This is a genomic window from Streptomyces sp. NPDC021093 (assembly GCF_044333135.1).
Taxonomy (GTDB): Bacteria; Actinomycetota; Actinomycetes; order Streptomycetales; family Streptomycetaceae; genus Streptomyces.
This window is the reverse complement of record NZ_JBIRQJ010000006.1, coordinates 388,905-444,105: the sequence shown is the minus strand read 5'-3', so window position 1 is coordinate 444,105 and position 55,201 is coordinate 388,905. Positions and strand designations below refer to the sequence as shown.

The window sequence follows — 55,201 nt, the reverse complement described above, 5'->3', positions numbered from 1 at the left end:
CCGGGGGGTGGCCGGGTCGGCCCCCCGGGGGGGGGGGGGGGGGGGGGTGGGGGTTTTTGGGGGGGCCGGGGGGGGGGGGGGGCCCGGGGGGGGGGGGGGGGGGCCCCCGGGGCCCCCCCCCCCCGGCCCGACGCGCGTCATCAGGAGTTGTGCAGGTGGCGCAGGTAGTCGTAGGCGCTCGGCAGGGACTCCACGAGCTCCTTCTGCCGGTCCTTGACCTGCTTGAAGAGGGGCAGCGCCCCGGCGACCGACTCCGGCTTGTGGGCCAGGGCCGGCAGCGGCGCGTCCGGCTCCAGGCCGAGGCCGGCGAAGATGCAGTAGTAGCTGCCGTTGGTCCAGAAGTTGCGGAACTCCGCCTCGAAGTTGCCGTAGTACGTCGACTCGTCGGAGATCGGCGCGTTGATCGGCAGCCCCGCCTTGTACGCGGTGATCTTGTCCTTGATGTTCTGGGGGAGTTCGAGTTCCTTGTTGGCCCGCCAGAACGGGGTGTCGGTGCGCGGCGCGTAGTAGAAGTGCGCCTGGAGGAAGTCCCGGGTGTCGTCGAACATCAACTCGATCTCGCGGTTGAAGCTGTCGACGAGCCCCTGGTTGAAGGTGCGGTCCGGGAAGTGCTTGGCCAGCTGGTAGATGGCGGCGCTGGTGAAGTAGATGCCGGTGGACTCCAGCGGCTCCAGGAAGCAGGACGAGAGGCCGATGCTCACCACGTTGTTCACCCAGGCGCGGCGGTTGCGGCCGACGCGGAAGCGGACGTGGTTGAACTCGGTCTTCTCCGGGTCGAGCCCCCACAGGTTGCAGAACTCCTCGGTCGCCTCCTCCTGGGAGGTGAACCTGCTGGAGTACACGTAGCCGGAGCCGAACCGGCCCAGCATCGGGATCTTCCAGGACCAGCCGGAGGACATGGCGATCGCCGAGGTGTACGGCTCGATGCCGTACTTCTCGTCGTCGTGCGGGACCTGCGTGGCCACCGCGCTGTCGCACAGCAGGTGGTCGCTCATGTCGATGAACGGCTCTTCGAGCGCCTTGTTGATCAGCAGCCCGCGGAAGCCGGAGCAGTCCACGAACAGGTCCGCGTCGAGGACCAGACCGCCCTTGGTGTGCAGCGCGGTGATGTAGCCCCGCTCGTCCTGCTCCGCCCGGACCATCTCGTCCTGGACGTGGTTGACGCCCTGCTTCTTGGTGGCGAAGCGCGACAGGAAGTCGGCGACGAGCTGCGCGTCGAAGTGCCACGCGTAACGGGTGGCGGCCTCGCCCTCCATCGAGCGCGGCGCCTTCATCGCGTCCATCACCGGCGGTTCCGGGAAGCACGCGTAGTCGAACGGCTCGGTCGTCTCGCCCTCGTGCTTGCGCTTGTACCAGTAGTGCGACAGGGGCGTCTGGTCGTGATCGGGCAGCAGTCCGAACGGGTGGTAGAAGTGGTCGGGTCCGTCGTCGGCGAGGGCGCGGGGGGTGGGCTCACCGGCGCCCGGGGTACGCCAGTTGACGAAGCGCACGGCCATCTTGAAGCTCGCGTTGCACTCCCGCATCCACTCCTCCTCGGGGATGCCGAGGTAGTCGAAGAAGGAACGCTGGAGGTTGGGGACGGTCGCCTCGCCGACACCGATGCGCGGAATCGACGGGGCTTCGAGAACCGTGATGTCCACGGTGCCCTGAAGGGCCTTCCCGAGGTAGGAGGCGGTCATCCAGCCCGCCGTGCCGCCACCGAGAATGACGATCTTCCGAATTTGCGTGCTGTCGCTCTTCACGGGCAGGCCCTTTCAAGGTTGGCGCCATGGAAGAACCCATCGTGCGAGGGGCGTCGATACGGCTGCTATACGAGTCGGCCGCACCGCCGATAGGAAATCGGTAGAGCCCCTTCGCAAGCTGACGGCTGCGCACCGCGCACGCGGCCGGGCTGTCCGGACGGCGCCCGTCGGTCACGTATCGCCCTCGGCGGTCACGTACCGCCGTCGTCGGTCACGTACCGCCGTCGGTCACGTACCGCCTCTCGGCAGTCGCGTACCGCCCTCGACACGCCATCGACGCAGGAGCCCGACATGCACATTGATCTCCTCGACCCAGAGCCCTTCGCGCGGGGCGACTTCTGGGAGACCTTCACCTGGCTGCGGGCCAACGACCCGGTGCACCGCCACCCGGAACCCGGCGGCGAAGGCTTCTGGGCGCTCACCAAGCACCGGGACATCACCCGCGTCTACGCCGACACCGAGACCTTCAGCTCGGCCTCCGGCATGAACCTGGGCAGCCACCCCTCGGCCGTCGCCGCCGTCGCGCAGCGCATGCTCATCGTCTCCGACGCCCCCCAGCACACCCGCCTCAAGCGGGCCCTGCACCAGGCGGTCGGCCCGCAGCGCATGCCGTACATCGAGGAACTGGTCGAGAAGGTCGTCGCGGAACTGGCCGAAGAGGCCCTGGAGCGCGGTGAGTTCGACTTCATCGACATCGCCAAGCAGCTCCCCAACCGGGTGGTCTGCGCCCTCCTCGGTATCCCCACCAGGGACTGGTCCTGGATCGGTGAACTCACCACGGACGCCTTCGAGTCCGAGGACGAGCAGGAGCGCTCCAACGCCAACTCGGAGATCTTCCTGTACTTCATGGAGCTGCTGAGCGAGCGCAGGGCCCGCCCCGGCGACGACCTCATCAGCCACATCGCCCACGACACCCAGGTGGACGAGGGCGGCGGCGAGCACCGTCCGCTCACCGACGAGGAGATCGTCTTCAATCTGAGCGGGATCCTCTCCGGCGCCAACGAGACCACCCGCTACTCGGCGGCCGGCGCCGTCCACCAGTTCGCCCGGAACCCCGACCAGTGGCGGCTCCTGCAGGACCGCGGCCCCGAGGGCATCGCCCCGGCGGTGGAGGAGATCCTGCGCTGGACCACCCCCGGGATCCACGCCATGCGCACCGCCACCCGCGACACCGAGATCAACGGGGTGCCGATCGCCGAGGGCGAGCGGGTCACGCTGTGGAACATCTCGGCCAATCGCGACGAGGACCTCTTCACCGATCCGCACACCTTCCGGGTGGACCGCAGGCCCAACCGGCACATCGCCTTCGGCCACGGTCGGCACCTCTGCCTCGGCGCCCACATGGCCAGGTTCGAACTGGCGGCGCTGCTGAGGGCGTTGACCGGGGTCCTGGACGGCTTCGAGACGACGGGCCCCGCGCTCCACAACTCCTCCAACTTCACCTGGGGCATCAAGAGCCTCCCGGTGCGACTGCTGCGCAGCCGTATCGCGTAGGCCCCGTCTCCTCCGTCCCCTCCTCCACCCCCTCCTCCGTCTCCTCCTCCGTCTCCTCCTCCGTCTCCTCCTCCGTCTCCTCCTCCGTCCCCGACCAGTCCAGACCAGCCCCGACCAGGCCAAGGATCGAACCATGCGCATTCTGTTCACCTGCTATCCGGAACGCACGCACTTCCTGCTGATGGCCCCCCTGGCCTGGGCGCTGCGCTCCGCGGGCCACGACGTGCGGGTGGCCTGCCAGCCGAAGATGACCGCCGCCATCCACCAGGCGGGCCTCACCGCCGTCCCCGTGGGCAGCGACCGGGACCTCTGGCAGGTCCACGGCCGGCTCGACAACGAGGGCGCGCGCAAGGCCCCCGGCCTGCTCTCCCCGTACGACGCGCTGGAGAAGGACCCCGAGGACATCGACCTCCGGTCGCTGCGCGACGGCTACCGGGTGCGGGTCGCCAGCACCCACAAGATGACCAACGCGCCGCTGACCGCGGCACTCGTCGAGTACGCCCGCCAGTTCCGCCCCGACCTGGTCGTGTGGGAGCCCATGACCTACGCGGGCGCGATAGCGGCCCAGGCGGTCGGGGCCGCGCACTGCCGTCTGCTGGTCGGCGCCGACGTGTACGGCGTGACGCGCGCGCACTTCAACCGGCTGGCGGCCGCCGCAGACGACGGCGGCAGCGACCCGCTGGGGGAGTGGCTCGGCGGCTACGCCCGCCAGTACGGCGGCGAGTTCACCGAGGAGCTGGTGACCGGCCAGTTCAGCGTCGACCTGCTGCCGCCCTCGCTGCAGGTGCACGCCCCCGGCCTCGACTACCGGCCGATGCGCTTCACCCCGTACGGCGGCCCCGCCGTCGTACCGCGCTGGCTGTGGGAGCCCCCGACCCGTCCCCGGGTGGCCCTCACCCTGGGGCTCACGGTCACCGACCACGCCATCGGATTCCCCATCGACGTCGAGGAGATCCTCGAAGCGGTGGCGGACCTGGACATCGAGCTGGTGGCGACCGTCGGCGAGGCGGCACAGCGGAAGCTGAAGCGGGTGCCCGACAACGCCCGGCTGGTGAGTTACGTCCCCATGCAGGCGCTGCTGCCGACCTGCTCGGCGGTCATCCACCACGCGGGCGTCGGCACCCTGTCGACGGCGGCGTTCTACGGAGTGCCGCAGCTCGCGCTGCCCTGGGACGTCGACCAGCCGATGCTGTCCGGGCGGCTCGCCGCGCAGGGCGCCGGGCTCACCACGCACTCCGCGAAGGCCACCGGCCAGATCGTCCGGGAGAGCCTCCAGCGGATCCTCGGCGAGCGGACGTTCCGGGACCGGGCGAAGGACCTGCGTACGGAGATCCTCGCCATGCCGCACGCCAACGACCTCGTGCCCGAGCTGGAGAACATGGCGGCCGCCGCGCTGCGGTGAGACGGCGCGGCGGCCCGGCCGAGCGGGGGAGCCGTAGCCGTCAGCGGCCGGGCAGCTCCGCCTCGACGAGGTCGGCGGCCCGCCGGGTGCCCCCCTCGGCCTCCATCTCCCGCCGGGCCAGGGCGCATCGCTGCGCGGTGCGCGGGTCGTCGAGCAGGGCGAACACCGCCTCGCGCAGGGTCCGCGCGGTGGCCTCCTCCTTCGTCAGCCGGCGGGCGACCCCCAGCCGCTCCAGCATCCTGGCGTTGGTGAACTGGTCGGCGGCCTGCGGCACGGCGACCATCGGCACCCCGCAGGCCAGCCCGTCGTGCGCACTGGACGCACCCGCGTGGGTGATGAAGACATCGGTCTGCTCCAGCACCCTCAACTGGGGGAACCACTCGCAGAGTTCGACGTTCTCCGGCACGGGCCCGAGCGCGTCGGTGTCGAGGCTCTTGCCGACCTGGAGCACCACGTGCCAGCCCGGCAGGTCACCGAAGGCGGCCAGGCACTCCCGGTAGAACTCGGGGGCGTGGGTGTAGATCGTGCCCAGCGAGATCAGCGCGACCCGCTCCGCGTCCGCAGGCCGCTGCCAGTCGCCGTGCTGAGTGCTCCTGCCGCGGCACGGCCCGGTGAAGTCGTAGACGGAGCCGTCCACGAGGTCGGCGTGCGGCTGGAGCGACTTCGAGATCAGCGCGATGCAGCGCCGCGGGCGGCGCGTGTCGCGCTGCCGGCCGAGCCCCAGCTGGTTGACGGACAGCCAGCGGTCGGCCGCTGCCTCGTCCATGTCCACGTCGCCGTCCCAGCCCACGGCGGTCGGGCTGAGCTGCACCTCGGGCAGCTGCCAGCGATCGGCCAGGACCCGCGCCGCGTAGGCCACCGGGTCGTACAGGACCAGATCGGGCCGGTCGTGCTCGTACGTGCGCAGGAGCTGCGGGAGCACCCGGCCGGAGTCCGCGAGGAACTGCCGCAGATGGTCGAGCATGTCGGTGCCCCAGGCGCCCGGCTCGTCGCGCGGCGGGAGCGAGGAGGTGTAGATCCTGGGCTCCGCACCGGTCGACGCGACGAGTTCGGCGAATGCCTCGGGAATGGAATACGTGACGCGGTGACCCCGGTCGACCAGCTCCCGAATTACTTCGATGTTCGGCTGGACATGGCCGTGCGTCCCCACGCTGAACATGGCTATGTGCGATGAATTCATATGCCGAGAATAGAGTCTCGAACGCAAAAAGTGATGCGTGCTCCACCCGATCCGGAGCACGCATCACTTCTCTTCTTCAGCTGCTTCGTCAGCCTCTTTTTCAGACCCCTGCGGATTCCATCCGCCGACGCAGGCTGAGCGGGCGCATATCGGTCCACAGCTCGTCGATGCGGGCCAGGCACTCCTCGCGGCTGCCCCGGCCCCCCTCGGCGTACCAACCGTCCGGAAGCGTTCGCTCCGCCCACCAGATCGAGTACTGCTGCTCGTCGTTGACGACCACCAGGTACGTGCCGTCCGCAGCGCCGACCTCGCTCATGAGCCGTCCCCTGCGAGGCGCTCCCGCACGGCGGTGGTGAGTGCGGCGGACGCGTCCTTGCGCTCCGCGAGCTCCTCGACGAGCTCGGCGAGCTCACGGAACGTCCGCCCGTCGAAGCCCTCCAGCTCCTCAAGGACCTTGACGTCGAGCGAGTTCTCCAGGTCGAGCACCACCTGGACCATGGAGAAGGAATCCAGGTCGCGCAGTTCCTCGGGCTCCGGAATGTCGGGCTGCTCGGCGCAAATGGTGGCTGCCGTCCTGCGGATCAGCTCCGTGAACTCCTCGATGAAAAGCGGGTCAGTGACTGTCTTCGTCTCAATTTCCGACATGAGTTTCCAGGGCTCCTTCGTCGCCGATTCATCTCCGACCGTAACGTCGGATTCGGCGCCGGGGCAATGAAGGGAAAGGTGAATTGCCGGGGCGCTTTACGCGGCCTCGCCCCGCCGCAGGATGTGTGCCGCGGCGCTGTCGAGCATGGACATCGCCCAGGACTGGAGGTCCTGTTCGGCGGCCGAGGCGGCCTGGCCCCAGCGCGTCCGCCGCTCCTGCGGCAGGTTCAGATGGATGTCCACCCGGGCCTCGACGGCAGCGGGCTCCTCGCCCTGCCGGGCGGCCCTCACCCTGTTGCGCAGGAAGCTCTTGGACCAGTTGAGCCGCTCGGCCCGGTCCATCCAGTACTCCTGCTCGGCCTCGGGGAGGCTGGCCAGCTCCGCGTGGTGCTGGAAGCTCAGCGTGGCCCTGCGCCGGCGCGGTGCGTAACGCCGGGAGACCCAGGCGTAGTTGCGGAGCGTCTGGTAGTCGAGCAGCGTCTCCTCCACCGCGCGCCGGTAGCGGTCCGGGTAGGTGGAACGCCCGTACGCCAGCCAGTCGCCCAGCCACCAGGAGGTGGAGTCGGCGGCGCCGAAGATCTTCCTGCCGATGTCCTGCCACTCCTCCAGGGGAATGGAGGGCGGCAGCTGAAGGGCGGTGCCTTCGGCGACGGGCTCCTGCGGGGCGGCGGTCCGCCGGGCGGGAGTCTGCGAGTCGTGCATCTGCGAGTCGTGCATCTGCGAGTCGGGCGTCTGCTGGTCAGGCGTCTGCGGGTCGGGTGAAGCGGATCCTGGTGAAGCGGTTTTCGGTGAAGTGGTGTGCATGCGCTGTCGTGAATCCGACATGCCAATCCCCCGTGGATGGTTGCGGTGGTGCGGGACGTGCGTCAGTGGACCCGGACCGTGGCGGTAGGACACCTGCGTCAACGGTCCACTCGAACAGATGATTCCCTCTGTTCGAGCACCCGGTCCATGCCCGTACGGCGTCCGTACGGCGTTCGTACGGTGTCCGTGCGCCGTCCCGTTGTCCCGCCAGCGGGACAACCCGAGCTCCCCCGGCGCAGACCCTCCATCGCAGCCAACTCCCCGGAGGCGCCCAGAAGTTGGCCCTTCGGTCAGGAACGCCGGAATCGGCAGCCCCGGCCCGGCAGTTGCCCGTGTTAGCTTCCACCGTGATTCGAAAAGCAGGGAGGCATGAATAGGGGGAGGGGACTTCATGGAATTCCGAATTCTCGGCCGGGTCGAGGCGCGCCACGAAGGGCGACGCATTCTTCTGTCCGGTGTAAAACAACGGACGGTGCTCGCCGCATTGTTGCTCGCACGCGGCGAAGTGGTGTCGGACCGGAAACTCAGCCTTCTGCTGTGGGGATGGGATCCGCCCGCGACGGTGAGCGCCCAGCTCTACACCCATGTCTCCCGGATCCGCCGGTTACTCGGCGACCCGGTCTCCCTCACCCGGGTGTCTCCGGGCTACGCCCTTGACATCGGCGGGAGTTCCTTCGACGTCGACGCGTACGAGCGGGTGAACACCGCAGGCTGCGAGGCACTCGCCGAGGGCGACGCGGGCACGGCGAGCCTGCTGCTGCGCGAGGCCCTCTCCCAGTGGCACGGGCCGCCGCTCGCCAACGTCACGGAGCAGCTCGCGGACGCGGAGGCGCCCCGCCTCGTGGAGAGCCGCCTGACCACCCTCGAAAACCGGATCGCCGCGGACCTCGAACGCGGCACGCACCAGCAGCTCGTCGCGGAACTGACCGGCCTGGTCCGCGAGTTCCCGCTGCGCGAACGCCTGCGCGGACAGCTGATGACCGCACTGGCGGGCACCGGCCGCAAGGGCGAGTCGCTGCGCCTGTACGAACAGGGGCGCCGGCTCCTCGTCGAGGAGCTGGGCGTCGACCCCGGCGAGACCCTCAACGCGGTGTACCAGTCCGTGCTCGACGACCGGGTCCGCGGCGCGGACACCCGGACGGCGGCCGTGCCGCTGATGCTGCCCCCCGACATCGCCGACTTCACCGGGCGCGAGGTCCAGCACTCGCTGATCCACGAGGAGCTGACCTGCGACCGCACCCCGGTCGACGGCGCCTGGCGGCCGAGGCGCACCGTGATCCTGGGCATGCCGGGCGTGGGCAAGACCGCCCTCGCGGTGCGCGCGGCCCACGCCGCCCGGGGGCACTTCCCGGACGGCCAGCTGTTCGCCCGGCTGCGTGCCGACGACGGCAGCGCCAGGTCGCCCGAAGAGGTGCTCACGGTGCTGCTCCGCGCCCTCGGCCACCCCGACCGGGAGCTCCAGGGGCTCGGTCCGACCGCCCTGACCAGCCGCTACCGCCAGGCCCTCGCAGGCCGCAGGCTGCTCGTGGTCCTGGACGACGTGGCCTCGGACACGCAGCTCGCGCCGCTCCTGCCCAACACCCCCCAGGCCGCGGTGATGGTGACCTCGCGGACGCCGCTGCCCTCCGTCGCCGGAGCCCGCATCACGGTGCTGGAGCCGCTGGGCGAGAGCGCCGCGCTGGAACTCCTCGCGGCGACCGCGGGCGAGGCCCGGATCGCGGGAGTGGAGGAGGAGGCCCGCGCCGTACTCGCCCACTGCGCCGGCCTCCCGCTGGCCATCCGCGTGGTGGGCACCCGCATCGCCTGCCGTCCGTACTGGCAGCCGGAGTTGCTCGCCCACCGCCTCGCGGACCCCGGCCGCCGCCTCGACGTACTGCGCTTCGGGGATCTCGACGTCGGGGCCCGCCTGCGCTCGGCCAGGGACGGCCTGGCCCCCGACACGGCCGCGGCCCTGGACCGCCTCGCCCTGCTCGACGCCCCGGAGGTCGACACGGAGGGCGCCGCCAGGGCACTCGTCGTACCCCGTGCGGAGGCCGAACGGCTGCTGGAGGCGCTGGTCGACGCCGGAATGCTGCACACCCGCAGACCGGACCGCCGCACCGGCGCCACGTACGGCCTGCACCCCCTCGTACGCCTCTCGGTGAACTCCACCACCGGCACCCCCACCTCCCTCACCCCCACCTCCCTCACCTCTATCTCCCTCACCTGAACACCCCATGAAGGGCGGCCACATGAAGGTCCTGATCTCGGGCGGCGCCGGCTATATCGGCAGCAGCGTCGCGTCGTACTGCCTCGATTCCGGAATCACGCCGGTCGTCCTCGACAACCTGGTGACCGGACGGCGCGAATTCACCACCGGCCGCATCTTCTACGAAGGCGACATCGCCGACGGCGAACTCGTCGACCGCATCTACGCCGACCACCCGGACATCCACGCGGTAATTCACTGCGCGGCACTCATCGTGGTCCCCGACTCGGTCGACGACCCCGTCGGCTACTACCGTTCCAACGTCACCAAAACCCTCGAATTCCTCTCGCACCTCCTGCGCAACGGCTGCGAGCGGCTGATCTTCAGCTCCTCCGCCTCGGTCTACCGCGCGGGCGCCGACTTCACCGTCGACGAGGAGTCGGACGTCGACCCGAAGAGCCCGTACGCACGCTCCAAGGCGATCTGCGAGGACATCATGGGGGACATCTCCAGGGTGACCCCGCTGCGGACCCTCTCGCTGCGCTACTTCAACCCCCTGGGCGCCGACCCGCAGTTGCGCACCGGGACCCAGCTCCCGAGGACCCGCCAGGTGGTGGGCAAACTGATCGAGGCGTACGAGACCGGGTCGGCCTTCCGGGTCGCGGGCGACGGCTTCCCGACCCGCGACGGCTCCGGCATCCGCGACTACCTCCACGTCTGGGACCTGGCCGCGGCCCACGTCGCGGCCCTCCGGCAGTTCGACCGGGCGCTGCCCTCCGGCACCCGCTCCACCGTGATCAACCTCGGCACCGGCACCGGCACCACGGTCTTCGAACTGCTGGCCGCCTTCAACCAGGTCGCCGACACGCCCCTCAGGTCCGTCGTGGTCCCGCCCCGCCCCGGCGACGCACCGGGCGCGTTCACCCGCACGGACAGGGCGGAACGCCTGCTCGGCTGGCGCGCCGAACGCACCCTCACCGACGGCCTCCGCTCCGCGCTCGCGTGGGCCGCGGTCTGGGACGAACACCTGCCGGAGCCCACCCCGGAAGACCTCGCCACCGGCTGACCACGGCCCCACGCCGCCGGGCCGCGGGCTTACGCCGCCGCTATGGCCCCCTCGCTAGCCTGCCCTGAGCAGCACAAAGGCCCTCCCCGAAGGGAGGGCCTGATGGTGCGTGCGCTGTGCGCCCCCGGCAGGAGCCACACGCAGGGGCTGGTCGTGCCCCGTCATCGCCCGTTTCCCCCGGCGATTCCCTGGTCGTGAAGATGTCGGCCCATCTGGCGAAGACCGGTGTCGGCTGACGCGCCCGACAGTGTTCTGTCGACCGTTGCGTGAAGTGGGGCCATCGGCGGGGGACTCGGAGCTTGGGAATCGGTGAAACCGGTGGTCGGGGGTGAGGGTGGCTGGTGGTGGAGGTGGTCGTCCGGCTGACGCGGTAAGCCGCCCGACACGGCCACCAGCCATAACCATCCGTCGACGACGACCGATGCACCCCGAGCGCCCCCGGGGCGTGGGCGAGCTCAACGGGCCGAGCAAGACGGCGTGGGCGCATATCGGCCCGATGGGTGACATCGGCCGGTGGTGACGGGCGTGGAGCATCGTCCGGACCGCTCCTGTGTCACTTGCGTACCCTCAACGGTCCGGTGGGGGAAGTTAGTTCAGGCTGTGTGTCGATGGGTTCGTGCGTAGGAGACAAGTGCTCGCAGTTCTTCCCTGCCCCTCTCCACAACCTCTAGCATTTCCGCGGGCTTTGCGTCGGGCGGCAGGGGGGTGTCCGCGATCAGGTCGAGCACTGTGAACGGTTTCTCCAGCCAGCGTTGCAGCGCGCGCCAGTGCTTGGTGAGGTCCGGGGGGAGAGAGGTGTTCCACGGGTGTGCGGCGTACTGGGTGCCGTCCTCGCCGTACACGTGTAGGAGGCCGGAGCGGCGGACCAGGCAGGGGAAGCAGAGGCCGCAGTGGGGGATGTTGACGGGGCCTGGTCGGTGGACGGGGGATGCGCCGCAGCTGACGGTGGATTCCAGGACACTCTGTGGCAGGTCGGTGTCCTGGGCCGCCTTGCACACCTCGCCTTTGGTGAGGGAAGCGAAGGGGTTGACGATCCGTACCGCCGACTCCGGTGGGTTCGCGATCTCGGCGATGACACGGTTGAGGTGGTGCAGTGTCCACGGGTGTACGGAGCGGGTGGAGCATGCGCCGGAACGGGCGGCGGACAGGGGCGGGTTAAGGGCGAGCTGGCCGTTCTCGGGGAGGTGGACGACGGGGACCTGCTCGGCGGCTGCTGCGGAGACTGCGGTGGCCGTGTAGAGCAGGCCGCGTGAACGCGTGGTCCGGTCCATCCTTTTCGTGAACCCCTTCGGCCTGCGCACGTTCTGGCTCAGTTCGATGAGGCGCAGAGGGCGCTTGCTCCGGCGCTCCACCGCTTCGTACACCGCCTTCTGCATTCGCCCCAGATTCCCCTCGGGGAACGAAACCAGGAGCAGCGTGCGTGGGTCGGAAGCGGCGGAGCGTTGGGCCAGCCAGCCCAGGGAGTCGAGGCCGCCGGAAAAGAGGGCGACTTCGCCGGCGTATCCCTCAGGGGCCAGAGGCAGCGGCTGGTTCTTGTCCGGGCAGTCGGTGCCGATCGGGCGGAACTCCAGTTCCCAGCGGTCGCCCGTCAGCGTCGTGAGCAGCGCGGAGAGGTGGGGGAGGGCCCGGCGCCAGGCGTCCGGCTCGGTGACCGGTACCGAGAGGCGGAGGCGGCGGGTCCAGCGGTCGAACTCCGCGTCCCTGGAGGTGCAGCGGTCCGCGGCGAAGACGGCACGTGCGACGCGTTCAAGATCGTCGGCCCAGTCAGGGATGGGGGCGAAGAGGGGGCGCTGGTCAGGGGCGCGTTTGGCGGACTCCCAGTAAAGGTTGTCGCTCAGGGGTTGCCACTGGGGGCCGGGCGAGGGGGCCTTCGGCCGCGGGAGCCAGAAGTAGGAAGTGAGGGCGGTGGTGGGAGTGGGGGTGGTGGAAGCGAAGGCGGCGGAAGTGGGAGTGGTGGTCATGCGGCCGGTGCCTCCTCGTCAGCAGGGGGGTGCGGGCCTGTGCTGGAGCCGGGTTCTGTGAGCAGTCCCAGTGCGGTGCCGACCGCGCGGGGGACCAAGCCGCGCGCGACCTGACCGAGGGTGGCGAGTAGCGGCTCTTCCAGGGCCGAAGCCTCCCCTTCCTCCTGCTCCGCCGCTTCCGCGAGCCGTTCGGCCTCCTCACACGGACTCGGAAGCAGACGCAGGACCTGCTTCGCGACCCAGCCAGCTATCCGGTCCTCCGAGTCGACCAGGGGCAGGACCGGAACCATCAGCTTGACCTTCTCCGCGATGACCATCCGCAGGAACTCGGCCACGACTCCCGCGAAGAACCACTGGTAGAGGAGGCAGAGCAGATCGCCGGACCAGCCGCTTCCGCCGGGCGCGAGCGCCTCGGGGTGCTTGCGCCTGATGCGGTCCGCGACTGCTGCTGCGGCCCGCCGTACTGCTGCGTCGGTGAGCGTGCCGCCTTCGCTGCCGACGGCTGCGGTGAAACGGGAGACGAAGTCGTCGCCTCCGGCCTCGGAGGAGTCCGAGAAGCCCGGGGAGGCCAAGAAATCCGGCGGCCCCGGAGAGCCCGGGCCTTCCGGATCACCTTCCACGCCGCCCGGCGTCGGCAACGCGTCCATCACCACCGCCAAGCGCTCACCCGCCGCGCACGCCGCATCGTGAAGACCGAAGGCGGACGGATCTTCGCGCAAGGTCCGGTGCAGTGCCTCCAGGTAGTCCTCGGCGATCCGGTCCAGCTTCGCCGGGGCGTCCGGTTGTTCCGCCCGCCAGCGTGACAGGCGCCCGCTGATCCGGCCCCAGTCGGCGGCTGCCTCGGGGCCGCCCCGTGGGCCCTCCCACCGTGATGACGTACCCACCCGTACCCCACCCCCGATGGGCGACCGGCCGCAGCCGCCCCCTCAGCGGACCGCCTGCGGTCTCCCTCTCCTCCAGAGGACCAGGAAGGGAACTGCACGGGTAGGGCGAGACTCGGCCAGAGGTGTTCCGTGTCAGGTTCGTGTGGGGGTCAAGGGCCCGTTGCTGCGCCGCGGAGGTGCGTGCGGAGGGCGGCCCGGAGGTCGGGTAGGGCGAGCGGGGAGCCGAGCAGTTTGAGGAAGTCGTCGGTACGCCAGGTGATGAGGCCGCCTTGTCGTGAGAGGTAGAGGCCGACCTGGTTGATGCCGAGGACGTCGTCGTAGTCGAGCAGGAGGTATCCGGCGAGCTGGTGGATCTCGTCGCGGCCCAGTGTTCGGGGGTTCTTGGCGGCCTTGCAGTCGAGGAGCAGGCCGTCGAGTACGAAGTCGGCGTCGGCGCCGCCGATGTCGGCGCTTCCGGCGAAGACCGGTCCGCAGGTCTTGGTCGGGGCGGGAAGCGCGCGGAAAGGGGCCAGGGGTTCCGCGGAGAGGTGCAGTTGGCGCTTGATGTCGTCGAGTACGTACGCGGGGACGGCGGCGGTGAGGTCGGTGAGCCGGGTGTCGGCTGTGGCGTCGGCGAGCATGCTGTAGCGGCGGATTTCGCCGGTGCGCATGATGTCCTCGAAGAATCCGGCGACGAAACACAGCCGGACGATGTCGTCCTCGGGCAGGAAGCCCGGGGTGGCGAGATTGGCGGCGATGGTCTTGAGGAGTTCGCGGCCCGCTTCGTGGAGGGCAGAGCGGGCTCCGTCCGGTTCGCCGCGCAGGGGAATGTCGGTGCCGAGGGCGAAGACCCCATGGGTGACGGCGGAGCCGAGGCTGCTGCCGAAGGAGAGCCGGAGGCGGTAGTCGATGGCGTGCCCGAGCGCGGACCAGTTGGGGTAGCGGACGTCGACGGGCTGGACGGGGTGGGGAAGCGAGGTGATCCGGCTGAGGTAGTCGCGTACGACGTTCTGGCTGAGGGGGAGGTGCTCGGCCATGAACCGGGAGACGGGCGAGGAGTCGTACCGGAGCTGGCCGGTCAGGCTGAGGTTGATCATTTCGCGCGGGGTGGGGACACGCTGCGACTGCGCGAGGGCCCGTTCGTACTCGTCGATCCACGCGACGCCCTCAGGGTCGAGGGCCTGGCGGGCCCGGCTGACCGCGACGTAGATGAGGCGGGCTTCGGCGGTGCTGAGCGAATTCTGTACGCCGTTGTCGTTCACGGAGGGCGCGCTGAACCCGCCGGAGATGCGTACGCTCGCCCATTCTCGGCCCTTGGCCTTGTGCGCGGTGGAGACCACGACCCGGGCCTGGTCCTCGTGCGAGAGCCGGTTGACCGCCTGCTCGATCTTGTCCGGACCGTGGGCGTCGATGAGCTGCACGGTCGCCCGCAGATCCTGGCCGGCGGTGTCGTGCTCGACGTAGTCCTGCACCTCGCCCCAGTCGGAGAACAGGAATAGCTCGCGATGGCTGGTCCGGCGGCCCGACTGGAGATCGCGTGCGGCCTTCGCGATCCCGAGGAGCGCGTTGCCGCCACCTGCGAGCGCAACCGGAACTCCGGCTTCGAGGAAGGCGAAGACCTCCTGCATCGCGTCGCCGTTGCCCCGGCACAGCACCGCGTCGGAGTGGTACAGCTTCTCCACCCGGCCTCTGTCGGGGCTGCAACCGGTCAACTGCATCTCGGATTCGGCGTGATGGAGCCACCGGTTGGCCACGTGCGCGATCTTCGGACCGAAGCGGAAGGACCGGGTCAGGTGAAGCTGCTCGGCGGGGAACCCGGTCATCACGTCCCGGGCGCTGCGCCACCCATAAATCTGCTGGGCCGGGTCACCGACACAGACGCGCTGGGCGTCCTGCGCGAGGAACACCTCCTCCAGGACCGGGTTGGTGTCCTGGGCCTCGTCCAGCAGGACGAAGTCGGCGGCGAGGACGGGACGGCCCAGCGCCCACACCTTCATGTAGTGGTCGTGCTCGAAGCGGAGCTTGCCGGTGGGAGAGCAGATGTCGTCCCAGGCCTGATGGGCGTACGGCAGGAGGTGACGTGCGAGGTAGTCCTGACCGGAGGAGTCGAGCCCGTTGACCCACTCGGCGTGGCGGGCCACGACCTGCCGGTCGGTGGAGTAGCAGAACTTCCGGATCATCCCCATCACCAGGCGGGCCTGGTGGTTGACGGTGATGCGCTGGGCACCGATGGGCAGGATCCGGGTGATGCCGAGGAGCCGGGCGGTCTCCCGGGCGGGGATGCGCGCCGAGACGTTCAGACGTTCCCGGTACGCGCCTCCGACCGCCCGGAACGCCAGCGAATGGGCGGTTCGGCACTCCACGTTCCGCCCGAACTTCCGGGCGGCTTCGTCGGCGATGGACCGGTTGAAGGCCACGTACAGGCCCCGCTTCCGGGTGGAGGCGCCCATCAAGGTCAGAGTGGAGGTCTTGCCGGTTCCCGCTCCGGCCACCAGGGCGAGGTCGTTGCCGTTGACGAAGACGTCACGGGCGGCTTGCTGCTCTTCTGTCGGCTCCAAGGCCTTGGTCCCTCCTCGGGAATCGCGGCTTCCCCTGCCGCGGCAGGAAGCGTTCCGTATGTGATGACTGATCGTCAATGGCGATGAGACACGCGGGGCGGTTGTGATGGCGGTCGACGCCGGAGGCAGGCGGAGCGGGGGAGGAGTTGGAGTTTCGCCCGCCGTGCCGACGTGGCGGACGGGCGATGGTCCACTGAACGGTCAGTGAAGGCGGCACAGCTGTGGAGGGGCGTCGGGGGCCGGGTGGACCGGCCCCCGACGTAGGCTTACCAGCCGCGGATCTTGCGCCCGTACTCGGTGTCCGGGCCGAGGAAGGCGTCGGCGACGCGACCACCGGAGTCCTTGGCACCGCCGCCGAAGTTGAGGGTCCCGGTGGCATTCGCGCTGGCGGCGACGCCGTCCCAGTAGCGGGCCTCGCGCTCGAAGCGGACCGGTTCCAGGAGCCCGTGCAGCTCCTCGGCGCTCAGGCGCTGGCCGGCGGTGACCCAGCTGGTGGCCTGGTGGGCGGCGATGCCGAGGCCGGCCAGGACGGCCGGGGCAGAGACGGCGTCGCGGGCGGCGAAGTTCGGGTAGAGGCGGGAGACCAGCGCGGACAGCAGCGGGACCAGCTCGCGCTCGGCCTGCTCAATGCTTACGCCCTTGGGCAGGTCGTCGGCGTGCACGGTGGAGGAGGACAGGCCGAGCCCGCCACGACCGTGCAGGGCGGTGATCACCAGGACGCGCAGGGCGGAGAGCGTGACCAGTTCCGGGTCGGTCCGGGTCAGCTGGCGCTTGCGGGTCTGGACGAGCTTGGTGAAGGGGACGATCTTCCCGTCGTGCTCGACCTTCACGGCCGCGGCCATGCGGTGGGCGAGCTGCGTGCCGATATCGCGCTGGTCCATGGACATGGCGAGGTTCTTCGCGACGGGGACGCCCTCGACGTTGCGGTCGTAGAAGATCTGCCGGGCGTCCTCGACGCTGAGGCCGAAGTACAGCTCGAAGGGGATACGGACCTGCGCCAGACGCTCGTAGGTGACGCCGAAGCGCTCGGGCTCGTCGTAGAGGGTGTGCCAGGCGGTGACCTGGGTCTCGCCGTCGATGGCGACGACCGGGGAGCCAGGGATCACAGTGAGCGTACGGATGCCGCTACCCGGGATCAGTTCCTCGCCGATCGCGCCGGGGCGACCGTCCAGCCACAGGGTGACGGGCGGCAGGGACCAGGCAGCACCGTGTTCGCCATTGACACCGGCCGCGATGTAGGCGGCGTAGTCGATGACGTTGCGGTCTTTCTGCGTGGTCAGGGTGCGCTGGACCAGGGCGCGAAGCTCAGCGTGCCGACGGACGGCTCCGGTGGCGTACTTCAGTGCGCGCTTGTCCTCTTCCTTCTTCGGGTTGGGGACGAGCTGGAGCATCGTCGTCAGGCCCATCGTCCCGATCGCCGCGTCGGGGCGGAACGGGGTGGCGGTGAGCTGGATGCCTTCGATGGTGCCGGTCGGCATGGTGAGGGTCATCGTGTGGTTCCTCTCGGCGTGGTGCACGGGGACGGTGGGGCACCGTCGCGATCCGCGATGCCCGTCGTGCTGCTGGGCGGGTGCGATTCGAGAGTGACAGCCATGCCAGAGAAGAAGCCAACGAATGTTTGATAACCCTCGTTATCAAACATTCGTTGGTATAAGAGCGCTGCTCAGGTCTAGAGTGAGGCGAATCCCGAAGCGGCAGAGGTCTACGTGACAAATACGGACAACCACCACCTTATGTTCCTGCAGAGAGGAGATGAGCCTCATGGCTGACAGCACGGCGACCCCGCTCACCCCCTCCCCGCAGCCGCCTGCTGCCGCACTGCTCTCGATGCCTGAGATCGCCGCACTGGCGAAGGTCCAGCGCCCGGTCGTCAGTAACTGGAAGCGCCGGTACGCGGACTTTCCCCCGCCGGTGACCCAGGTCGCAGGGCAGCCCTTGTTCGACGGGGAGCAGGTCGCCGACTGGCTGATCGCCGCGGGTCTGGGCAAATCGGCCCCGGAAGACCTGCGCGCGGACCTCGTCCTGCATGGCATCACCGCGCATGCCGACCGCACCGACCCGCTGCGCACCGTCGAGACCCTCGGTGCACTGCTGTGCCTGCGCCACCTCGACGAGAAGCCCCTTGCCGCTGACGGTCCGGAGCGGCAGACGACTTCCGAGGACGTACGAGCATCCCTGTTGCACCGAGCCGAACGGATGGACTCCGAGGACGAATTCGTCCTGCGCGAGGTACGGGGCGCCGGTGCCGAGATCGCGGAGCTGGCCCGGCTGGCCGAAGACATGACCGAGGCAGTCTACGGAGAGCGCGGCGCGTACGAATGGCTGCTCGCCGCACGCTCCCGCCTGCGCCTGCCCGACCTGACCGCCGACGCCCTGGCGCCCGAACTGCACAAACTGCTCGCGCAGCTTGCCGATCTCCCAGACCGTATCGAGCGCGATGGACCAGTCACGCTCGCCGACCCGCATGCCCGAACCGGCGACTTGCTCGCTTCCCTGATCCGTGAATCCGAGACTCCTGAGTGCCTCACCGCCTTGGCCGCGGAGAGGGACGAGCGGCTGGCTCGCATCGCCCGCCGCCGTCTTCTGCTGGCCGGCATCGAAGAGATGGAACTCGATGTCCAGACCGGAACCCGGATAGAAGAGGGCCTCTCCGACCCGGACCTGGTCATCACTCAACTCCCTTACCAGCCGGGCGAAGAGAGGTCCGCCCTCGCCACTCTGGAGGGCGTCGGGTACATCGCGGATCTCCTCGGCCCGGGTTGCACCGCTCTTGTCCTTGGCCCTGCCGCCGCGCTGGTGGACACTCTCTCTGACGCGGAGGCGGCGCAGTTCCGCACGGGCCTCCTGCGCGAGGGCATCGTGGAGGCCGTCATCGCCCTGCCGGGCGGCCTGCTGCCCTACCGGCCCGGGTACCGCCCCGCTCTGTGGGTGCTCACCCGTACCCCGGTCCGTGAGGCCGAGGGTTACGTCCTGCTCGTCGACGTCGCGGCAGAGGAACTGACCGCGACGGTACGTGCCCACCTGGTCGAGGACGTTCTGCTCTGGCGCGCCGAGGGACTGCGCCGCCTGGACGGCCATGACCCGCGCTACGGGCGCGCGGTCACCCTGGACAGCTTGGGCCAGGCATTCCGCGGTCCGCTCATGCCACCGGCCCCACCCGCCTCTCAGATCCTGGCGCGCAGGGTGACCGAACGCCCCGCACTGATCGCCGAAGCAGAAGCCCAGTTGGAGCGGGCCGGTACCCAGGCTCGGTCGTACGAGGACGCCACCGGCCCCTATCGCGGCAACGTCCAGCACCGAACCGGCCCACGGCCCGCCCGTACGACCCTGGGCAAACTCATCAGTCAGGGACGGGTGACCCGGGTCAGGGGACACCGCCTCGACGCGAAGCACGTGAGTGCCGAAGGCGGCCACGTGGTCCTCGGCCCCGAGGAAGTCACCGGGCGCGCCACGGTGGGGGAGCGGCGCATCGACCGCCTTGTACTGGCCGATAAGTACGAGCAGACGGCTCTCACCCGCCCCGGCGACCTGATCTACACCCTGGCGCCTGAACTCGGCCTGTACGTCGACCCGGACGGCTACGGCATCGCCGCGTTCCCCGCCCGCATACTGCGCGTCAACCCCGACGCCGAACACCCCCTGACCCCGCGCGTCCTGGCCGCCCTGCTGGGAGCCGCACGCGGCACGGGCCGCAGCCCCGGAGCAGTACGCCCCTCCCGCCGCATCGAGGACTACCAACTGCCAGACCTCAGCCCGTCGGACGTCATACGCTTCGATGCCCTGATGGCCGAGGCCGAACGCCGCGAACAACTGCTGCGCGCCCAGGCCGATGCTCTGGCCGAAGCGAAGCTGCTGACCGTCGCCGGCCTGGCCGACGGCACTCTCACCATCGGCCCCGCCATTGGTGAAACCCCCGACCGATGACCATCGACATGGAAGAAGGAACGATGCCTCCGCGCAAGCGAGCCGCAGCTGGACAGGGCGAACTGCCCGGCGTCTCCAGCACCAAGGAGATCCAGGACATCCTGTGGAAGGCCGCGGACAAGCTCCGCGGGTCCATGGATGCCGCCCAGTACAAGGAGTTCGTCCTGGGCCTGGTCTTCCTCAAGTACGTCTCCGACGCCTTCATCGAACGCCGCGCCCAGCTGGCGGCCGACCCCGAGCTCGCGGAGATTCCCGAGCACCGGCGTGCAGCGTTCCTCGAAGAGAAGGACGAGTACACCAACGGGAACGTCTTCTGGGTTCCGGAGAAGGCCCGTTGGGACTACATCTCCGAGAACGCCGCCAGCGCCAAGGGCGGTGTCGGCAGCCTCCTGGATGCCGCGATGGACGAGTTGATGAAGGAAAACAAGGCCCTCAACACCGTCCTCCCTAAGATCTTCAACAAGGAAAACGTCGACCAGAAGCGTCTGAAGGAACTCGTCGACCTCATTTCCGACGCCCGTTTCACCGGCCACGGCGACCGCCCCGCACAGGACGTGCTCGGCGAGGTCTACGAGTATTTTTTGGAGCGGTTCGCGAGGGCTGAGGGCAAGCGGGCCGGTGAGTTCTATACCCCGGCGAGCGTGGTGAAGCTGCTGGTGGAGGTCCTGGAACCGTACAAGGGGCGGGTGTACGACCCGGCCTGCGGTTCGGGCGGCATGTTCGTGCAGTCGGCGAAGTTCGTCGCCCGGCGGCGCGGCGTGGACCACAGCCACGACATCGCCGTCTACGGCCAGGAAGCCAACGAGCGCACCTGGCGCCTGGCCAAGATGAACCTCGCCGTCCACGGCATGGACCCCAAGGGCGTCGGCGAACGCTGGGCCGACACCTTCGCCGACGATAAGCTGCCCGACCTCAAGGCCGACTTCGTCATGGCCAACCCGCCCTTCAACATGTCCGATTGGGCACGGAAGACAGAGGACCCGCGCTGGCGCTACGGCACCCCGCCGCAGTCCAATGCCAACTACGCCTGGCTCCAGCACATCGTCTCCAAGCTCGGAGACCGTGGCTCGGCGGGTGTGGTCCTGTCCAACGGCTCGATGAGCAGCAAGCAGTCCGGCGAGGGGGAGATCCGCGCCGCAATGGTCGACGCCGACCTGATCGCCTGCATGGTTGCCCTGCCGGGCAACCTCTTCCGCACCACGGCAATCCCGGCCTGCCTGTGGTTCCTGACCAAGGACAAGACGCCCCAGGGCGCGAAGGCCCTGGACGACCGCCGCAGCGAAGTCCTCTTCATCGATGCCCGCAACATGGGCACGATGATCGACCGCACCGAGCGTGTCCTCACCGAGGCCGACCTGGAGAAGATCTCCGACACCTACCACGCCTGGCGGGGCACCAAGTCCGCCCGTGACAAGGGTCTTTCGTATGAGGACGTCGCCGGTTTCTGCTACACCGCGAAGCTCGACGAGATCGCCAAGCACGACTACGTCCTCACCCCCGGCCGCTACGTCGGCGCGACCGAGATCGAGGAAGACCCGGACGCCGAACCGGTGGACGAGCGCATCGCCCGCCTGACGAAGGAACTCTTCGCTCACTTCGAAGAGTCGGCTCGGCTCGACGTGGTGGTCTGCGAGCAGCTCGGGAGGATCGGTGGCTAAGGTCGAAACTTCCACGGGAGGGCGCGAGGCTACGACTGGGGTTATCCCGGGTCGCTGGGCGCTCAGCGTTGGAAACCCGATGACCCCCTCCGCGCCGGGGTTTTCTTGGACCCCACTCTCCAGTATTGCCAGACTCGAAAGTGGACACACGCCGAGTCGTCGAAAGCCAGAATACTGGGACGGAGAAATCCCTTGGATCGGCATCAAGGATGCGACTGGTAACCACGGTCGAACAATCACAACCACGCTGCAGAGCGTAACGGAAGAGGGGATTGCTAATTCTTCAGCGCGGATCCTCCCCGCAGATACGGTTTGTTTGTCCCGAACGGCATCTGTCGGGTACGTCATCACCATGGGCGTCCCGATGGCAACCAGTCAGGATTTCGTGAACTGGGTTTGCGGGCCAAGCCTCTTCTCGAAATATCTCCATTATATTCTGGTGTCCGAGCAGGAGTCCGTGCGGCGATTTGCGCACGGAACCACGCATCAGACCGTCTACTACCCCGAGGCGAAGGCGTTTCACGTCTGCATCCCTGAGCGTGTCGAGCAGGAAGCTATCGCAGGAGTCCTTGGGGCGCTGGACGATAAGATCGAGGTCAACGAGCGCATCGCGGTCACGGCGGATGCATTGCTGTCTTCTTCATATGACGGTGCGCTTGCCGCAGTTCCGGATGAGTTCTCTGAACAGCCGCTCTCAGGCGCGGCAGAGTTCATTAATGGTCGTGCGTTCACCAAGGATGCAACGGGAACTGGGCGTATGGTGATCCGTATCGCCGAAATTAACTCGGGTCCTGGTTCATCGACGGTGTATAACGATATCAATGTTCCAGAAAAGCATCTGGCGCGTCCTGGTGATGTCCTCTTCGCTTGGTCGGGTTCTTTGACGGCTGCAAGGTGGTATCGCCCGGAAGCTGTGATCAACCAGCACATTTTCAAGGTCGTGCCCAAGAGGGAAACTCCGATGTGGCTGGCTCATCAGCTAGTCCAGCTGAAGTTGGCGCAATTCCGTGCGATCGCCGCTGACAAGGCAACCACGATGGGGCATATCCAGCGCCGCCATTTGGATGAGCCGGTATTTACCCCGAGCCCTGAAATGCGGCAGCAGTTGGATGCCCAACTTCGACCGCTCTGGGAGCGGGCCTTGGCCGCTGAGCAAGAAACGCTCAGTCTCGCCGCCCTACGCGACACCCTGCTCCCCCAACTCATGTCGGGCAAGCTGCGCATCAAGGATGCCGAGGCAATCGTGGAGGACACCGTATGACCAGCATCGAGGCCAATGACAGCGCCAAGCGCGACGGCAAGATGACCGAGTCCGCCTGGGAGAACCTCGCCCTGGACGAGCTCGCCCAGCTCGCCTGGGAGCCGGCCGAGGGCAAGTCGATCGCCCCCAACTCCGGCCACCGCCGCGACTGGGACGACCCGATCATCTACGACGAACTGCGCCTCGCCATCGAGCGGCTGAACCCCGACCTGCCCCCGACCGCCGTACGCGACGCGCTCCGTATCGCCACCGACCCCGCCTCCGCCGAGGCCTACCCGGAGAACAAGCAGGCGCACGCCAACCTGGTCTCCGGCATCCGCCTCACCTACACCGACGCCCTCGGCGCAGAGCAGACCCCCACCGTCCGCCTTGTCGATTTCACCGACCCCGACGCCAACACCTACCGCGCCGTCAATCAGGTCACCCTCCACGACGGCGACCTCCACCGCCGCCTCGACGTCGTCCTCTACGTCAACGGCCTGCCGCTGGCCGTGATCGAGCTGAAGTCCGCCGCCGACAAGGACGCCTCGCTCAAGGGCGCACACGCCCAACTCCGCACCTACCTCGCGGAGTTCCCCCTCGCCTTCCGCTACAACGTCCTGGCCCTCGTATCGGACGGCATCACCGCGAAGTACGGCACGATCTTCACCCCGTACGAGCACTTCGCCCCCTGGAACGTCGACGAGAACGGGAAGCGCGTCGACACAGCCGCCCCCGACTACGACGGCCTCGAAGCCCTGAACCTCGCCCTCCACGGCCTGTTCACTCAGTCGCGCTTCCTCTCCCTCGCCGAGAGCTTCGTCAACTTCGTCCCCGGCAAGGGCAACAGCGGCGGCGGCAAGCGCATCGCCAAGCCCCACCAGTACTACGCCGTCACCAAGGCCGTCGACGCCATCGTCGAGGCCTCCCGCTCCAACGGCCAGGCCGGCGTGGTCTGGCACACCCAGGGTGCGGGCAAGTCCGAGGAGATGGTGGAGACCTCCGCCCTCGTATCCCGCCACCCCGCCCTCAACAACCCCACCATCGTCGTCATCACCGACCGCAACGACCTCGACGACCAGCTCTACGGCACCTTCCAGGACAGCGAGACCCTCCTCGGCCAGACCCCCCACCAGATGGCCACCCGCGAGGAATTGCGCGACAAGCTGACGAACAACCGCGTCGGCGGGATCTACTTCACCACCCTGCAGAAGTTCGGCCTCAGCAAGGAGGAGAAGGACGCCGGCCACGCCCACCCCCTCCTCTCCGACCGCCGCAACATCCTGGTCGTCGTCGACGAGGCCCACCGCTCCCACTACGACACCCTCGACGGCTACGCCCGCCACCTGCGCGACGCCCTCCCGTACGCGACCCTCATCGCCTTTACCGGCACCCCGCTCTCGAAGGCGGACGCCAACACCACGGCGATCTTCGGCGACTACATCGACATCTACGACCTCAAGCGAGCCGTCGACGACGAGGCCACCGTCCGCGTCTACCACGAGCCCCGCGTCATCGACGTCTCGCTTCCGCCCGGCGTCGACCCCGATGCCATCGACGCTCAGGCCAACACCCTCACCGAGGGCATGGATGACGCGGAACGACGCCGAGCGGTCCAGTACGCCGCGACCATGACTACCGTCTACGGCGCCCCCGACCGCATAGCCACCCTCGCTGACGACCTCATCACCCACTGGGAACAGCGCCGTGACCTGATGCGCCCCCAGATCGGCGGCCCCGGCAAGGCCATGGTCGTCTGCGCCACCCGCGAAATCTGCGTACGCCTCTACGATGCCCTTGCCGCCCTCCGCCCGGAGTGGGCGAGCAGCGAGGTCGACAAGGGCGTCATGAAGATCGTCTTCCACGGTGACCGCGAAGATCCCGAGCACCTGCGCGTGCACGCCCTGCGCAAGTCTCAGCAGAAGGTCGTCCAGGCCCGCGCCAAGAACCCCGACGACGAACTCCAGCTGCTCATCGTCCACTCGATGCTGCTCACCGGCTACGACGCCCCGCCCATTCACACCCTCTACATGGACCGCCCCATGCAGGGCGCGAACCTGATGCAGGCCCTCGCCCGCGTCAACCGCCGCTTCCGCGGCAAGGAGGACGGGCTGCTCGTCGGTTACGCCCCGCTCACCGAGAACCTCACGAAGGCCCTCGGCGAGTACTCCGAAACCGACAAGATGGACAAGACCCTCGGTGCGGACATCGAGCGCGCCATCACCGAGGTCAAGAACGAGCTGTCCACCATCCGCGACCTCCTGCGCCCCACTCACTGGGAAGCCCGGCTCGCCGACACCTCCCGCCCCGACTCCCGTATCCGCGCCCTGCGCTGGGTGTCCAACTACCTGCGCGACCCCCTCACCCCCGGCAACACCGTCGAGCCCCCGAACAAGCCGCTCTCCACCCGCTTCAAGGAGTCCGCGGCCCGCCTGGACCGGTTCTACCGGCTGTGCTCCATGAGCCGCGAGATCACCGAGCGCTGCGAGGACATGGACGACTGGCGTCGCGACATCGCCTTCTTCAGCGAGGTCCGTGCCTGGATGGTCAAACTCGACGCCGCCAACCGCGATGCCGATGGCCAGCCGCTGACCGCCGAAGTCCGCCTCTACCTCGAACAGCTCGCGGCCTCCGTCGTCGACGCCGACGAGATCACTGACCTGTACGAGGAAGCCGGCATCGGCCGCCTGGACATCACCCGCCTCAACGAGGCCGTCCTGCGCAGGATGGAGAACTCCGAGACCCCGCACCTGGTCGCCGAAGCCCTGCGCCGCATGATCAAGGAGAAGATGCGCGAGGTCACCAAGAACAACATCGTCCGCCAGGAGTCCTTCGCCGAACGCCTCGACGACCTGATGAAGCGCTACATGCTCCAGCAACTGACCAGCGCCCAGGTGATCGCCGAACTCGCTGCGATGGCCGGCGACGTCATCGCCGAAGCCAGCCGCGGCGAACGCTTCGACCCACCCCTCAACCACGCCGAACTCGCCTTCTACGACGCTCTCGCGCACCGCGACCTCGCCGAGCTGATGGCGGGCGGAGACGAACTCCTCGCCAAGATCGCCCGCACCCTCGTCGCGGACATTAAGAAGAACCTCTCCGTCGACTGGCTTTCCCGCGAACCCGTCCGCGCCAAGCTCCGCTCCCGCATCCGCCGTGTCCTGGCCCGCTTTGACTACCCGCCCGAGGAGGAGCGCGAGGCCATCGACCTGGTCCTCAAGCAGATGGAGACCTTTGCTCAGGAGTGGGCGCCGAAGGCGTAGCCGCCGTACGGCTGCCGTACAGCGAGGGCTTCGGGCCCGCCATCACCCCGTACCGCTGGTGGCGGGCCCGACCCCAGAACGACTCGCCTCCCGAACTCCAGGACCAGCTCGGCATGGTCCCCACCGGCAGACTCCTTGATTTTTACCGCCGGGTTCAACGAACTACCCGCGTCGTCGGCTCTGCCCCGTCCTCAGTAAGAGCAAAATCTCATGCTGCGCGACGTGGGCTGCGCCCGGCCGTTAAGTTCGTGTCCGCGGAACGGTCCGCTGAACGGTAGAGACGTCTGAGGGAGTTGCGGCATGTCGCAGAGAGCGCTGCTGTTGGTTGTGGTCGTCCTGGCGGCTGTCGTGGTGGGTTTCATGGCCGGCATTATCGAGTTCGCGGGTTCGAAGAATGTCGTCACGGCCGTCAAGTACGGCGGCGGGGCCTGTGGGGCGGCCGTGCTGATCGGTCTGGCTGCCGTCACCTGGCTGAAGTCGTCGTGACCCAGGGGAAGCGGGCGAGCGGGCCGGGGCAGCTGAAGTACCGACGTGTGCTGCAAGCCCTTGAGCGGCTGCGACGTACGACAGACGCCGATACGGCGTATCGACTGGCCTTCCAAGTGGTCTACCTCCACTGCCGGCCCAACTCTGGATCGGGTGGGACGACGGGCCACCCATGGTGGCCAAGCTCGCGGTCCGCTGGTGAGATGCTCAGCGTGGCCTGGCCGCGCACACCTGTCGCCCGCGCCTATGAGCTCCCCGCGGTCCGTGACGAAGGCGTGAGCCGTCCCTTCGCGTCGATGGACGCGGCTCTTCATGAGCTGATCCTGGAAGTACGGCAGTTGGAGCAGGGCGTGGGCCTGCTCGACGTGCTGCTCGACTTGTATTCGACACGCTATTCGCGCGGTGGTGACTACTTCACGTCGGATTCCCTGGCGTACCTCATGACCGGCTTGGCCGCTCCCCGCGCAGGGGAGACCGTGCGGGACCCGGCGTGCGGGAGCGGACGGCTGCTGCGCGCCGCTGCCCACTGGGCCCGCACCCGAGGCGGCGAAGTGGGCCTGTCCGGGGCGGACATCCGCCCGATGGCGCGTTATGCCGCGGCCGTCAACTTGGCACTGCATGGATTTCATGCCGATCTCGGCAAGGGCAGCGCTGACACTCTCCGGGCAGGCAGGTCACCAGACCGGGCTGATGTGATCCTCACCAACCCTCCTGTGAATATGCGGGATTGGGGGCATGGTGAGCTGAAGGAGGATGAGCGATGGAGCCTGGGTGTGCCACGGCCGGGCAATGCGAACTTCGCCTGGGTCCAGCACATCCTTGCCGACCTCACACCGCAGGGGCGGGCCGTCGTTCTGCTCTCCTCAGGGGCAGCGCACAGCAGTAATCGTTCTGATGGGCTGATCCGGCGGGCGATGCTGGAAAGCGGACTGGTGGTAGGCATCGTGGCCTTGCCGGCATGGCTCTTTCCACACACCAGCACGAGTACGGCGCTGTGGCTACTCACGCACGAGGCGCGGCCGAACGCCGATCAAGTCCTCTTTGCGGATGCGGGCAAACTGCCGACATGGAAGGACGGTACGCGACGCGGGTTCGACCAGGAGTCGATCGAGCACCTTCTGGGGATCTTCCGTGTGTGGCAGGGAGACCGGCAGCATGAGGGTGGGGATGCCCCCGGCATCGTGCCTTGGTGCCGTGCGGCGAGCCGTGAGGAAATCGCCCGTGCGGGCTTCGATTTGACTCCTGCGCGCTACGTACAGCAGCGGAGTACCGCGAAGTTGAATTCAGGAGTCGGCGGGCAGAACTGGCAGCGTGAGTTGTATGAGCGCATGGACCGTAGCGCAGCAGCCAGGCGCCAGGTCCGTGATGCGCTGGAAGGCAGGCATGACCACAGAACCCCATGACCTCTCAGTCCCGTGGCCCGTTGTTGAGCTGAAGGATTTTCCTGGAATCGAGCACACCGCGTACGGCATTGCGCGACCCGAGAAGGTTCCCGACGGAGTGCCCATGATCGGTGCCACAGAGGTCTTCGAGGGAACCGTGCATGCCCGGGAGCTCACCTTCGTCCCTCTCAAATTGGCTCAACGGCACCCGCGCAGCACGCTCAGGCCTGGGGATCTCCTTGTGGTGCTCGTAGGGCGCGTTGGAGAAACGGCAGTAGCAGCGGAGGAACACCAAGGGTGGAATGTCGCCAGGTCGGTCGCAGTTGTCCGCTGGAAACCTGAATCGCGTGCCCAGAAATGGAATCTGTGGCTTCGATGGTGGCTCAAGACCCAACAGAGCCGCAGCTACCTCACGCTTTCCTCATCGAACTCCGAGCACGCGACTCTGCCTCTGCAGGCGCTCAATCGACTTCAGGTTCCGGTGCCTCCAGAGCCAGTGCGGGAGCGACTGCTTGCATTGATCTCTCTGGCGGAGCACAAGAATGTGTTGAACATTCGGGTTGCGGCACTTGCGACGGAACTGGCGGATGCGTACTTCATCGACGCACTGAAGACATGCGGACGGCGTCCGACCGCCGAGCGCGCAGTGGGCGAGGTGGGCCGGATCACCACCGGCGTGGCGCTCACTCCTCCGGACAGCGAGCAACTGACCATGCCGTGGGTGTCTCCCCACGAAGTGCTGAACTGCCGGACTGTTCACCTGGATACGACGACTTCGCGCACCGTGGCACAGCCGGAGGCTGTGTGCCCGTCCGGCAGCCTCTTGGTCGCGCCTCGCCGTGGTGAAGTACGGACTGTGCTGACTACCACCCTTGTGGTCCCAGGTCGGCGAACGCTGGCGATTCACACGGAGTCCGAGGCCGACCGGATGTGGTTGTTGCATTCGTTGCGACACCAGAGGCGGGAATTGACGGCCCTAGCCCAGGGTCAACAAGCCCGGGCCATGCGGCGCAAGGACTTCTCCCGGCACAAGATTCCCTGGCCGACCGATGAGGTCAGACGGGATTTCGCCACGCGTGCTGCTGCCCTGCACGACCTGTCATTTGCCGTAGCCAAAGAAGGACAGGCGATGGAGGAATTGGTGGTGCATGAGATGACTCAGGGGAGCATTCCGTTGGCCAGCGAGTGGGTCTCAGAAACCGGTGACCGGCTGCCCAGTGAGCCGCTGAGCGACCTGCCAGAGCTGTCCCGAGCGTGAGGCCTTCACGATGACCTTGTCGCCTGGGCGGAGGATGGAGTCAAGGTAGGCCGCTGCGGTGTCGTTGTCGGCGACCAGCACGATGTCGGGGACGCCGGCTGCGCCCGCGTACAGGGCGGTCTGCTTGATGAGGTCACCGCCGACCCCGACAAGCATGTCGATCCCGTACTGGCCTGCCATGCGCCCGACCTCGCGGTGGGCTTCGAGGGTTTCGTCGCCCAGTTCCAGCATTTCGGTGAGTATGGCGATCGTCCGACCGCTGTTAGGGTCGGGGATTTTGTCGTCAGCTTCGGTCATCGAGGGTCTCCGCTGTTCAGGGGCGCGAAGGTGATCGCGCGGCCGGTGTACGAAGGGGCCAGGCGGCTGAGAGGGATACGGTCGTGGGTCTGGCCCCAGGCCGATGGGTCTCGGAAGTGGATGACTGGGTCGGGGGCGGTCTCGTAGCCGTGGAGGACGACCAGGTGGCCGCCTCTTCGGCCGTCGTCAGGAATTGTTCCGTTGCGGACACGATGAGCAGGGCTTCGTTCAGGCGCGTGGGGAGGTCTTCTACGGGGATGGGCTCGGCGGTCGCGGGGATGCCGAGGTCCGGTGCACGCTGCGGCCCTGATGGACCACATTTGGAAGCGGCTCCGCGGCGGCCAGCGGCTGCACGCGTTCTTCGCGACGCTGTACTACACCGGACCGCGGCCAGAGGAAGCCGTCGCCCTGTACGTCCAAGACTTGTGGCTTCCCGATGAGGGAGCCGAAGACCAGTGGGGCGAACTGCAGGTCCACACGGCGCAACCGGAGATCGGCAAGAACTGGACCGACAAGGGTGAAGTCCACGAGGAGAGGGCTGAAGGGGCGGGCGGACGGCGACACGCGATCCGTTCCCGTCCGTCCGGCTCTGACGCGCATTCTGCGGGAGTACATCAAGGCGGAGAAGCTCAAGCCCGGCGACCTGCTGTTCCCCGGCGAGAAGGGCGGGCTGCTCTCCGGGAAGGTCTACCGGCGGGCCTGGAACGGTGCCCGGAAGAAGGTTCTGACACCCCATGAATTCGAGTCCCCACTGGGTAAGCGGGTGTACAGCAACCGGGACACCTGCCTGACCAACTGGCTCAACGCCGCAATCCCGCCGGCGCAGGTGGCCGAGTGGGCGGGCAACAGTGTCGCCGTCCTGCTGTCCACGTACGCCCGATGCATCAGCGGGCAGCTTCCGGACCTCAAGAAGCGCATCGAAGCAGCCGGGGGCGACCTGCCGCACGGCGACGGCTGACACGGGACCCGGAAAACGTCACCGTGTATTCACCGTGGCCACCCGCAGAAACCCGGTGACAGCCGGACAGCCCCGGACCGCCCCGCGATCTCTCAGCGGGCCGGTCCGGGGCTTACGCCGCCACTATGGCCCCCTCGCTAGCCTGCCCTGAGCAGCACAAAGGCCCTTCCCGGAGGAAGGGCCCGATGGTGCGTGCGCGGTGCGCCCCCGGCAGGACTCGAACCTGCGGCCAAGCGCTTAGAAGGCGCCTGCTCTATCCACTGAGCTACGGGGGCCGGGTGGTGGCCCTGGGCCCGGATCGGCCGGTGTGGCCATTTGTGGTTGTTGCCGGGGACAAGGATAGGGCTCCGATCGCCTTGGCCCGGCTGCTTCACCTGCGTGGCATGATGTGGAGGTTCAGTGAAGCGACCCCGATAATCGCAGGCAGGTGCGAATCCCGCAGCGCTTTTGGCGTCCTGCGCCCCGGGTGTTGTGCACTCGTTATGCCTGCGCCCCACTCGCCCCAAGTGTCCCAGGGTGTGCATTGTCCCCGATTGGGGGGATACCGGCGCGCAGAGACGGTCTATACGCTTCAAAAAACGGTCATAGTTGGGCATTCTTCGTATGTGGTGACTCTGGACGTACGGCCCCAGCTGCTTGACGCACTTTCCGCCCTGCGCGACCGTGTCGCCGCCGTGCGCCTCCCCTTCCCGCTGCCAGGGGCGCCCCGCGCCCGGCAGACGCGGGTGGAGCTCCTGGCCCACCTCGACGACTATCTCGTGCCCCGGCTCCAGGACCCCGAAGCCCCGCTGCTCGCCGTCATCGGCGGTTCCACCGGGGCGGGCAAGTCAACGCTCGTCAACTCCCTGGTGGGGCGCCGGGTCAGCGAGGCGGGGGTGCTGCGGCCGACGACGCGTACGCCGGTGCTCGTGTGCCACCCCGACGACCACCACTGGTTCGCCGGGCTGCGCGTACTGCCGCAGCTGACCCGGGTGTGGCTGCCCGAGCGCTGCGAGGAGGAACTGGAGGAGCCGGCCGAGAGCGGGGTGCTGCGGGTGGAGACCTCCGAGTCGCTGCCGGTCGGGCTCGCCCTGCTCGACGCCCCCGACATCGACTCGCTGGTGGACGCCAACCGGGTGCTCGCGGCCGAGCTGATCTGCGCCGCGGACGTGTGGGTGATGGTGACGACCGCGTCGCGGTACGCCGACGCGGTGCCGTGGCATCTGCTGCGTACCGCCAAGGAGTACGACGCGATGCTGGTCACCGTCCTGGACCGGGTGCCGCACCAGGTGGTCGGCGAGGTGTCGCGGCAGTACGCGGCGCTGCTGACGAAGGCCGGACTCGGCGACGTACCGCGCTTCACCATTCCCGAGCTGCCCGAATCGGCGGGCGGGGGAAGCGGACTGCTGCCCTCCACCGCCGTGGGGCCGCTGCTGGAGTGGCTCACCCACCGGGCCCTGGACCCGGCCGCGCGGCAGCAGGCCGTGGCCAGGACCGCGCGCGGGGCCATGGACTCGCTGAACGCCCGCATGCCCGAACTGGCCGGTGCGGTCGCCGCCCAGTACGCCGCCGCGGTCCGGCTGACCACGGCCGTGGAGGACGCGTACGAGCAGGAGGGCGAGCGGGTGCGGCGGCGGCTCCAGCGGGGGGCCGTGCTGTCCGGGGACGCCCTCACCCGGTGGCGCGCCTACCCGGCGGACGCCACGGACGGCGAACTCCTGGACTCGCTGGTGGACAGCCTGACCGCGCTGCTCCAGTGCGCGGTGGCCGCCGCCGACGAACGGGTGCGGGCCGTCTGGCGGGAGGAACCCGCCGCCGAAGCGGTCGTGCCCGACGGGCCCGACCCGGAGTCGGGCGAGCGGATCGGCCTGGTCGTACGGCGCTGGCGGCGGGTGCTGGAGGAACTGGCCGAGGAGGAGGTACGGGAGCTGGAGCGGCCTGCCGCGCCCGACGCGGAGACCGTGGCCGCGCTCCTCGCGGCGGCGCTCCTCGGCGGCCGACGGGCCCGCTCGGCGGGGGAACGGCTGGCCGAACGGATCGGGGCACAGGGCGCGCTGCGGCTCCGGGACAAGGGCGGTGAGCTGGTGACGACGCACATCGAGCGGGTGCTGCACGCGGAACGGGACCGGCGCCTGGCACCGCTCGAAGCGCTGGACGTGACGCCTGATCCGCAGGCCGAACTGATCGCCGCGCTGTCCGTGACGAAGAAGGAGAGGTGACGGAGGTGACCGTGGAGCAGACAGAGACGGCAGAGACCGCTGGGAAGTCGGCGGAACGCGGCTGGGACGACGGGCTGATCGCGCGGCGGGCCGTGGGGAGGGAGCCGGAGCGTTCGGAGCCGGACGGCGCGGCGACGGACGAGTTCCCGCTGCCCGAGGAGTGCGGCGACGTACCGCCCGGGAGCGGGGAGTACGGAGCCGACCTGCGCGTACGTCTTGACGCGCTGCGGGAGTTGGTGGGGCTGTCGCGGGCCAGGCTCGAAGGGGACACGCTGCACGAGGCGGGGCGGGTGCTCGACGAGGCGGTGGCGCGGCGCCGGCTGTCGGCGCGGCACACGGTCGTCGCCGTCGCGGGAGCAACCGGAAGCGGCAAGTCCACGCTCTTCAATTCCCTCGCGGGGGTGAGGATTTCGGAAACCGGCCTCAAACGGCCCACCACGTCCGCACCGATCGCGTGCAGCTGGACCGACGGGGCGGCCGGGCTGCTCGACCGGCTGGGGATTCCGGGGCGGCTGCGCAGGCGGCCGTTCCAGGCCGGGACCGGCGCCGGGAGCAGCGGTGACGAAGGGCTGCGCGGGCTGGTGCTGGTGGACCTGCCGGACCACGACTCCGCGGTGACCGCGCACCGGGAGCAGGTCGACCGGGTACTGGCGCTGGTCGACGCGGTGATCTGGGTCGTCGACCCGGAGAAGTACGCGGACGCGGCCCTGCACGAGCGGTATCTGCGGCCCCTGGCCGGCTACGCGGAGGTCACCTTCGTGGTGCTGAACCAGACCGACCGGCTGCCCGGCGAGGCCACCGATCTCGTACTGGACGACCTGCGCAGGCTCCTCGACGAGGACGGCATGGCGCTCGGCGAACACGGCGAGCCGGGGGCGACGGTGCTCGCGCTTTCCGCCCTCACGGGGGACGGCGTGGAGGAACTCCGGGAGCTGCTGCGGACGTTCGTACAGGAGAGGGGCGCCGCGGGGCGGCGGCTGGCCGCCGATGTGGACGCGGCGGCGGCCGGGCTGCGGCCGGTGTACGTGACGGAGGGGAGGGCCGGACTGGGGGAGCGGGCCAGGGAGGAGTTCGCGGACCGGCTCGCGCAGGCGGTCGGTGCGGCGGCGGCAGGGGAGGCGGCCGAGCGCGAGTGGCGGCGCAACGCGGGCAGGGCCTGCGGGTCGCCGTGGCTGCGGCTGTGGCGGTGGCACGACGCCAGGCGGGTGCAGGGCGGGAGCGGTTCCGCGCTGCCGGAGCGGGCGTTCGCGCAGTCCAAGGACGTGGAGGTGACCGCGCGTCAGCGGGTCGAGCAGGCGGTGCGTACGGTCGCCGACGCGGCGACGTCGGGGCTGCCCGCGCCGTGGGCGCACGCGGTGCGCGAGTCCGCGGTGCGCGGTGCGCGGGGGCTGCCCGAGGAACTGGACGTCCTCGCCGTGCAGACCGGGGTGGAGCGAGGGAGGCCGCCGCGGCCCGCGTGGTGGCCCGTCGCGGTGCTGGCGCAGGTGGCGACGGTGCTGCTCCAGGTCTACGGCGGGCTGTGGCTGCTGGGCCAGGTGCTCGGGGTGCTGGAGCCCGACCTGTTCGCGCCGTTCCTGCTGATGCTGTGCGGGGTCGCCGGCGGGCCGGTGGTGGAGTGGGGCTGCTGGGCGGCGGCCCGCGGCCCGGCCAGACGGTACGGGCAGGACGTCGAGCGGCGGCTGCGGGAGGCGGCGGCCGGCTGCGGCAGGGCGAAGGTCCTGGACCCGGTCTCCGCGGAACTGCTGCGCTACCGGGAGGTGCGGGAGCGGTACGTGGCGGTGACGGGGACGAGCGCCGGCTGACCGGCTTCGAGCGCGGGCCGAGCGGGCTTCGAGCGCCGGATGAGCGGGCTTCGAGCGCGGGCTGAGCGGGCTTCGAGCGCGGGCTGAGGGCGGGGCGAGCAGGCCCGTCGGCCTCCGGCCCGCGGCGTAGCGGGAACCCCGTCCGGGTGACGGGGTTTTCCACAACCGGCGGGCGGTCCACAGGCCCCGGCGGGAAATCCGGGACCGGTTCAGCATGGGAAGCACCAGCCGGGACGCGGCTGGTCCGGTGCCTGCACCGGTCATGCGGACGGGGGACCTGCGATGAACGAGACGACGGTGACTCTGGTGGGCAACGCCGCCACCGGGCCGATCACCACCGAGACGCCGATGGGCATCGCGGTCAGATTCCGCCTCGCGGTGCGAGCACGGCGCTGGGACCGCGAGAAGGAGATCTGGACGGACGGCCCGACCAGCTTCTACACGGTGTGGTCGAGGCGGACGCTGGCGGCGAACCTGAGCTCCTCGATGGACGTCGGCGACCCGTTGGTCGTGCACGGCCGACTGCGCATCAAGGAGGAGACCAGGGACGGGCAGCGCTGGTTCGCGGCGGACGTGGACGCCGTGGCGGTGGGTCACGACCTGACCCGGGGCACCTCGGCGTTCCGCCGGGTGGCCAGGGCGGATCCCCGGCTGGTGGAACCGGCGGCGGTTCGGGCCGCGCACCCGGACGCGGCCGCACCCGCCGGACCACCGGGCTGGGCGGCGGAGACCCCCGTGAGCTGGGCTGCGCGGGGCGCACAGGACCGGACGGCGGACCGCACCGAGGGCGAGAAGGAGAAAGCGAAGGCGAAGGTGAAGGCCGTGTCCTGAACACACCTTATGCGCGGGGTATTTATCGACAAAGCCAAAGTGGAGGGCGAGCGGCGATAACGATTCCGATTCGGAATCGGACGTCCGGACGCATGGTGGGGGGCTGTTCGGTATTGCTTCCTTAGGATTCCCGGATACCCATGGGGCACTTGAGGTTGCAGGCGAGGCACTCCCCCCACACGCACCATGCGAAAGCACCTCGCCCGGAGGGGACTTGCATGTTTGGCGAAGCGACAGCTTCGAACCGGAGGCGGAGGACCGCCCGCCGCCTGGCGGCAGCCGTTCTCGCTCCGTCCCTGCTCGCGGCGGGCGCGCTGGCAGGCGCGGGACCCGCAGCGGCCGGCGAGCAGCCGCGCAGCCCCGGCGGTGCGGCCGCCACCCTCGGCAGACTCACCGTCCACGACGCCGTCACCATCAGTGACGCGGGCGAGGAGTGGAAGGCCGAGGCCGGGCTCTTCGAGATGACCGTCACCGGCGGCGGCACCCTGCAGAGCTACAGCATCGACCTGCGGACCCCGGCGCGCGAGGGGACCACGTACAAGGAAGTCGGCTGGGAGCAGTCCTCGCTGCACAAGAACAAGAACGCGGGCAGGATCCGCTGGATCCTGGAGCACTCCTACCCCCAGGTCAACGATCTCGCGGCGCTCGCCAAGAGCGCCGGCGCGGAGTCCCTCGACAACAGGACCGCCGCCGCGGGAACCCAGGCCGCCATCTGGAGCCTCTCCGACGACGTCGGGGCCCGCCCCGCCGACCCCGACGCCAGGAAGCTCGCCGCGTACCTGGGACGGGCCGCGAAGGACACCCGGCAGCCGCCCGCCTCGCTCGCCCTCGACCCGCCCGCCGTGGCGGGCCGGGCCGGGGAGCGGGTCGGCCCGGTCACCGTCCGTACCGGGGCGGACCGGGCGACCGTCCAGGTCACCGCGGGCGCACCGCTCGGGGTGCGGGCCGTCGACAAGGACGGCAAGACCGTCAAGGACGTCGGGGACGGGGCGCGGCTGTACTTCGACATACCCGCGGACACACCGGGCGGCACGACCGCGCTCACCGTCCAGGCGGACGCCAGGGTGCCGATCGGCCGGGCCTTCGTCAGCGACACCCACAGCCAGACCCAGATCCTGGCCGGGGCCAGCACCTCCACCGTCACCGCCGAAGCCACCGCCACCTGGGCCGCGGCGAAGGCGTCGGGAGCCGTACCGGCGCTCTCCGCGACGAAGAACTGCACCAGGAGCGGGGTCGACATCACCGCGGCGAACGCGGGCGACGCCCCGTTCAGCTTCGAGCTGCTCGGCTCCCGGTACACCATCGCGGCCGGGAAGTCGCGGACGGTGACCATCCCGCTGCAGGAGGACCAGGCCTACGACCTCACGGTCTCGGGACCCGGTGGCCTCCGGAAGAACTTCACGGGCGTCCTGGACTGCGAGACCGCGGGAACCGTGGCCATCGGCACCGCCGACGCCCCCGCCAACCGGCCCACCCCGGCCACCGCGGGCAAGCCCACCCCGCTCGTCACGGCCGACGACGAGAACCTCGCGGCGACCGGCGGATCGGCGGCGACCGCGATGATCGGCTACCTCGCGCTCGGCATGGTCGTACTCGGCGGCGGCGCGGTGTTCCTGCTCCGCAAGAAGAAGCCCGTACCCGCCCCCGACGAGGACTGAACGGCTCGCAGGGGGCCGGGAGCCAAGCGGGACAAGGGGTGCAAGCCCGCACACCCCTTCCCCCGGCCCCTGCCCCCGCGGATATCCGGTTTCCTCCGGGGGAGTGACGTCAGGCAAGATGGGGTGTATCTGCCCACCCCACGATCTGCCGGACGGTTTCCCTTGGCTGAGTTCATCTACACCATGCGCAAGGCGCGTAAAGCGCACGGCGACAAGGTGATTCTCGACGACGTCTTCCTGAACTTCCTGCCCGGCGCGAAGATCGGTGTGGTGGGACCCAACGGTGCCGGTAAGTCCACCGTTCTGAAGATCATGGCCGGGATCGAGCAGCCGTCCAACGGCGACGCGTTCCTGTCGCCCGGGTACAGCGTCGGCATCCTCATGCAGGAGCCGAAGCTCGACGAGTCGAAGACCGTCCTGGAGAACGTGCAGGACGGCGCCGCCGAGCAAATGAGCAAGCTCAAGCGCTTCAACGAGGTCGCCGAGCTCATGGCGACCGACTACTCCGACGCGCTGATGGAGGAGATGGGCAAGCTCCAGGAGGACCTGGACCACTCCAACGCCTGGGACCTCGACGCCCAGCTGGAGCAGGCCATGGACGCCCTGGGCTGCCCGCCCGGCGACTGGCCCGTCACCAACCTCTCCGGTGGCGAGAAGCGCCGCGTGGCGCTCTGCAAGCTGCTCATCGAGGCCCCGGACCTGCTCCTCCTCGACGAGCCCACCAACCACCTGGACGCCGAGTCGGTGAACTGGCTGGAGCAGCACCTCTCGAAGTACGCGGGCGCTGTCGTGGCCGTCACCCACGACCGTTACTTCCTGAACAACGTCGCCGAGTGGATCCTGGAGCTCGACCGCGGGCGCGCGATCCCCTACGAGGGCAACTACTCCACGTACCTCGACAAGAAGGCCACCCGCCTCAAGGTCGAGGGCAAGAAGGACGAGAAGCGCGCCAAGCGCCTCAAGGAAGAGCTGGAGTGGGTGCGGTCCAACGCCAAGGGGCGTCAGACCAAGTCCAAGGCCCGTCTCGCCCGGTACGAGGAGATGGCGGCCGAGGCCGACAAGATGCGGAAGCTGGACTTCGAGGAGATCCAGATCCCGCCGGGCCCGCGTCTGGGTTCGATCGTCGTCGAGGTCGAGAACCTCAGCAAGGCCTTCGGCGACAAGGTCCTGATCGACGACCTGTCCTTCACGCTGCCGCGCAACGGCATCGTGGGCGTCATCGGTCCGAACGGTGCGGGCAAGACCACGCTGTTCAAGATGATCCAGGGCCTGGAGACGCCGGACAGCGGCTCCATCAAGGTCGGCGACACCGTCAAGATCAGCTACGTGGACCAGAGCCGCGCGAACATCGACCCCAAGAAGACCCTGTGGGCCGTCGTCTCGGACGAGCTGGACTACATCAACGTCGGCCAGGTCGAGATGCCGTCGCGCGCGTACGTCAGCGCCTTCGGCTTCAAGGGTCCGGACCAGCAGAAGCCGGCCGGGGTCCTCTCCGGCGGTGAGCGCAACCGCCTCAACCTGGCGCTGACCCTCAAGGAGGGCGGCAACCTGCTCCTCCTCGACGAACCGACCAACGACCTCGACGTCGAGACCCTGTCGTCGCTGGAGAACGCGCTCCTTGAGTTCCCGGGTGCGGCCGTGGTCATCTCCCACGACCGCTGGTTCCTGGACCGGGTGGCGACGCACATCCTCGCGTACGAGGGCGAGTCCAAGTGGTACTGGTTCGAGGGCAACTTCGAGTCGTACGAGAAGAACAAGGTCGAGCGGCTCGGAGCGGACGCCACGCGCCCGCACCGTGCCACGTACAAGAAGCTCACGCGAGGCTGATAGCTGGTGTCCCGGCACATCTACTCCTGCCCCCTGCGCTGGTCGGACATGGACGCCTTCGGGCACGTCAACAACGTCGTCTTCCTGCGGTACCTGGAAGAGGCGCGGATCGACTTCATGTTCCGGCTGGCGCCGGGGGAGGGCAGCGAGTCCTTCACGGGCGGGTCCGTCGTGGCCCGGCACGAGATCGACTACGTGCGGCCCCTCGTCCACCGGCACGAGCCGGTACGGATCGAGTCGTGGGTGACGAAGATAGGCGCGGCGTCCCTGACGATCGCGTACGAGATCAAGGATCCCGAGCAGGTGTACGTACGGGCCTCCACGGTCGTGGTCCCGTTCAACCTGGCGGAGGGGCGGCCGCGGCGGATCACCGCCGAGGAGAAGACCTTCCTGCGGGAGTACCTGGACGACGACGCCGTGGCGGCAGGCAGTACCGAGGAAGCCGAGGCGGTCAAGGCTGCCGAGGCTGCCAAGGCCGACAGCGCCACGGCTGTCGCGGCATGACGACGGAGCAGGCATGACGGTGCAGGCGGGGGCCCGGACACTGGAGCTGGACGGGGCGGGGGAGGCGGCGGATCTCGCCGCCTTCCTCGCCCGGCTGATCCACTACGACCGGGCCGCCGCCGTCCGCCTCCAGGCGGAGGGGGCCGCGCTGGCCGTCTTCGGGCGGCCGCCGTCCTTCGAGGTCCTCGCCGTACGGACCGCCCGGCTGGCCGGTCCTGCCCAGCTCGACGTGACCGTGTCCGCCGGTGAACTCCTCGAAGGAATCGACGAGTCGACGGGCGCGCTGGCCGTGCCCGAGGCCGTCACCGGGCCGCCGTGGGCCGGTGTGCTGCCGCCGCGCGGCGGCTGGCAGCAGGTCGAAGGAGTGCCGGACGCCGCCACCATGCGGGGTGTCGTATCGGCCGCGGTCGCCGAATTCCGTTCCCGGGACGAGGAGTTGGCCCCCGAGGGGCGGACCAGGGCGGCCCGGGACCGGATCGGCCGCGACATCTGGTCGCGGACGCTCCGAGGGACCGAACTCCCGCTGCGGGCCGTGCACGCCGCCCAGTCGCTGGGCTTCCTGCGGCCGGGCGTGCCGGTGGCGCTGCTCTCCGCGGGGAGCTGGCTCCGGCTCCGTACCCCCTACGGATCGGTGACGGTCCGCAGGGTGTCCGGCGGGCTCGGGGCGCTGAGCGTGGGGCCCGTCTGAGAGGGGCGCCGGCCTGAGGCGTGGCCACCGGCCCGTCCGAGAGGGGCGCCGGCCCGAGGCGTGGCCACCGGGCCCGCCTGAGGCGTGGCCACCGGCCCGCCCGAGGGGCGGCCCTCCCGGAGGGGTTCTACCGCTGGTCGTCCGGCCAGATGCCGATGTGGTCCTGCTCCAGTTCCAGCATGACGCGGTGCCGCATGTCCAGCGACTCCGTGTACTCCGCCGGGAGTTGGAGCCGGCCCGCCCGGTCCAGCATCGCGTACTCGCGGGCCACCACCGACTCCTGGCCGGTCTCCGCGTCCACCTCCGTGCGCCGCAGCACCTCCGTCGACGTACGCCCGTCGCGGATGGCGACCGTACGGCGCACTTCGGCGGCGACCGAACTGTCGTGGGTGACGATCACGATCGTCGTGCCCAGCTCCTCGTTCGCCCTGCGGAACGCCCCGAAGATCTGGTCGGCGGTCGCGGAGTCCAGCTCGCCCGTCGGCTCGTCCGCGAGGAGCACCGAGGGTTCGTTGGCCAGGGCGACCGCGATGGCCACCCGCTGCTGCTGGCCGCCCGACATCTGCGCGGGGCGCCGGTCGCGGCAGGCCGCGACGTCCATCATGGCCAGCAGCCGATCCACCCGCGCCGTGCGCTCGGCCGCCTTGCCGCGGCCCTTCAACTGCATCGGCAGCGCCACGTTCTGGGCCGACGTCAGGTACGGGAGGAGGTTGCGGGCGGTCTGCTGCCAGATGAAGCCGACCACGTTGCGCCGGTAGTTCAGCCGCTCCTTCGCGCCCATCGTCAGCAGGTCGCAGCCCGCCACCTTCGCCGCGCCCGCCGTCGGCTCGTCAAGACCGGCGAGGATGTTCATCAGAGTGGACTTGCCGCTGCCCGACGCCCCCACCAGGGCCATCAACTCGCCCTCCTCGACCAGCAGATCGAGCCCCTGGAGGGCCTGCACCTCCACCCCGTCCGTGGTGAACACACGCACCAGCCGGTCGCAGGAGATCAGCGCGTCGTGGCCGAACGCGGGACGGTCGCGCCGTGCCGCGGCCCGGCGCTCCAGCTCCGCGAGGGTGGTTCCGGCGCCCGTACCCGTACGTACAGCCGCACCCGTGGTCGTCGTGTCGGTCATCGCGCGTCTCCTGCCCTGAGTTCGGTCGTTGTCGTCAGGCGGGTGGACCACCAGGCCTGGATCGCCGCCACCCCGGCCGCGATGCCCACCACCGCGAGCGCGGGAACGAGCAGCGACCAGACGTCCGTACGCAGCAGGACCGGCGCGGAGCCCGGGATCTGTGCCTTCGCCGCCAGGGCGAGGACGCCCAGGTCGATGTCGGGGGCGAGGAGCTGGATGGCCGCCCAGCCGACCAGCGCCCCGCCGCACGCGGCCAGGAGCGCCTGCGGCAGCGATTCGAGGACCAGCAGGCGTCTGCCCTGGCCCCGGGTGAGGCCCATCGTGCGCAGCCTGGTGAGCAGGGCCCTGCGTTCGGGGGCGGCCTGGAGGAGGGAGAGCAGCACGGCGAGTACGGCGAAACCGGCCCCGGCCGCGACCGCCGTCGTGTAGATCCGCTCGGCGCCCTGCTGGAACGGCCGGCTGACGAACTTCTCCCGCTCCTCCGCCCACAGGTGCACCGCCGCGCCGCCGCCCGCCGCGCCCTGCAGCGCCTTGCGGTCCAGGGCGCCCGGGACGGTGGCGGTGAGCATGAGGGACGAGGGCTTGAAGTGGGGGAGGGCGGCGGTACTGATCACCATGAACTCGCCCTCGCGCAGCGCCGGGGTGCTCGGCAGGGTTCCGGCGACGCGCGTCGTGAAGTCGCCGTAGCGAGCGCTGCGCAGGTCGACGGCGGGCCCGTTGCCCAGGCGGGCGGCGGTCTCGGGGGAAGCGAGGACGGGGAACACCTTGCCCTTGGTGCCGCTGCCTGACGAGGGGTTCAGCGCAGCGGGTGCGAAGCCGCCGTTGTCCGTGCCGCGCGAGAGCCGGGCGTACGACTCGGGGTCGACCGCCACCAGCGAGACCTCGCTCTTCCCGTCCGGCAGTGTGATCATGGTGTCGACGCCGACCGCGCTGACCTCGCGCACGCCGGGGACCTTGCCCACGGCGGCGACCGCGCGCCCGTCGAATCCCGCCAGGTCGTTCTGCAGCCGGGCGTCCGCGCCCACCTGCACCGTCGCCGCCCGGTCCCGGGAGTCGGCCACCCCCGCCAGTACGGAACCGCCGAAGGCGGCCGTCGTCAGGGCCAGCAGCAGGGCCAGCAGCGGCAGCGTCGCCGTGGCCTGGGACCGCCCCGCCCGCGCCGCCGACAGGAATCCGACCGCACCCCGGCGCAGCGCCATCGGCCGCGCCACCATCCGCAGCGGCAGCGGATACAGCCGTACGAGCACGAACGAGGCGACCGTCCCGACCAGCACCGGTGCGGCACTGACCAGCTGGTCGACCGCGCCGTCCGTGCCGCGCCTGCGCAGCGCGACGACCGCGCCCACCATCAGGGCGACGAGGGTGAGTTCGGCGACTGTACGCCGCCGGGACGGCCTGGCCGACGCGACGTCGGTCCGCTCCCCGTGCACACTCGGCCGCAGGTGCGTGAGGGCCGCCCGTACCGGCAGGCCCGCACTGGCGAGCAGCGCGACGGCCGCCGCCGCGAGCGCGGGCCAGGACGGCCGGGCGTCCGGCAGCAGCAGGTGCGAGGCCAGCCAGCCCAGCGCGGCGGCGGGCAGCACCACCACCGCGAGCTCCGCCCACAGCCGCCACATCAGTCCCCGTACGGAACCGCCCCGCGCCCGTACGAGCGACAGCTCGGCGGCCCGGCGGGCCCCGGCGAGCGCGCCGGTCATGAGCAGGACGACGGCGGCGACCGTACCGACCCCGAAGGCGGCGACGGCGACGACCGGGACGACCGCGGACCGGGTGGCCTCGAAGGAGGCGACCAGCTTTTCGAGGTCGGTGCTGACCGAGAGCGGGCGGCCGAGGCGCTCGCGCAGGGCGGTGGCCCCGGGGCCGCTCTCCAGGCTCGCGACCGCGCTGATCAGGCCCTGCGTGTCGGGAGCGGTGAGACGGTCGGTGCGCGGGGAGACCTCCCAGAACGTCTCGGGTTCCGGGTCGAGGTGGAAGAGCGCGGGGCCCGCCTCGGGGGCGAGCAGCAGGGTGGACCACCAGCGTGCGTCTTCGGGCGTCGGGTACAGGACTTCGGGCTGGTGCAGCAGCCGTGCGACGGACCAGTAGGTGGACTCGGGGGCGCGCGGGGCGAGGATTCCGGTGATCTTCACCCGGGCGGTGTTGCCCGTGGTGGCACCGGTGTTCATGGCGTTGAGGTGCACCACAGAGCCGACCTTGAGGCCCAGGGTCCGTGCCGTGGCCGTGCTGACCGCGGCCTCCAGGTCGAGCACCGTACCGGCCGCAGCCCTGCCCTTGTACACGGGCGCGCGGCCCTCGACGAACCGGGAGTGGCGTGCCAGGTCCGACTTGGCCGTCACCGTGAACTCGGGCGGCATCGGGCTGAGCCGGGGAAGCCACTTGTCCGTCGCGGTCAGTGACTTCGACGCGCGGACCCCGTAGGCCGAGCCCTCGCGCACCGCCCGGAGCGGCTCGGCGGGGGCCTTCACCAGCGTGTCGAGCACGGCGCCCAGCGCCTCGGGGGCCAGTGCCCGCTCCCGGTCCTCCGGCGAGGTCATGTTCTCGGGTGCGGGGCTGACGGCCTGCAGTACCCGCTGCGCGGCGGGAGCCGAGGTGATCTCGTGCCGCAGGCCGGTGTCCTGGGCGCGGTCCAGCGCACGCGGGAAGGCCGAGGCGAGGAACGCCGTGATCAGGACCAGTACGCCCAGGGCGACGGCTCCACCGGGCGCGGCACGCAGCCGGGTGCGTACCCAGGGGGCAACAGCGCGGTTGCTCATGTCAGTTGCCGTCTCTTTGAGGACGCGGAGGCGGCAGGGGTGCGCCGCCTCTTTGAGGGCGCGGAGGAGACCGAGGGGCGCCGTCTCTTTGAGGAGGCGGAGGCCGCAGGAGCGCGCCGCCTCTTTGAGGAGGCAGGAGTGCGAGGGCTCATGTCAGTTGCCGCCTCCTTGGACGCGCAGCGTGGTGGCCGGATCGCCGCGGCGCAGTGCGAGCACCAGGACGACCAGCAGGGGTACGACGACGACACCGGCCAGCAGCAGCGCGACCTGCCCGGCGGGCAGCTGCACCAGGACCCCGGGCAGCGGCTGGGTGGCCTGCCCCGTCAGCACGATCAGCGGGACCACCGCCCTGGTCAGTACGGCGCCCAGCGCGAGACCGACGACCAGCGCGATGCCGATCAGCAGGGACTGCTCGCCCGCGATCAGCCGGGCCAGCTGTCTCGGTGGCGTGCCCAGCGCCCTGAGCACCGCGAACTCCGCGGTCCGCTCCCGCAGCGAGCCCGCCGCGCCCACCGCGAAGCCGACCGCCGCCAGCAGCGCGGCCACCACGGCGACCGCGAGCAGCGCCGCCTGCGGGCCCGCGCCGAGCGGGTCGTCGTACAGCTCGCGCAGCGTCTCGTCCCGTACGTGCACCTGCTGCGGGTCGAGGTCGGGGCGGCTGCGCAGCGCCTGCGCGGCCTCGGCGGTCCGGCCGGGCGCGGTGGCCAGCCACCACTCGGTGGGCGCCAGCGCGTTCGCCTCCAGCCGGGTCAGCTCCTGGTTGACGGCGCGCAGGTCGACGAGGAGGGCGCCGCCGTCGCCCTTGGCGCCAGCGGCACCGGCAGCACCAGCAGCGGCACCGCCGGCGTCGGCGGCACCGGCCGCACCCGCCGCGGCCGGCCCGGTGGTGGACAGCTGCCGCACGGTGCCGGTGATCCTGAAGGTCAGGTTGACGCCGTTGACGTCGAGACCGACCGTCGATCCCTGCCGTGCGCCCGAGGCGGCCAGGAACCCGTCGGTCGCGACGGCCGACAGCGTCCGGGGCTCGGCGCGGACCACGGCCAGGCGCACGACCGTCGTGGGGTACCCGGCCCACTCCTGCTCCTCGGGCGTCAGTTGGTTCGCGCCCGTCTTGTAGCCGACGTCGAGGAGACTGCCGCTCGGGGCGGACGGCCGGAGCTTGGTGCGCGCCTGCGGGAGGCCGCCCTGGTCCGCGAGTGTGTCGACCGCGACGCCCGACCAGGTGACGCCCTCGGGCGCGGTCGCGGCCCGGCCGCCCTGGCCCCGTACCGAACGGAGCGTCAGGACATGGGACTCGGAGGCCCCGCGCGGCTGGACCACCGCCGCCTCCAGGCCCGTCAGATACAGCGGAGGGGCCGGCCGTCCGGCCGCGGCACTGTCCACGGTCAGCGCCTTCGGGCGCCCGTCGGCGGTCACCGACCCGGCCGGCACCCGGTGGGTCACGCCGTAGCGGTCCTGGACGGTGACCGTGAGGCTGCTCGACATCTTTGAGGGGACGCCGTCGGGGCGGCGCAGGACGACGTCCAGGGTGAAGGTGCCGCTGTTGCCCGGCAGGGCGATCCCGCTGCGCTCCTTGTCCGGGACGCCCAGTGCGGCGGTCTGCTTCCGGAGGCCTTCGCCGCCGCCCTCCACCAGGTCGTCACGGAGCAGCAGGGACTCGGTCGCCCCCGCGGTGTCCAGCGCCAGGACGTCCGCCGTGCGGTCGCCCGAGAGGTTCATCGGCACCCGCGCGGCCGGGGCCGCGGAGGTCACGCCGGGGGCCGACGCGTACACATCGCCGGAACCGGAACCTGCGCCACCGGTGACCCGGATCGAGGCACCGCTGCGGAAGTCCGCCTGGTCCTCCTGCGAACGGTCCCACGAGGCGCCCTGGCCGATCGCCAGCATGCCCATCGCGACGGCCAGCACCAGCAGCAGCACGGGGCCCGCGCCGCGCAGCGGACGGCGGCTCAGCTGCCAGCCCGCGAGTGCGGCGGGCAGCCCGCGCCCCTTGGCGGCACGTTTCTCCGCGAGTTTCGCGAGCGGCGGCAGCAGCCGCAGCGTCAGGACCGTGCCCGCGAGCAGCGCGAGCGCCGGGGCCGCGACGAGCAGCGGGTCCACCCCGAGGTCGCCGTCGCGGTCGCCGGTCAGCGGCCCGGTGCCCGAGGTCTGCCGGTCCAGCTGCCAGTACGCGACGACCGCGATCAGCAGCAGCGAGAGGTCCGCACCCGCCTTCATCGGTGCGGGCACCGAACGGAGCCTGCGGCCGAGCCCCCGGCCACCGCGGCCCGCCGCGATCGCGGGTGCGACGACGGCCGCCGCACAGCCGAGACCCACGCCCGCCCCGACCAGCCAGCTGCCGGCCGTGCCCAGCGGCCCGCCGGTGTCCAGCGTCAGAGCGAGCGCGCCGAGCGTGCCCTGCCCGGACAGCAGCCGGGTCAGCGGGCCCGCGAGCAGCGGCGCGGCGATGGCGGCGGGCAGCGCCAGACACCCGGCCTCGACGGCGGACAGCGCGACGATGCGCCCGCGCGAACCGCCGCGCGCCACGAGCAGTTCGGTCTCCCCGGCCCGCTCGCTGCTCAGCAGCCGGGCCACCAGCAGCAGCGCGTACGCCGCGAGGAGCACCAGCTGCAACGAGACGATCAGGAGCGTCGACCGGGACACCAGCAGTGCCCGCTCCGCCTGGTCGAGGACGGTCGGCAGCCCGTTGGACACGGACACCGACCCCTTGAAGGGGGCCGTCCCGCTCACGTACGACGCACCGGCGGCCGCCGCTGTGCGCAGCGCGTCGATGCGCGCCGTGTCCACCGTGCGGAAGTCGGCGGTGACCAGCCAGGAGGCGGTGCCGTGCGAGAGGTGCCCGGAGCGCAGCAGCGCCGGGTCGGCGAGCAGCGGGCCGTACGTGGTGAAGGTGGCGGTACGGATGCCGCGCCCGGTCAGCTCCTCCAGCTTCCAGTACGGGTCGTCGAGCCGCTTCGGCTCGTACAGGCCGGTGACGCGGATCTGCCTGGCCGGTCCCGACAGGCGGTCGGTGAGGGTGTGGACGGTGCTGCCCGGGGTGATCCTGAGTTGCTTGGCGGCGTTCTCGGGGAGCGCGACCTCGATGACCGCGTTCTCGGGGTTCTTGGTGCTCCCGGCGTTCTCGGCGGCCGTGTTCCCGGCCGGGGTGCCCCGGAGCGGCTTCGGCCAGGCGCCCGCGGTCAGCCGCACCCGGTCGCGGTCGAGCCCCGCGAACCGGGTCAGGTCGGGTTCGCCCTTGCGCGCCGCGGTCGGCTGGAGGGTGCGGGGCAGCGCGTAGGGACCGGACTGGTCCAGGGCGGTGGTGCGGGTGGGCAGGCCGTCGAAGGTGCGCAGGCCCGCTTCCCGTACGACCTTGTCGGCCTCGGCCCGTGTCTGCCCGGTGACGGCGCTGCTGGACACGGTGAGGGCGGCGGCCGAGGCGTCGCGCGAGCCCAGCGAGCGGCGCAGTCCCGCGTCCCCGATCGAACCCGAGAAGGCGGCGAGCGCCGCCAGCACGGACGTCGTCAGCAGGACCGCGAGGAGAGCCGCGGTGAGCAGCAGCCGGTGTGCGCGCACCCGCAGAAAGACGAACCCTGTCACTTGTTCCCCTGACGCCCCTGCTTCGAAAGCCCTTCCGGGATGCTGTCAGAGGTTCAGAGGGCGGGAACCCGCTCGCCGTTCCGGCTTGATGCGATCGTGATCGAAATTCGGCGGTGGATCACCGAATTCCGGTTCTGTGCGGGAGAGTACTGAGGTGCTTCGCCCAACTTCGGTGTGAAAAGGGCGAGTTCAGCCCTCGGTGTTCACCATGGAGGCGGCCGCGTACGTCATGTAGTTCCACAACTGCCGCTCGTGCTCGGCCTCCAGGCCCAGCTCGTCGACCGCCACCCGCATGTGGCTCAGCCACGCGTCGTGCGCCGCCCGGTCCACCTGGAAGGGCGCGTGCCGCATCCGCAGCCGCGGGTGGCCGCGCTCGTCGCTGTAGGTGCGCGGGCCGCCCCAGTACTGCATCAGGAACAGCGTGAACCGCTCCTCGGCCGGACCGAGGTCCTCCTCCGGGTACATCGGCCGCAGCAGCGGGTCCTCGGCGACGCCCTGGTAGAAGCGGTGCACCAGGCGCCGGAAGGTCGCCTCCCCGCCCACCTGCTCGTAGAAGGTCTGCTCCTGAAGCGCTCCCCGCGGAATCTCGTTCACCTTTCCATCGTCTCAGACCGGGCGGCGGAGGACCCGGGGCCTAGGACTCCGGCCCAGGACCGTGGCATTTCACCCCGTACCCCACCCGTTCGCACCCTCGCCAAGGAGGCGGTGACCGCGCGACAGTGGGCCTATGGGCGCACACGCGGAGTTCGTGGACCTGTACGCCGACGAGCGGGCCGCGCTCGTACGGGAGATCGCCGCGGCCGGCGCGCTGAAGGACCCGGCCTGGCGGGCGGCCTTCGGCGCGGTACCGAGGCATCTCTTCGTGCCGTACTGGTTCAGGTTCGGACCCGGCGGCAGCGAACGCCTCTGGGGCGAGGACCCGGACCCGCAGCGGCGGGAGCGCTGGCTGCGGGGCGTGTACGCCGACACCGCGCTCGCCACCCGGGTACGGGACGGCGTGCTGCTCTCCTCCAGCAGCCAGCCCTCGCTGATGGCCAGGATGCTGGACGAGCTGGAGGTACGGGAGGGGCACGAGGTGCTGGAGGTCGGTGCGGGCACCGGCTACAACGCGGCGCTGCTCTCCCACCGGCTGGGCGAGGAGCACGTCACCAGCCTCGACCTGGACACCGAGATCGTGGAGTCGGCCCGTTCCCACCTGGCGCGGGCCGGGTACGCACCGGTGGTCCTGGCGGGCGACGGGGCGCGGGGGTGCCCGGCACGGGCCCCGTTCGACCGGATCGTGGCCACCTGCACGGTGCCTTCGGTGCCGCCGGAGTGGCTGGGGCAGTGCAGGCCGGGGGCGCGGATCCTGGCGCCGCTGTCGACCGGGCTGATCGCCCTGCGGGTACGGGACGGGTCGTACGCGGAGGGGCGCTTCCTGCCGACCCCCGCGTACTTCGTGCCGCTGCGCGGGGGACCTGCCGCACCGTCGCCGCGCTATACGGGCGGACTGCCGCGGGCGGCACTGGAGAACGACCTGTTCCGCTTCCTGCTGACGCTCAGCGCGAGCAGTCTGGATCCGCACGAGGCGCTGGCGCTGTGGCACCTGGAGGGGAGGCCGAGGCGGGAGCGGTTCGGGGTGACCGTGAGCGGGGTGGGGCAGTGGGCCTGGCTGGACGATCCGGCCGGACCGTACACCTGGCCGCTGGGGTGAGACGCGGGACACGGCACTGCGGCGGCGCACCCCCGGGGCGCGCCGCCGCAGTACCGAAGCGGTGTGTCAGCCGCGGTGGATGGTGATGGTGGTCCAGGCGCCCACGTGGACGCGGTCGCCGTCCTGGAGCGGGACCGGGACGTACGGCTGGATCGGCTCCTCGCCGCCGTTGATCGTCGTGCCGTTCGTCGAGTTCTGGTCGACGACCGCCCAGGAACCGTCCGGCTGCTGCACCAGCACCGCGTGCTGGTGCGAGACGCCCGGGTCCTCCGGCGGGACCGCCAGGTCGACGTCGGGGGACTCGCCGGTGGAGTGCCGGCGGCGGCCGATGGTGATCTGGTTGCCGGTGAGCGGAAGCTGCTGCTCCGGCGAGTAGGCGGGCAGGTTCAGACCGCCCGCCTCCGGGCCGCTGCGCTGCATCATCGCCATGAAGTACTCACGGTCGGGCCCGACCGTCGCGGACCAGTGCCCGCCGCCGCCCGCCTGAGGACCGCCCTGCGGCTGGTACTCCTGCGGGTAGCCGCCCTGCTGCTGGCCGGGCTGGCCGGGCTGGCCCTGCTGCGGGTGCTGGCCCTGCTGCGGGTAGCCGCCGGGGCCGCCCTGCTGCTGCGAGGGGGGCGGCAGCATCCAGTCGTCCTCGCCGCCGCCGGTGTGCTGCGGCTGCTGCTGGTACTCCTGCTGGTAGCCGCCCTGCGGGCCCTGCTGCTGGAAGGGCTCGGCCGGCCGGTTCAGCTGCGAGGGCCGCGAGCCCTGGTACTCGTACGGGTCGTGCCCCTGCGCTCCGTAACCCTGTCCCTGACCCTGCGGCATGTGCTGCTGGGGCGGGGCGGGCGGTGCGTACGAGGTGGCCTGGTGGGTGAGGAAGTTCCACCGGCACTCCTCGCAGTACGGCGCCATCGCCTCGCGCGGCGTGCGGCACTGCGGGCACAGCTCGGCGTGCGCGGTGGCGTCGGGGCCCCCGTAGCCCTGGCCCTGGTCGGGCTGCGGGTATCCGTACGCGGGCGGTGGCGGCGGGGGCGGCGGCACGGCGCCGGTCATGCGATGGCCGCAGACCTCGCACCAGTCGTCGGAACCCGACTGGTGTCCGTTCGGGCAGGTCGGCATGTCGGCGCTTCCCCCTCTCCTCGTCCGGCCCGCAGGCCGTAACAGCTCCGGTCGGCCGCCAGAAAGCTCTGGACGGCTCTGCATCGAAAATAGTCGTACTGCGCTACTTCTTCACTCGGACGGTCTTCGTGGAGCGCGTTTCGAGAGTCATCTCGTCCGCTTCCGCGACCTTCGCCTTCAGCCGCACAGTACCCGTCGCCTCGTCGACGACGTCCACCACCTTCGCAAGCAGTTTCGCAGTATCCGCGTTCCCCGACGCCGCCGCGAGCTGTACCGCCCGTCCCAGTTTGGACGTCGCGCCGTCGAAATCTCCCGACTTCCGCGCATCCAGGCCCTGTTGGATTGCTTGTGCAAGTTCCGCCTGGCCGGTGTAGTGGGCGACCTGCGGATTGATCGAGGTGGAGGCCGCCATGTCGTCCGTCCAGACCGCCCTGATCAGCCCCTGGGAAAGGGTCTGCGGGGAGCCGCCGGCGGTGTCGGGGAGGATCAGCGAGACCCTGGCGGCCAGCATTTCCTGGCCCACACCGGCCTCCGGCACCGCCACGCACACGTGGTAGTCGCGGGACTCGTCGCCCCAGGAACCGGTCGGGTAGTCGCCCGCGCGGGGTCCCGCCTCCGTGCGCCTGGAGGTCAGCTCCTCGACCGTGGGGGCGACCTGCTTGACGAACCTGATCTCGACCCCGACGGGCGTCCAGAGGCGAAGATTCACATCCGCGACCTCCTTGCCCATCGCGTTCTCCATCATCTGCGTGAAGTCCGCGGACAGCTCCGCCGGGTCCGCGACGATGTCCGCGGTGCCGAGCAGCGCGGACGCGATGCCCGTGACCTCTTTCACTTCCCAGTCCGTGCCCACGCCACGGGCGTCACAGGTGAAACGGCCCGCGACGGCCTCCAGGGTGGCGGCCAGGTCCTTCGGCGACTCGTGCTCGTTGCGGCCGTCGGTCAGCAGGATGCCGTGCCGGATCGGGGCCTCGGAGGAGGCCAGCAGCCGGTCGGTGAGACGCAGCCAGGTGCCGATCGCGGTGCCGCCGCCCGCGGTCAGCGACCGCAGCGCGCCCTTGGCACGGGCACGGGTGGAGGCGTCCGCCACGGCCAGCTTGCCCTGGCCCGGGTAGACCTCCTTGGCCAGGTGGGTGCCGCCGACCACCGCGAAGGCGGTCCCGTCGCGCAGCGCGTCGATCGCCGCGGCCGTCGCGTCGCGGGCGCCGCGCATCTTCGTCGGCGGATAGTCCATCGAACCCGAGCAGTCCACCATGATCACCACGGCGGCCGTCGGGTCCTGGCCGGGTATGTACGAGGGCGAGGCGGACGCACCCGCCAGCGGCGAGCCGCCACTGGTGCCGCCGCCGGTCGACGTCACCGTGACGATCGCGTTGACCTCCCGGCCGCCCTCCGGCAGGAACTCGTTCTGGTACACGTCGACGGAGAACTGCGGCACGTTGGACTTGGAGAAGTTGGCCATCGAATCGGCTCCTAGCGAATCTTGCGAAACCAGGTCCCGCGAGGGACGGGGGCGAAGAAGCGGAACGTACGAAGGAACGCGGAACGTACGGGGGAACTGAGCGGTGCCGTTGCCACAGCGGGCGGACCCCGCCGTGGCAGGGCCGCCCTAGGCGGATCCTGCCCCTTGCGGCAGCATCGGGAACGGCAGCACCGCCACTGTTACGTTGTCGTGGCCCCCGCCGTCGAGCGCGTGCCCCACCAGAACCTGGGCGCTGTGCAGCGGGCGCTGTGCCGCGTCCGCCGGAATGACGTGTGCCATTTCCTGCGCGGCCTCCGCGTAGTTCCACAGCCCGTCCGTGCAGACGACGACCACTCCCGGCCGGTCCGGCTTGAACGAGGCGGTGTGCGGGTCGATCTCGTACGCGTCGGCGCCCAGCCAGCCGGTGATCGCGTGCGCGCGGTCGTCGGCGTACGCCTCGGCCTCGCCCATCAGACCCGCGGCGACCATCTGCGCGGCCCACGAGTCGTCCTCGGTGAGCCGGGCGGGCGGCCCCGACCGGTCGTCCGGCACCCAGTAGACCCGGCTGTCGCCGATCCAGCCGACGACCAGCAGGCCGCCCGTGACGATCGAGGAGACCAGCGTGCACGCCGGGGCGTTCTGGTGGCGGTGCGGATCGTGCTCCGTCGGCTGCGCCTGCTGCGCGGCGAGCACGTTGACGGCCTCGGCGGCCGCCAGGATCGCCTCGTGCAGTGCCTGCTGCGGGTGGGTGCCGCGCGGCAGCGACTCCTGGAGCAGGGCGTTCGCGGCGGCCGCGGCGGCGGCGGACGCCTCGTCGGGGCGGGTCGCGGACGACACCCCGTCGCAGACCACGGCGATCGTCGCCGTCGAACCGTCGGGCAGGGCCGCCTCGGAGATCGCGAACGCGTCCTCGTTGCGGTGGTGGCGCAGACCGCGGTCGCTCACCGCGGCGACGGACGCCAGCTCACGCTCCTGGTGGTCGCGCTCGCGTGGCTGGGCGTGGCCGCAGTTCTCGCAGTAGCCGTCGGTGTCGATCCGGCCGGCCCGGCAGGCGACGCACACCTTTGCGGCAGCGTCGGCACCGGCTTCCGCCCCGGCCTCCGCACCGGCCTCCGCTGGGGCGGCGAGGGGGTAGTCGTCGGCGGTGGGCCGCCGGACGACCGGCATGTCGGCGGTGTCCTCGCCGCTGTCGCCCTCGCCGAAGTCCGGCGCGGAGATGTCGGCCGTCGGCGGATGGCCGGACCGCTCGTCGGCGCCGCTCCCGGCCCCGCCCCCGTGACCGTTGACCGGCCGGCCGGCCGGGTCCGTACCGGGCGCGTGCGTCCCGATCGCCACTGTCGGACGGTCGTCCGGTGGCTGCGGCACGGCTGTCAGGTCGTACCCGCACACCTCACAGAACGAGTCGCCCGTTTCCAGCGGCTCCTCGCAGCCGGGGCAGGCCGACAGCTGGTGCGTCTGCGACATCATCACACCCAAGTCCGGGGGCGGAGGCGGTTGGCCCGCTCCACCAGGTCGATCCTCTCGTCGCCGCGCTGCGCGAGCCGTGCGAGCACCCGGTACGAGCGTTCCAGGCCGAAGCGCAGGCCCCGTTCGTCCAGCTGGCTGCCGAGCAGCGCGGTCTGCACGGGGCGGGCCCCGTGCCCACCGGAGAGTACCCAGTCGAGTGCGGTGCCCAGCACTTCGGTGGCCAACTGCTCCCGGCGCACGGCGTCGAGACCGAAGCCCTGGAGGGCCTCCACCTGCGCCGCGGACGCCAGTAGATCGTCGATCAGAGGCTCCTGGGCGGCGCGTCGCCGCAGCCTCGCCCGTACGGCGGCGACGCGTGCCGCCGTGTAGTGGATCGACGCCTCGGGCACCGACTCCAGCGTCCGTACGGCAGCCGGCCGGGCACCGGCAGCGAGCTGCACGCGGGCGAGGCCGAACGCGGCACTCACATAGCTGGGGTCCGTCGTCCACACCAGGCGGTAGTACTCGGCGGCGTTGTCGAGCTGGCCGAGCACCTCCGCGCACACCGCGAGGGCCAGCTTGGGGGCGGCCTCGCCGGGGAACGCGTCGTAGATCGCGTCGAAGGACAGCGCCGCCGTCTCGTTGTCCCCGGAGGTCAGGGCGGCGACGCCGCGGTACCAGACCACCCGCCAGTCGTCCGGGTAGGCGACCTCCAGATCCTGCAACGCCTCGGCGGCGGTGGGCAGTTCACCCATCTCCAGACGGGCCCGCAGCTCGCGCAGCCGCCGCTCCACCGAGTCGCCCGGCGCCTGCTGGAGCGCCGTGATCAGCTCGGCGGGCGCCGAGGCCATCAGGCCCGCGAGGAACCCGGCGTTCGGATCGTTCGGATCGACCCGGGGCACCGGCAGCGCCAGCGCGGTGGTCGAGGACGGCAGGGGCAGGAGGTACGGGGTGGCGTTCTCCGGCGCCACGGACGCGGCGGACGCGGCGGAAGCGGCGGCAGGGGGCGCGGCCGGCGGCGCGCCCGGGGGAGCGGGCGGAGCGCCCGGCACCGCGGGCATCTGCAGTGCGCCCTGGGTGGGGGCGTACGCGACGGAGGCAGCGGCGGCGCTGCCGGGCTGCTGGTGGGTGGGAGCGCCGGTCAGGGCGGCGGCGGACTGCTGCCCGGGTGACAGCGGGGCCTGGGTCTGGGCGGGGATCCGGACTTGCGGCGGGTTCTGGCCCTGCGCCGGAAGCTGCCCCTCCGGCCTCTCCGCCTTCGCCGCCTTCCTGTCGCCGCGCCGCGCACGACGCGGCGCGGGCAGTGAACGCATCCCCAACTGCGAAACGGAACCGGTCAGTTCGGCGAACAGGCCGGTGTCCGTGACCCGCAGCTCCGGGCCGAACAGCGTCGACAACGACGGCCTCGGCCGCCCCGTCTGGAGCGCCACGACCTCCCGCAGCACCCCCGTCAGCTGATCAGCCATCTCGGAAGCGGAGGCGAACCGGCGGGCCGGATCCGGGTCCGTCGCCCGTACGAGAAACCGGTAGAAGGACTCGTACTGGTGGAAGACCGGAATGTTGTCCGGGTCCGGGAGGGAGTCCACGAAGACATTCGTGTAGCCCTGGAAGTCGAAGGTGAGGACGGCCAGCGTGCGCGCCACCGTGTACAGGTCGGAGGCGACCGAGGGGCCGACGTCGGCGACCTCGGGCGCCTGGTAGCCGACCGTGCCGTAGATCGCGGACTCGTCGTCGTCCATGCGGCGGACCGCGCCCATGTCGATCAGCTTCAGCTGGTCCTGCTGCTGGATCGCGTTGTCGACCTTGAAGTCGCAGTACAGGAGGTTGCGGCTGTGCAGGTGGCCGAGGGCTTCGAGGGCCTCGATGCCGTACGCGCAGGCCTGCTCGACCGGCAGCGGGTCGCGCTTGCCCGCGGTGTCGCGGCGCTCGTTGGCGATCTCCTTGAGGGACTTGCCGCCCACGTACTCCATGACGATGTAGCCGTCCATGGAGCCGGTGCGGGTGTCCAGGTGCTCCACGAAGTTGTAGATCCGGACGATGTTGGAGTGCTCGATCTCGGCGAGGAAGCGGCGCTCGGAGATCGCGGCGGCCATCGCGTCCTGGTCGCCGGTGTCGAGGAGGCCCTTGAGGACCACCCAGCGGTCGGAGACCGCCTTGTCCACGGCAAGGT

38 protein-coding genes and 1 tRNA gene (1 of these 39 running past the window's edge) are annotated in these 55,201 nt (G+C 70.4%); 20 read left to right on the top strand and 19 right to left on the bottom strand.

Features of this window, described 5'->3' with window-relative positions; translation table 11 throughout:
* Window positions 1–140: 140 nt before the first annotated feature.
* Window positions 141–1,742, bottom strand: coding sequence for a tryptophan halogenase family protein (locus ACH4SP_RS20955; protein ID WP_398416998.1), 1,602 nt, complete (start codon window positions 1,740–1,742; stop codon window positions 141–143).
* Between the two features lie 291 nt (window positions 1,743–2,033).
* Here ACH4SP_RS20955 and ACH4SP_RS20950 point away from each other — a divergent pair, with 291 nt between their 5' ends.
* Complete coding sequence (locus ACH4SP_RS20950; RefSeq protein WP_398416997.1) at window positions 2,034–3,236, top strand: cytochrome P450; 1,203 nt, start codon at window positions 2,034–2,036, stop codon at window positions 3,234–3,236.
* 133 nt (window positions 3,237–3,369) lie between these two features.
* Window positions 3,370–4,638 (top strand): activator-dependent family glycosyltransferase, encoded by a 1,269-nt coding sequence (locus ACH4SP_RS20945; RefSeq protein WP_398416996.1) that lies wholly within the window; start codon window positions 3,370–3,372, stop codon window positions 4,636–4,638.
* A 40-nt stretch (window positions 4,639–4,678) separates the two neighbouring features.
* On the opposite strand, the gene ACH4SP_RS20940 is transcribed toward ACH4SP_RS20945, so the two are convergent.
* The 4 genes from ACH4SP_RS20940 to ACH4SP_RS20925 form a co-directional block, all read right to left on the bottom strand.
* The gene (locus ACH4SP_RS20940; RefSeq protein WP_398416995.1) at window positions 4,679–5,818 is read right to left on the bottom strand and encodes a macrolide family glycosyltransferase; all 1,140 of its coding nucleotides are present in this window, start codon (window positions 5,816–5,818) and stop codon (window positions 4,679–4,681) included.
* A 100-nt stretch (window positions 5,819–5,918) separates the two neighbouring features.
* Window positions 5,919–6,134: an MbtH family protein gene (locus ACH4SP_RS20935; protein WP_398416994.1), complete on the bottom strand. Its 216-nt coding sequence runs from the start codon at window positions 6,132–6,134 to the stop codon at window positions 5,919–5,921.
* Window positions 6,131–6,463 (bottom strand): hypothetical protein, encoded by a 333-nt coding sequence (locus ACH4SP_RS20930; protein WP_398416993.1) that lies wholly within the window; start codon window positions 6,461–6,463, stop codon window positions 6,131–6,133. Before ACH4SP_RS20930 ends, ACH4SP_RS20935 begins: the two co-directional genes overlap by 4 nt.
* Before the next feature lie 96 nt (window positions 6,464–6,559).
* Window positions 6,560–7,165: an LmbU family transcriptional regulator gene (locus ACH4SP_RS20925; protein WP_398416992.1), complete on the bottom strand. Its 606-nt coding sequence runs from the start codon at window positions 7,163–7,165 to the stop codon at window positions 6,560–6,562.
* A gap of 493 nt (window positions 7,166–7,658) precedes the next feature.
* On the opposite strand from ACH4SP_RS20925, the gene ACH4SP_RS20920 reads away from it, so the two are divergent.
* Both ACH4SP_RS20920 and galE read left to right on the top strand, forming a co-directional pair.
* Complete coding sequence (locus ACH4SP_RS20920) at window positions 7,659–9,476, top strand: BTAD domain-containing putative transcriptional regulator (RefSeq protein WP_398416991.1); 1,818 nt, start codon at window positions 7,659–7,661, stop codon at window positions 9,474–9,476.
* Between the two features lie 22 nt (window positions 9,477–9,498).
* A complete protein-coding gene (galE, locus tag ACH4SP_RS20915) occupies window positions 9,499–10,521 on the top strand; it encodes a UDP-glucose 4-epimerase GalE (RefSeq protein ID WP_398416990.1) in 1,023 nt (340 codons plus the stop codon).
* A gap of 593 nt (window positions 10,522–11,114) precedes the next feature.
* On the opposite strand, the gene ACH4SP_RS20910 is transcribed toward galE, so the two are convergent.
* The 4 genes from ACH4SP_RS20910 to ACH4SP_RS20895 all read right to left on the bottom strand — a co-directional run bounded on the left by ACH4SP_RS20910 (window position 11,115) and on the right by ACH4SP_RS20895 (window position 17,393).
* Complete coding sequence (locus ACH4SP_RS20910; RefSeq protein WP_398416989.1) at window positions 11,115–12,482, bottom strand: 7-cyano-7-deazaguanine synthase; 1,368 nt, start codon at window positions 12,480–12,482, stop codon at window positions 11,115–11,117.
* Window positions 12,479–13,366 carry a hypothetical protein gene (locus ACH4SP_RS20905; RefSeq protein ID WP_398416988.1) on the bottom strand — a complete coding sequence of 296 codons (888 nt, stop codon included), beginning with the start codon at window positions 13,364–13,366 and terminating at the stop codon, window positions 12,479–12,481. Before ACH4SP_RS20905 ends, ACH4SP_RS20910 begins: the two co-directional genes overlap by 4 nt.
* A 149-nt stretch (window positions 13,367–13,515) precedes the next feature.
* Window positions 13,516–15,903 (bottom strand): UvrD-helicase domain-containing protein, encoded by a 2,388-nt coding sequence (locus ACH4SP_RS20900; RefSeq protein ID WP_398416987.1) that lies wholly within the window; start codon window positions 15,901–15,903, stop codon window positions 13,516–13,518.
* A gap of 266 nt (window positions 15,904–16,169) precedes the next feature.
* Window positions 16,170–17,393: a DNA sulfur modification protein DndB gene (locus ACH4SP_RS20895; protein ID WP_398416986.1), complete on the bottom strand. Its 1,224-nt coding sequence runs from the start codon at window positions 17,391–17,393 to the stop codon at window positions 16,170–16,172.
* 271 nt (window positions 17,394–17,664) lie between these two features.
* On the opposite strand from ACH4SP_RS20895, the gene ACH4SP_RS20890 reads away from it, so the two are divergent.
* From ACH4SP_RS20890 to ACH4SP_RS20860, 7 genes are all read left to right on the top strand, one after another.
* Window positions 17,665–19,827, top strand: a complete 2,163-nt coding sequence (locus tag ACH4SP_RS20890; RefSeq protein WP_398416985.1) for a hypothetical protein — start codon at window positions 17,665–17,667, stop codon at window positions 19,825–19,827.
* A 23-nt stretch (window positions 19,828–19,850) separates the two neighbouring features.
* Window positions 19,851–21,485, top strand: coding sequence for a type I restriction-modification system subunit M (locus ACH4SP_RS20885; protein ID WP_398417212.1), 1,635 nt, complete (start codon window positions 19,851–19,853; stop codon window positions 21,483–21,485).
* A gap of 79 nt (window positions 21,486–21,564) precedes the next feature.
* Window positions 21,565–22,746 carry a restriction endonuclease subunit S gene (locus ACH4SP_RS20880; RefSeq protein ID WP_398416984.1) on the top strand — a complete coding sequence of 394 codons (1,182 nt, stop codon included), beginning with the start codon at window positions 21,565–21,567 and terminating at the stop codon, window positions 22,744–22,746.
* Window positions 22,743–25,988, top strand: coding sequence for a type I restriction endonuclease subunit R (locus ACH4SP_RS20875; RefSeq protein WP_398416983.1), 3,246 nt, complete (start codon window positions 22,743–22,745; stop codon window positions 25,986–25,988). Before ACH4SP_RS20880 ends, ACH4SP_RS20875 begins: the two co-directional genes overlap by 4 nt.
* 300 nt (window positions 25,989–26,288) lie before the next feature.
* Complete coding sequence (locus tag ACH4SP_RS20870; RefSeq protein WP_398416982.1) at window positions 26,289–26,474, top strand: hypothetical protein; 186 nt, start codon at window positions 26,289–26,291, stop codon at window positions 26,472–26,474.
* 203 nt (window positions 26,475–26,677) lie between these two features.
* On the top strand, window positions 26,678–27,877 hold the full coding sequence (locus ACH4SP_RS20865) for an N-6 DNA methylase (RefSeq protein ID WP_398416981.1): 1,200 nt from the start codon (window positions 26,678–26,680) through the stop codon (window positions 27,875–27,877).
* A complete protein-coding gene (locus tag ACH4SP_RS20860; protein ID WP_398416980.1) occupies window positions 27,858–29,114 on the top strand; it encodes a hypothetical protein in 1,257 nt (418 codons plus the stop codon). The genes ACH4SP_RS20865 and ACH4SP_RS20860 overlap by 20 nt, the downstream gene beginning before the upstream one ends.
* Here ACH4SP_RS20860 and ACH4SP_RS20855 read toward each other — a convergent pair.
* Window positions 29,049–29,411 carry a glutamate ligase domain-containing protein gene (locus tag ACH4SP_RS20855; RefSeq protein WP_398416979.1) on the bottom strand — a complete coding sequence of 121 codons (363 nt, stop codon included), beginning with the start codon at window positions 29,409–29,411 and terminating at the stop codon, window positions 29,049–29,051. The two genes, ACH4SP_RS20860 and ACH4SP_RS20855, sit on opposite strands and share 66 nt — an antisense overlap.
* Before the next feature lie 517 nt (window positions 29,412–29,928).
* On the opposite strand from ACH4SP_RS20855, the gene ACH4SP_RS20850 reads away from it, so the two are divergent.
* Window positions 29,929–30,369, top strand: coding sequence for a hypothetical protein (locus ACH4SP_RS20850; protein ID WP_398416978.1), 441 nt, complete (start codon window positions 29,929–29,931; stop codon window positions 30,367–30,369).
* 202 nt (window positions 30,370–30,571) lie between these two features.
* On the opposite strand, the gene ACH4SP_RS20845 is transcribed toward ACH4SP_RS20850, so the two are convergent.
* Window positions 30,572–30,644 (bottom strand) — tRNA-Arg (locus ACH4SP_RS20845).
* 339 nt (window positions 30,645–30,983) lie between these two features.
* On the opposite strand from ACH4SP_RS20845, the gene ACH4SP_RS20840 reads away from it, so the two are divergent.
* The 7 genes from ACH4SP_RS20840 to ACH4SP_RS20810 all read left to right on the top strand — a co-directional run bounded on the left by ACH4SP_RS20840 (window position 30,984) and on the right by ACH4SP_RS20810 (window position 39,877).
* On the top strand, window positions 30,984–32,567 hold the full coding sequence (locus ACH4SP_RS20840) for a dynamin family protein (protein ID WP_398417211.1): 1,584 nt from the start codon (window positions 30,984–30,986) through the stop codon (window positions 32,565–32,567).
* Between the two features lie 5 nt (window positions 32,568–32,572).
* Window positions 32,573–34,369: a GTPase gene (locus ACH4SP_RS20835; protein WP_398417210.1), complete on the top strand. Its 1,797-nt coding sequence runs from the start codon at window positions 32,573–32,575 to the stop codon at window positions 34,367–34,369.
* Window positions 34,370–34,651: 282 nt separating this feature from the next.
* Window positions 34,652–35,200, top strand: a complete 549-nt coding sequence (locus ACH4SP_RS20830) for a single-stranded DNA-binding protein (RefSeq protein WP_398416977.1) — start codon at window positions 34,652–34,654, stop codon at window positions 35,198–35,200.
* A gap of 218 nt (window positions 35,201–35,418) precedes the next feature.
* Complete coding sequence (locus ACH4SP_RS20825; RefSeq protein WP_398416976.1) at window positions 35,419–36,858, top strand: TQXA domain-containing protein; 1,440 nt, start codon at window positions 35,419–35,421, stop codon at window positions 36,856–36,858.
* A 162-nt stretch (window positions 36,859–37,020) separates the two neighbouring features.
* On the top strand, window positions 37,021–38,685 hold the full coding sequence (gene ettA, locus ACH4SP_RS20820) for an energy-dependent translational throttle protein EttA (RefSeq protein WP_398416975.1): 1,665 nt from the start codon (window positions 37,021–37,023) through the stop codon (window positions 38,683–38,685).
* Between the two features lie 6 nt (window positions 38,686–38,691).
* Window positions 38,692–39,189 carry an acyl-CoA thioesterase gene (locus ACH4SP_RS20815; RefSeq protein WP_398416973.1) on the top strand — a complete coding sequence of 166 codons (498 nt, stop codon included), beginning with the start codon at window positions 38,692–38,694 and terminating at the stop codon, window positions 39,187–39,189.
* A gap of 13 nt (window positions 39,190–39,202) precedes the next feature.
* Entirely contained in the window at window positions 39,203–39,877 is a 675-nt protein-coding gene (locus ACH4SP_RS20810; protein WP_398416971.1) for a hypothetical protein, read from the top strand.
* Window positions 39,878–40,004: 127 nt separating this feature from the next.
* On the opposite strand, the gene ACH4SP_RS20805 is transcribed toward ACH4SP_RS20810, so the two are convergent.
* The 4 genes from ACH4SP_RS20805 to ACH4SP_RS20790 form a co-directional block, all read right to left on the bottom strand.
* The gene (locus tag ACH4SP_RS20805; RefSeq protein ID WP_398416969.1) at window positions 40,005–40,994 is read right to left on the bottom strand and encodes an ABC transporter ATP-binding protein; all 990 of its coding nucleotides are present in this window, start codon (window positions 40,992–40,994) and stop codon (window positions 40,005–40,007) included.
* Complete coding sequence (locus ACH4SP_RS20800) at window positions 40,991–43,747, bottom strand: FtsX-like permease family protein (RefSeq protein WP_398416967.1); 2,757 nt, start codon at window positions 43,745–43,747, stop codon at window positions 40,991–40,993. The genes ACH4SP_RS20805 and ACH4SP_RS20800 overlap by 4 nt, the downstream gene beginning before the upstream one ends.
* Window positions 43,748–43,900: 153 nt before the next feature.
* Window positions 43,901–47,326: an FtsX-like permease family protein gene (locus ACH4SP_RS20795; protein WP_398416964.1), complete on the bottom strand. Its 3,426-nt coding sequence runs from the start codon at window positions 47,324–47,326 to the stop codon at window positions 43,901–43,903.
* 189 nt (window positions 47,327–47,515) lie between these two features.
* Window positions 47,516–47,920, bottom strand: coding sequence for a globin (locus ACH4SP_RS20790; protein WP_398416963.1), 405 nt, complete (start codon window positions 47,918–47,920; stop codon window positions 47,516–47,518).
* 133 nt (window positions 47,921–48,053) lie between these two features.
* On the opposite strand from ACH4SP_RS20790, the gene ACH4SP_RS20785 reads away from it, so the two are divergent.
* Window positions 48,054–49,019: a methyltransferase domain-containing protein gene (locus ACH4SP_RS20785; RefSeq protein ID WP_398416961.1), complete on the top strand. Its 966-nt coding sequence runs from the start codon at window positions 48,054–48,056 to the stop codon at window positions 49,017–49,019.
* A gap of 66 nt (window positions 49,020–49,085) precedes the next feature.
* On the opposite strand, the gene ACH4SP_RS20780 is transcribed toward ACH4SP_RS20785, so the two are convergent.
* The 4 genes from ACH4SP_RS20780 to ACH4SP_RS20765 all read right to left on the bottom strand — a co-directional run.
* Window positions 49,086–50,123: an FHA domain-containing protein gene (locus tag ACH4SP_RS20780; RefSeq protein ID WP_398416959.1), complete on the bottom strand. Its 1,038-nt coding sequence runs from the start codon at window positions 50,121–50,123 to the stop codon at window positions 49,086–49,088.
* A 103-nt stretch (window positions 50,124–50,226) separates the two neighbouring features.
* A complete protein-coding gene (locus tag ACH4SP_RS20775) occupies window positions 50,227–51,585 on the bottom strand; it encodes a VWA domain-containing protein (RefSeq protein WP_398416957.1) in 1,359 nt (452 codons plus the stop codon).
* A 147-nt stretch (window positions 51,586–51,732) separates the two neighbouring features.
* Window positions 51,733–53,049 (bottom strand): PP2C family protein-serine/threonine phosphatase, encoded by a 1,317-nt coding sequence (locus ACH4SP_RS20770; protein WP_398417209.1) that lies wholly within the window; start codon window positions 53,047–53,049, stop codon window positions 51,733–51,735.
* Window positions 53,050–53,051: 2 nt separating this feature from the next.
* Window positions 53,052–55,201 carry the 3' portion of a tetratricopeptide repeat protein gene (locus ACH4SP_RS20765; protein WP_398416955.1) on the bottom strand. The gene runs 646 nt beyond the window's last position, so the window shows 2,150 of its 2,796 coding nt (coding positions 647–2,796); its start codon lies beyond the right edge, outside the window — the gene reads right to left on this strand; its stop codon occupies window positions 53,052–53,054.

Excerpts from the sequence above, each read along its gene's own strand:
- ACH4SP_RS20950 (WP_398416997.1), top strand. The coding sequence starts at position 2,034 with ATGCACATTGATCTCCTCGACCCAGAGCCCTTCGCGCGGGGCGACTTC.
- ACH4SP_RS20945 (WP_398416996.1), top strand. The coding sequence starts at position 3,370 with ATGCGCATTCTGTTCACCTGCTATCCGGAACGCACGCACTTCCTGCTG.
- ACH4SP_RS20940 (WP_398416995.1), bottom strand. The coding sequence starts at position 5,818 with ATGAATTCATCGCACATAGCCATGTTCAGCGTGGGGACGCACGGCCAT.
- ACH4SP_RS20935 (WP_398416994.1), bottom strand. The coding sequence starts at position 6,134 with ATGAGCGAGGTCGGCGCTGCGGACGGCACGTACCTGGTGGTCGTCAAC.
- ACH4SP_RS20930 (WP_398416993.1), bottom strand. The coding sequence starts at position 6,463 with ATGTCGGAAATTGAGACGAAGACAGTCACTGACCCGCTTTTCATCGAG.
- ACH4SP_RS20925 (WP_398416992.1), bottom strand. The coding sequence starts at position 7,165 with ATGCACGACTCGCAGACTCCCGCCCGGCGGACCGCCGCCCCGCAGGAG.
- ACH4SP_RS20920 (WP_398416991.1), top strand. The coding sequence starts at position 7,659 with ATGGAATTCCGAATTCTCGGCCGGGTCGAGGCGCGCCACGAAGGGCGA.
- galE (WP_398416990.1), top strand. The coding sequence starts at position 9,499 with ATGAAGGTCCTGATCTCGGGCGGCGCCGGCTATATCGGCAGCAGCGTC.
- ACH4SP_RS20910 (WP_398416989.1), bottom strand. The coding sequence starts at position 12,482 with ATGACCACCACTCCCACTTCCGCCGCCTTCGCTTCCACCACCCCCACT.
- ACH4SP_RS20895 (WP_398416986.1), bottom strand. The coding sequence starts at position 17,393 with ATGACCCTCACCATGCCGACCGGCACCATCGAAGGCATCCAGCTCACC.
- ACH4SP_RS20890 (WP_398416985.1), top strand. The coding sequence starts at position 17,665 with ATGGCTGACAGCACGGCGACCCCGCTCACCCCCTCCCCGCAGCCGCCT.
- ACH4SP_RS20885 (WP_398417212.1), top strand. The coding sequence starts at position 19,851 with ATGCCTCCGCGCAAGCGAGCCGCAGCTGGACAGGGCGAACTGCCCGGC.
- ACH4SP_RS20880 (WP_398416984.1), top strand. The coding sequence starts at position 21,565 with ATGACCCCCTCCGCGCCGGGGTTTTCTTGGACCCCACTCTCCAGTATT.
- ACH4SP_RS20875 (WP_398416983.1), top strand. The coding sequence starts at position 22,743 with ATGACCAGCATCGAGGCCAATGACAGCGCCAAGCGCGACGGCAAGATG.
- ACH4SP_RS20870 (WP_398416982.1), top strand. The coding sequence starts at position 26,289 with ATGTCGCAGAGAGCGCTGCTGTTGGTTGTGGTCGTCCTGGCGGCTGTC.
- ACH4SP_RS20865 (WP_398416981.1), top strand. The coding sequence starts at position 26,678 with ATGCTCAGCGTGGCCTGGCCGCGCACACCTGTCGCCCGCGCCTATGAG.
- ACH4SP_RS20860 (WP_398416980.1), top strand. The coding sequence starts at position 27,858 with ATGACCACAGAACCCCATGACCTCTCAGTCCCGTGGCCCGTTGTTGAG.
- ACH4SP_RS20855 (WP_398416979.1), bottom strand. The coding sequence starts at position 29,411 with ATGACCGAAGCTGACGACAAAATCCCCGACCCTAACAGCGGTCGGACG.
- ACH4SP_RS20830 (WP_398416977.1), top strand. The coding sequence starts at position 34,652 with ATGAACGAGACGACGGTGACTCTGGTGGGCAACGCCGCCACCGGGCCG.
- ACH4SP_RS20825 (WP_398416976.1), top strand. The coding sequence starts at position 35,419 with ATGTTTGGCGAAGCGACAGCTTCGAACCGGAGGCGGAGGACCGCCCGC.
- ACH4SP_RS20810 (WP_398416971.1), top strand. The coding sequence starts at position 39,203 with ATGACGGTGCAGGCGGGGGCCCGGACACTGGAGCTGGACGGGGCGGGG.
- ACH4SP_RS20805 (WP_398416969.1), bottom strand. The coding sequence starts at position 40,994 with ATGACCGACACGACGACCACGGGTGCGGCTGTACGTACGGGTACGGGC.
- ACH4SP_RS20800 (WP_398416967.1), bottom strand. The coding sequence starts at position 43,747 with ATGAGCAACCGCGCTGTTGCCCCCTGGGTACGCACCCGGCTGCGTGCC.
- ACH4SP_RS20785 (WP_398416961.1), top strand. The coding sequence starts at position 48,054 with ATGGGCGCACACGCGGAGTTCGTGGACCTGTACGCCGACGAGCGGGCC.
- ACH4SP_RS20780 (WP_398416959.1), bottom strand. The coding sequence starts at position 50,123 with ATGCCGACCTGCCCGAACGGACACCAGTCGGGTTCCGACGACTGGTGC.
- ACH4SP_RS20775 (WP_398416957.1), bottom strand. The coding sequence starts at position 51,585 with ATGGCCAACTTCTCCAAGTCCAACGTGCCGCAGTTCTCCGTCGACGTG.
- ACH4SP_RS20770 (WP_398417209.1), bottom strand. The coding sequence starts at position 53,049 with ATGTCGCAGACGCACCAGCTGTCGGCCTGCCCCGGCTGCGAGGAGCCG.